Here is a 57,671-nt window from a genome sequence, read left to right on the forward strand (position 1 = left end):
GACATATTACCACTGGGCTTATTTTTTCCTATTTTCAATTATACAGGATTAATAGACTGAATTCCCCGAATGTTGTTTCAAAATTGTAAAAAGACCGACTTTATAAAAGTCGGTCTAAGGCTGTCGAAAAACTTTGGATAGCCTATTATTTTATACAGATTCGCAATTAATCCACCGCGTTAATTCGATATAATATATTAATGAATAGGCTGTTCAATAGGTCTGCTGATTTCCGCTCCAGGCGGTTTCGCTTTCCGCGGGGGTTCGGGGAGCCGCCTCGGCGCTAAAGCGCCTGCGGGGTCTCCCCTGCCCAATACTCCCGCGTGGAGAAATCAATGTATAAGCCAAAGAGTTTAGCCAAATTGAATATGAATTTGTGTCTATTGATGAATTAGTTTCAGACGACCACCTTCTTCGCTTGATTGACAAATATATAGATTTTTCATTTCTTTTATAAAAGGTTCGTCCTTAATTATAGTGATGATAACGGAATCCCTACTGATTTATTGGCTACATTTACGGCATTCGTTCTGAACGTCAATTAGAAAGGGAAATAAGAACAAACGTGGCCTACCGCTGGTTTTTAGGTTTAAAATTCAAGGATTCCATTCCACATCACTCTAAAATTAGCTGGAATCAGCAAACATCGATTTAAGGATACAACTATTTTTCAGGAGATTTTTGAGAAATTGCGCTTTTAGCAATGAATCATAAGATGGTTGGCGGACGTGTTTTATTTACGGATTCAACACACTTAAAGGCAAACACAAATAAATATAAGTTTACAAAATAAGAAGTAGAAGTGGATACTGGGGAAGATCTGCATGGGCTTCGCTTCTGCCCGTTACGTGGATTTAAGAATGCGAGTGAACAGGCTCTCCTTACTGCGGCCTGCCAAAATATAAAAAAGATGGCAACATATTTAGCTAGGCTGGAAAAGGTGTGTTGCAATTCTTTAGGTTGATTTGCCCCCTGTTGATTGGAGCGGAGGGCACTCGACTCCTGCGGGATCGAGAGGTCACTGGAGACCCCACAGGCGCAAAGCGCCGAAGAGGCTTCAGGACCTCCCTGCGGAAAGCGAGTGCCTGGAGCGGAAGCCAACAGGCCCCGTTAACATGGGCAATCTTATTGTAAAATCTGTATTTTAGGTCTGACAAAATGAAAAATTGCCGAGAAAAATACCCTTTCTCGACAATCAGAGACCGACTTTATAAAAGTCGGTCTTTTTTCTTCTATATTTTACTTTATCGCAGCATTCACTGCGTCCACTACTTGAGAAGTAGTCTGCATATTTAATACTTCATTTGCAAGCTTTTCCATATCAGATTTATTCAGATTCTTGATTAATGAACGAGCTTTTAATATTGAAGTCGCACTCATCGAGAATTCATCTAGTCCAAGACCAAGAAGTACAGGAATAGCAGTTTCATCTCCTGCCATTTCCCCACACATTCCTGCCCATTTACCTTCAGCATGAGCAGCGTCGATGACCATTTTTACAAGTCTTAAAATAGAAGGACTATATGGCTGATACAGATACGAAACACGTTGATTCATACGATCCGCAGCCATTGTATATTGAATTAAATCATTTGTACCGATACTAAAGAAGTCAACCTCTTTAGCAAATTGATCTGCTAATATAGCTGTTGATGGAATTTCCACCATGATACCAAGCTCGATTTTATCAGCAAGCTTTTGCCCCTCAGAAACAAGCTTTTGCTTCTCTTCTTCAAGAACTGCTTTGGCAGCACGGAACTCATCTAATGTGGCAATCATCGGGAACATAATTTTCAAATTACCGAAAGTGCTTGCACGAAGCAAGGCTCGAAGCTGTGTACGGAAAATGTCTTGCTCTTCTAAACATAAGCGGATGGCACGGAATCCCAAAAATGGATTCATTTCTTTTGGCAGGTCTAAATATGGAAGCTCTTTATCACCGCCAATATCTAATGTTCGAACCACAACAGGTTTGCCAGCCATTCCTACTAAAACGGCCTTATAGGCTTCAAACTGTTCCTCTTCAGTTGGAAGCTGGTCCCTGCCCATATAAAGGAACTCAGTTCGGTATAGACCGACACCTTCGCCGCCATTAGCCACAACACCTTTTAAATCATTAGGTGTACCAATATTCGCTGCTAATTCGACATGGTGACCATCACTAGAAACAGTTGATTCATTTACTAGCTTAGCCCATTCGGCCTTTTGATTTTCATAATCGTGGTGGACTTGGCGGTATTGCTCAACAAGTTCAGGTGTAGGGTTAATATGTACTTCCCCTTTTAAACCATCAACAATGACTAAGTCACCATTGTCGATCTCCTCCACTGCCGTTTTAGTACCAACCACCGCTGGAATTTCCAAAGACCGAGCCATAATCGCCGAATGTGATGTCCTTCCGCCGATATTAGTTGTAAATCCTTTAACAAATTGCCTGTTTAGCTGTGCTGTATCAGACGGTGTTAAGTCCTCAGCCACGATGATGACTTCTTCAGCAATCATACTTGGATTTGGCAGCTGTATACCCAGTAAATGTGCAAGGACACGTTTGGTCACATCACGAATGTCTGCAGCACGTTCTCTCATGTACTCATTGTCCATTTGTTCAAACATCATGACAAACATATCAGCAGTTTCTTTCAGGGCCGCCTCTGCATTGACTTTTTCAGTTTTAATTTTGTCTTCAATCGGTGTATTAAGTTCAGGGTCACTTAATACAAGCAAATGTGCTTCAAAAATAGCTGCTTTATCCGGTCCTAGATCTACCTTGGCACGGTCACGAATTGTTTCTAGCTCTGCCTTTGCTTTTTCAATAGCCTGACGGTAACGTTCTACCTCAACTGAGACATTTTCGATTGTTTTTTGGTCAAATGCTAAATCAGGTTCAACCAGTCGGTAGGCTTTGGCAATCGCTATTCCATTAGATGCAGCAATACCTTGTAAGAATGTCATTATTCTGCCAAACCTTCTTTTCTTAAAGTTTCTTCTAAACTGGTTAATGCTGATTCAGCATCGCTGCCTTCGGCAGAAATTGCAAAATCAGCTCCCTTGCCAATTCCTAATGACATAACACCCATAATGGATTTTAAATTAACTTTTTTGCCTTTATATTCTAAATTGATTTCAGCATCAAATTTACTTGCTGTTTGCACCAAGAGTGTGGCTGGTCTTGCATGAATCCCGGTATCCGCAATTACTTTAAATTGTTTCTCTGCCATAATGAATCAAACTCCTTTAGAAAATTTGAGGGATACTCTTTCTTCATATTTTGGCTTTGAAAAAGTATTTAATTCTCACAGAAGATAGAATAGCATTTTTATCCTGTCTATACAACTAGGAAATCCTAATTTGTGAAATAGTGAACGGATTATATTATCACTTATTTCTATGAAATTTTTCTTATATAAACCAATTGTTCACAAATTCGTAAAATCTTTATTTATTATTACAAAAAGAAAGCTGCCATAACGACAGCCTCACTTTGATTAATTGCAATTCGCCACAGGTGGAATTTCATTACGTTCATCAACTGGAATCATGGCAGCTTCTAATGCTTTCTCAATTGATACCAAATATTTGCTTTTTTCCTTTTCAGACCATACAAACCTATTTGCCATATATGAAACAACCTGATTTTTCCACTTTTTCACTGTCTGAATATCAAATAAAATGGCCCCAGTCCGTCGGTTTAAGAAATCAATCGGGGTCGCAATCATCTCTTTTTCTATTGCATAGATTAGCTTTGCAAATAAAACGATCGGAAGACCGTAATTTACAGCATCGTCTTTATTTTTCGCTAATAGCTCGAAGACTATATTAATATTTGAACCGTATATTTTGGCTAATTTTTCAGCTTCTTCACTAGAGAGTCCAATTTCTATTCCTTTGTCTATATGACTAGAAACATATGCCTTTAGGTTCTCCGAGCCGCCCACATCACCTCCAGAAATTGGCAGATATTTTGTCTGACATGCTTTGAAGCTTCTGCCTTCTTCTGCCTTTAATTTAGCAGTTAGCAAATCAACAACTGTTTCTGCCATTTTCCTATATCCAGTTAATTTACCGCCAGCAATTGTAATCAGGCCGGAGCGAGATTCCCATATTTCATCTTTTCTAGATATTTCGGAAGGGTCTTTTCCTTCCTCATAAATTAATGGTCGGACCCCTGCCCAGCTGGATTCAATATCTTTTCCACTTATTTTCACTTCAGGAAACATATAATTAATCGCTTTAATAATGTAGCTGCGGTCACTTACTGTCGTCATAGGATTTACCGCATCCTCATTATAAAATGTATCGGTTGTTCCCACATATGTTTTTCCGTCTCGTGGAATCGCAAAGACCATACGGCCGTCCGGTGTATCAAAATAGATGGCTTGTTTTAATGGGAAACGTGAACTATCTATTACCACGTGAACACCTTTAGAAAGCTGCAAGGTCTTACCCTTTTTTGAACGATCCATTTCACGAATTGTATCAACCCATGGACCCGCAGCATTGACAATCCTTTTTGCATGAATTTCGTACATTTCTCCAGTCAACTGGTCTTCCACTTGGGCACCAATAATTCTTGCATTTTCATAAACAAGTTTTATAACTTTTGTATAATTCAAAGCAATAGCACCGGTTTCAACCGCTGCCTTCATAACTTCAATGGTTAAACGGGCATCATCCGTCCGATATTCAACATAATAGCCGCCGCCCTTTAAGCCGTTTCTTCTGAGGAGGGGCTCTTTCGCTAATGTTTCTTGCACGGATAACATGGTTCGTCGTTCTGATCTTTTAACTCCTGCTAAAAAGTCATAGACCCTGAGGCCAATAGATGTACTGAATTTACCGAAAGTACCTCCTTTATGCATTGGAAGCAGCATCCATTCAGGGGTCGTGACATGTGGACCATTTTCATAAACAATAGCCCGTTCTTTCCCCACTTCCGCAACCATTTTGACCTCAAATTGTTTTAAATATCGTAAACCGCCATGAACTAACTTGGTTGATCTGCTTGATGTTCCCGCAGCGAAATCCTGCATTTCTACGAGGGCCATTTTCAACCCACGTGTTTGCCCATCAAAAGCAATCCCCGCTCCAGTAATGCCGCCGCCGATTACCAATACATCAAAAGTTTCCTTTTTTATGTCTCTCACAATTTCCTGACGATTTAAATTTGAGAAATTCATGTTTTTTCCTCCTATAATTGAGAAGCCATATTTCTTCCAATTCCCTTAGAATATATATATTTAAACTTCCCTTTTTCGTCATGGCAATATTTCCTGTGGAGAAACAAAAAGAGACCACAAAGTACACTATGATAAAATAGTGTATTTGTGGTCTCTCCCATTCTCCTGACAGATATTAACTTGTTTTTATTATACCATAAATACTCAAATAGAAAATCCAATTCATTATTTAAAAGCCATAGCAGCTTTTACAGCCTTTTTCCAGCCATTATATAAGTTTTCGCGAACATCTTTCGTCATCACAGGATTAAATTGCTGATTGATGGCCCATAGTTTAGAGATTTCTTCCTGACTTTTCCAGAAACCAACAGCCAGTCCCGCTAAATAGGCTGCACCTAATGCTGTAGTCTCATTCACGACAGGCCTTTCTACCGGAACGTTTAAGATATCGCTTTGAAATTTCATTAATAAATCATTTTTAACCGCTCCTCCATCTACTCGTAGTGTTTTCAACTGGATTCCGGCATCTGCTTCCATCGCAGATAAAACATCTCTAGTTTGATAGGCAAGTGATTCAAGTGTGGCTCGAATAAAGTGTTCCTTAGTCGTCCCCCTGGTTAATCCAAAAACCGCTCCACGGACATCACTATCCCAGTATGGCGTCCCTAGACCGACAAAAGCTGGAACTACGTAAACTCCCTCTGTAAATTCAACCTTTTTTGCGTACTCCTCACTATCCTTGGCATCATTAATCATTCTTAGGCCATCACGAAGCCATTGTATCGCTGAACCCGCCACAAAAATGCTGCCTTCCAACGCATACTCCACTTTACCGTTTAACCCCCAGGCGATGGTAGTTAATAAACCATTCTCTGAGCGTACTGCTTTTTTCCCGGTATTCATCAACATGAAGCAGCCAGTGCCATACGTGTTTTTTGCCATCCCTTGTTCAAAACATGTTTGCCCAAATAGGGCTGCCTGCTGATCTCCTGCCACCCCTGCAATCGGTATTTCTTTACCAAAGAAATGATAATCAGCCGTATTAGCATAAATTTCCGAGGAAGGACGCACGTTCGGAAGCATTGATTTTGGTACACCTAGGATTTCTAATAATTCATCATCCCATTTGAGATCATAAATATTAAACATTAGCGTACGTGCTGCATTGGAGTAATCGGTAACATGAGCCCGGCCTCCAGACAGCTTCCAAATAAGCCAAGTATCAATTGTGCCAAATAATAGTTTTCCGACATTCGCCTTTTGGCGTGCTCCCTCGACATAATCCAATATCCATTTAACTTTTGTACCGGAAAAGTAAGCATCAATTAACAACCCGGTTTTTTCACGAAATAAGTCATTATAGCTATGACTTTTAAGTTCCTCGCAAATTTCACTGGTTTGCCTTGATTGCCAAACGATCGCATTATAAACAGGAATTCCTGTTTCCTTGTCCCAGACAACGGTTGTTTCTCGCTGATTGGTGATTCCAATTCCAGCAATTTGTTCAGGCTTGGTTGCTGATTCGGTTAATACTTCCGCGATAACTGACAGAATAGATCCCCATATTTCATTTGGATTATGCTCAACCCAGCCCGGCTTTGGAAAGTATTGTGTAAACTCCTTTTGCGCTGAATGAACAACGTTTCCATTTTTATTAAAAAGAATGGCACGTGAGCTTGTAGTCCCCTGATCCAATGATAAAATAAACTTTTCCATCTTATCTCCTCCGTATTATCCTGGATTATTTTTATGCTGGTCTCATTGTTAGTTTTTTTCAAAATTAAACCTTGAGAAAATTTATTCCGCTCCAATAATAATAACCCCAATTCTCTCACAAAGGATGCCTATTCACTCCACTTCTCTAAAAAAGATATATTTTATATTCTATTTAATGACAAAAAAAGGAGATTCACAATAGAAAAACCTTGAAATAAGGTCTCTATGTGAATCTCCTTGTATCCGTCACAGTTTATTAACTCGCCCTAAGTAAACGAACAATTAAAAAGGTTGTCAATTTAATGCTAAAAAATTTAGGTAATTTAATCTGCAAAAATATCCCAAAGATCTCTTTTCGATGTTGTAATTGCAGCAGCACCCGCTTGTAAGGCATTTTTCACATCATCTGCAGTGCGTATTAGCCCACCAGCCAAAATGGGAATATTAACCCGCTCTTTTACTTCAGCAATCATCCAAGGGATTGCCCCAGGCAGAACTTCAATGTAGTCTGGCTGTGTTTTTTCGAGCAGTTTATAACTTTTTTCAAGCGCATGGCTGTCAATTAAGAAGATTCTTTGAACAGCCATAACTCCCTTTTGTTTAGCTTTTTGTATAACACTGGCTTTAGTAGAAATTAAACCAAACGGCTTAAATTCCTGACATATGTATTCTGTTGCATATTCATCATTTTTGATACCATGTATTAAATCAACGTGATAAACCATTTTTTTGCCATATTGTCGTGCCATTTGACTAATATTTTTTAATTGAGCAATATGCATCTCTAAAAAGACACCTATTTCAAAGGAGCTTTGCAGGAAACGCTCAAATTCCTTCATGTTTGTTGAAACAGGCAAAATTTTTTGTCTCATCGCTTTATTCACCTATTCTTAAAATTACCCCATTTTTAGGTTAACTTCTTGGTTCCTCTAAGTATTTGTACAATACATCTCCGCCTCTTTGGCCAATCCCGCGAAAATGCTTAAAATCTTCTCTTTTTACCAGCACACGGCGAAAATCCATAAAATCTTCATTTTTAACATAGTATTCAGACAGCTCTCCTGTCATTAAACGATTCAAGATATCATTTACAAACTCATCCGTCATTAGATCACCACCTTCATACAATTTTATCTTAAGTATAATTCAGTAAGCCATAAAAATTATTTATTATCTTTTGAAAATGTTTCTCGACATTTCATTAGTTTTTTAACATATAATCAGTAATAATTAACCAAATTGTCACATAAAAACCTTTACGAATGATAAAATTTGGTGCAAACTGTTATTTAAACAGTTTAAAAGTTTGGCAGAAAAAGGAGAGAGACGATTTGAAGAAAGCAGAAGTTGGTAATATAATTGAATTTCGTGGCGGGCTGCAAGGGATTGTCGAAAAGGTAAATGAGAATTCCGTAATCGTTGACCTGACATATATGGATAACTATCGCGATTTAGAATTAGATCAACGGACAGTCGTCAACCATAAAAACTATAAGGTAATAAAAGAAAGCGCTTATTTATAATAGAATGTAAGAAAAGGCAGCCGGCAGTCTGCCTTTTCTTTAATGCTTTTTTTACTTGTCGTCTTCTGTTTCCTTCGCAAGCTGCTTTAAAGATTTTACCTTTCCATGTGGATTTTGGTCCTGTTTCCTAACAGTCCATTCCCGTTCCTCTTGTCTCTTTGATTTACTCAATCTTATCACTCCTTTCCCAATTATTTTTTCCTGTTTGTATGTTTCTATGAAAGGATTTGGGGAAAATAATTGATGATATTTCCTTTTAAATAATTTTTTTGTTAAAATACAGGTGATTATATGTAAGGAGTTCATCATGTTAAAAAATCTTGTTCTAGACCTTCGGCTAATTTTTGGTGTGGTCATTGCACACACCCTAATCTACTTTTCATTCCATGATAAAGCAATTTTTTGGTATATCTTTACCGGTTCTATTCTTGTATTAATTGCCTATTCCATGTTTCAAGGTGATGTTGACGACGAGTCATCTTTTATACAATATATATTTTTCGGGACGATTTCCGGATTAATTTTGTATGCAGTATTTTGGTTAGGCTACCAGATGGTTGAAAATTCTCTCTTTTCATTTGACAAGGAGATTCGGAAATTATATAAATGGTTCGCCCCCAAACTTTTTTGGGAATACCTTGCACTGGTCTTAGTTGCTGCTCCTGGTGAAGAATTATTTTGGCGTGGTTTTGTCCAAAAACGATTAATGAAATATTTTAAACCTGCAGTAAGTATTATTATTGGAACATGTGCATATGCATCAGTTCATATTTATTCAGGCTCAATTCTATTGATTTTTGCGTCCCTCATTTCGGGTTTAGTGTGGGGATCTTTGTATTTTTGGAAAAAAAGTATGCCGCTAATCATTGTTTCCCATATTATTTTTGATTTAATGATTTTTATTATTTTGCCATTTAAATCTTAATAAAAGCAGCTGCTTCTATTGTACTGAGCAGCTGCTTTTTATCACTCTGTTAATTTTGGTTCAAATGGTTTTATCCATAATAAAATAAAAAAGGTCATACAAATATAACCGAATAACGGATACAAATGAGAAAGAAGTGTTCCATAATTCACCAGACTGATCAAGTAGGAAACCAAAAAAATTGCTGTAACCGACATCATTGTAGGAATCGGCATATACTGTTTTAATTGTCTATCAAGACCAAAGACATTACCAATGACAGAGGTAAAAATTTCTCCGTAAATCACGAGAATAAAAATCCAGTAGAAAAAAGGAGCTAAATTCTTCATAATGATCGCCATCGGAATCTCATACAACTCCAAATTCGGAAGCATAATTAAAGTAAAGTGACTGGCAATCAAAATAAGCGTTAACCCTAATCCCCCAAGAATCCCGCCCCATTTAATTGTCCAATCATCCTTTACCTCCGTTGCAACGGGTACCAGCACAGCTTGTGCTAATCCTAAATTTAGGGCGGCATATGAGAATGGTGCAATTACACTTTTCCAGCCATCTGTTGCATGCGGGATAAATAAAAATTGGTCTAAAAAGTTCGGCATTTGAACTGATAAAAACATTAATATTAAGCTGAAACTAATCATAATGGGTACAACGAATGTATTTACAGCAAATAACCCCTTCGTACCTACGAGCATGACAAGGTAGGAAAGAAAAATCGTCAGAAACACACCAACATTTTTCGGAAGTCCAAGTTGTTCCTCGAATACCGCACCTGCCCCGGCAAGCATTACTGCACTTACTCCAATAAGCATAAAAAGCATCGAAAAATTAATAATTTTACTTGGCCATTTCCCAAATAGATGTTCATTAAACTCCTGATAGGATTTTGCATCTATTTGTGCAGCCATCCGCATAAGTTTGGAACCAATCATAATAAATAGATAACCGCTCATTAATATACTTATAAAGCCAAAGAAACCAAATCGTGAAAAGAATTCAACGATTTCCTTTCCTGTGGCGAAGCCTGCCCCAACAACGGTGCCAATATAGACCGCCGCAATTTGAAAAGCTTGATTCCAATTCCTGTTTCTTTTCACACCATCTCCCCCTTATCATCAAATATATGAATAAAGGGACAAACAATGACGAGCTTTTTTCTCATTTGCTAATATTTACTATAAACAAATAACTTGAAAGTCAAAAAAGGTCAGAGTATACTAAAACCATAGGTCAAAGTTAGTCAAAGTCAAAGTTAAATAACGAGGAGGTTATTTTATATGCTTTGTCAAAAATGTAATCAAAAACAGGCAAATATCCAATTAACAATGAATCTAAATGGACAACGAATAGATATGAAACTTTGCAATGAATGTTATAGAAGAGAAAAGCAAGCACTGAATACAGGTTTAGGGATGAAAATGGATTCATTCCAAAGCTTCCCATTCGAAAATTTCTTTCATATTGCCAAAGGTCAAAACATGAATAATCAATTTTCTGCAGAATCCGAAAAGATAGTACCACAAAATGGCGGTGGCTTTATTGATCAATTTGGCCATAACTTAACGAATGCAGCAAAAGCCGGTCTGATTGACCCCGTCATTGGCCGTGATGAAGAAGTAAAACGTGTAATTGAAATATTAAATCGCCGAAATAAAAATAACCCTGTCCTTATCGGTGAGCCCGGAGTGGGAAAAACAGCGATTGCAGAAGGTCTTGCATTAAAAATTACTGAGGGCGATGTACCAGCCAAACTGAAAAATAAAGAAATTTATTTGCTTGATGTTGCTTCGCTTGTTTCAAATACCGGGATTCGCGGCCAATTTGAGGAACGCATGAAGCAGCTTATTACTGAATTAAAAGAGCGGAAAAATATTATTCTTTTTATAGACGAAATTCATTTATTAGTCGGTGCAGGTTCTGCCGAGGGTTCAATGGATGCTGGCAATATCTTAAAACCGGCACTAGCACGCGGTGAGCTTCAGGTAGTTGGCGCTACAACATTAAAGGAATATCGTCAGATTGAGAAAGATGCCGCTTTAGAGAGACGCTTTCAGCCCGTTCAGGTTCTAGAACCAAGCATGGATGCTGCGATTGAAATATTAAAGGGTATTCAGAAAAAATACGAGGATTATCATGAAGTCAGCTATACTGACGAGGCAATTCGTGCCTGTGTAACATTATCACAACGCTATATACAAGACCGCTTCTTACCAGATAAAGCAATTGACTTACTCGATGAAGCAGGTTCAAAATTAAATCTTTCTTCTGATTATAAGAGTAATGATCAAATTGAAGGGCGTTTAAATGAAATTGCCAGGGAAAAAGAAGAAGCCCTAAAAAATGAACATTATGAAAAAGCTGCCAAGCTTCGTGATGAAGAGGCCAAATTAGAGAAGAAATTAAGCAATGATTTCAGTTCCGACAGACCTGTTGTCACGATCTCACATATCCAAGAAATGATTGAACACAAAACCGGTATACCAGTTGGAAAACTGCAGCAGGATGAACAGCTAAAAATGAAACATTTAGAAGAAAACTTAAATAAAAAAGTAATTGGTCAAGAAAAAGCTGTCCAAAAAATTGCTAAGGCAATTCGTCGCAGCCGCGCAGGTTTAAAAGCGAAAAACCGCCCAATCGGTTCTTTTCTATTCGTCGGCCCTACTGGTGTGGGGAAAACTGAATTAACCAAAACGCTTGCTGAAGAATTATTCGGAACAAAAGATTCGATGGTCCGCCTTGATATGAGTGAATACATGGAAAAACACAGTGTGTCTAAATTAATTGGTTCACCCCCAGGCTATGTTGGCCATGAAGAAGCTGGACAGCTAACTGAAAAAGTGCGTCGCAATCCGTATAGCATAATTTTATTGGACGAAATAGAAAAGGCACATCCCGATGTACAACATATGTTTCTTCAAATTCTTGAAGATGGTCGGCTTACTGACAGCCAAGGGAGAGTAGTAAGCTTTAAGGATTCAGTTATCATCATGACAAGTAATGCTGGGGTTGGCTTTAAACCAATCCATGTCGGTTTTGGTGCTGCGGAGGCTGTAGAGGAAGCAAGTATCCTTGATTCCCTTGGTGGCTTCTTTAAGCCAGAATTTTTAAACCGGTTCGATAGTATTATTGAATTTAATCAACTTGACCAAGACCACATCTTAAATATTGTTGACCTTATGATTAATGATTTAATGGAAACTTTAAAAGAACAAAATATTCAATTGGCTATTACGGGGGAAGCAAAAGAAAAATTAGCTGAACTCGGCTACCATCCTGCTTTTGGTGCTCGTCCGCTCCGTAGAGTGATTCAGGAGCAGCTCGAAGATAAAATCGCTGACTTCATCTTAGACCAGCCTGACGCTAAAAATCTTACAGCTCTTGTGGAAAATGATGAATTAAAAGTTACTGAAGAAGTAGTGACAGTTAATTAATAAGGAAAAGCGAAGCCAAATGGCTTCGCTTTTTTTAAAGATTTTTATCATCGACGGAGTTCAGCCAATTTTCGATGACTCCTACAACCGATTCAATACAGCCATTCTCAAATGGAGAGATTAGATTGGCTGCTTCTACAAGCTTGGTAAATGACATACTTCCCCCAAGCTGGCATAACTTAACATAATCAGCCCAAGCTTCTTCCTGATTTTCTCTTGAACGCTTCCAGAATTGGAAAGCACAAATTTGAGCTAGTGTATAATCAATATAATAGAATGGTGAATTATAAATATGACCTTGGCGCTGCCAGAAACCACCGTTTTCTAAATATTCAAAGCCATCATAATCTTTATGCGGCAAATACTTTTTCTCGATTTCCCGCCATGCCTGCTTCCTTTCCTTCGGTGAAGCAGATGCATTTTCATAAACCCAGTGCTGGAATTCGTCCACCGCAACACCGTATGGCAAGAATAATAATGCATCACTTAAGTGAGAAAACTTATACTTATTGGTATCTTCTTTAAAGAATAAATCCATCCAAGGCCACGTGAAGAATTCCATACTCATTGAATGGATTTCACAGGCTTCATAGGTTGGCCAATAATATTCAGGAATTTCAAAATGACGGCTAGAATAAATTTGAAAAGCATGGCCTGCTTCATGTGTTAAAACATCAATATCCCCGGAGGTTCCATTAAAATTGGAAAAAATAAATGGCGCTTTATAGTTTTCAATGTACGTACAATACCCCCCGCTGGCCTTGCCTGTTTTCGCTACGAGGTCCATCAGGTCGTTTTCCTGCATAAACGAGAAAAATTCGCCCGTTTCCTTTGAAAGCTCTTCGTACATTTTTTGTCCATTCTCAATAATCCATTCTGGATTCCCTTTTGGAACTGCATTCCCGGTTAAGTAATTAAAGTTTTCATCAAAATATTTTAATTTGTCTAAACCTAGACGCTCCCGCTGCCTCTCCTTCAGCTTTGTTGCAATTGGCACAATAAAATCTTTTACCTGCTGACGAAAGTTTGCTACCATTTCGGCATTGTAATCTGTCCTCATCATTCGATTATATGCAAGTTCAACAAAATTATTGTAACCGAGGTCTCGGGCAATATCTGTTCTAACCTTTACCAGCTCATCATAAATTCGATCAAGCTCAGCTTCATGCCCGGCAAAGAATCCAAATTTTACTTCGCTTGCCTTCTTGCGCATTTCACGATCCTTTGATTCAATAAACGGGTCAATTTGGGCAAGAGTCCTCTCCTCTCCCTCAAACTCAATCTTCGCGGAGGCAATCAGCTTAGTATACTCTGTGACGAGGCGATTTTCCTTCTGAAGCTGTGGAACAATCTCAGGTTTAAAAGTTTTAAGCTGACTTTCTGCTAGAGCAAAAAGCTGCAGCCCCCATTTTGCTTCCAATTCTGAACGGAATTTTGAATCTATTAATGCTTGGTAATACTTTGTAACCAGCCCTTCAACCTCTGGTCCAAGCTCATCCATATAGTCCTGCTCTACTTTGTAAAACTCATCATTTGTATCAATAGAATGGCGAATACTGCAAAGAGTAAACATGGTGCCCAGATCATTTCTAAGTTGATTAATCTCATTCATAACTTCGCTTTGTTCCTCTGCAGTGACAGCGCTCTCAAATCGCACTAAAGCTGCATCAAATTTTGCAGTTACTTCGACTAAATTCGGACGGGCATATGTATAATTTCCAAAGCTCATGAATCCATCTCCCTTTTAAAAATTTTCCAATCTATTTCATTATATACTAACTCTGGATAGTCCTTACAATAAAAAAATACGACCCATGGCCGTATTAGAATTTCCCAGCAGGTATTCCTAATTTTTTCAATAAATCTATTGCTTCTGTCTTCTCTGAATCCGTAAGACTAGACATGAGCTGATCAATTTGCCGGGCGTGATCTGGAAAAATATCTTGAATTAATGTTTTTCCTTCATCAGAAATTTGTGCATAAATAACTCTTCTATCTTTTGGACAGGCAACCCTTTTTAAAAGTCCCTTTTGTTCAAGCTTATCTACCACATAAGTAATGCTGCCGCTGGCAAGCAATATTTTTGCACCAATCTGCTGCAAAGGCTGATCCCCTTTATGATAAAGGAGCTCCAAAACGGCAAATTCAGTTGGATTTAAACCATTTGCTTGAATAATTTTATTTACATGCTCATTAATTGCTTTATAAGCTCTAGAAAGGACAATAAATAGTTTTAAAGATTGTGCTGTTGAATCCTTTTCCATACAAAACGCATCCTTTAAGATTATTGAAATAATCATACTAAAAATGAAAATAAACTTAGCAATTATCTCGATTTCAAAATTATTATAAAAAATTTTGTCCTGACTGTCAATTTTCCGATGGAAAAAAACAGGAACTAAACATATATATGTTGTATAATACATTTTAATAGAATTTATTATTTGAGGTACATACATGAAACTACACAAAGGAAATTTTTTTATTTATTTAATTGTTGTGGTCATTCCTGTTATCCTTTTAGGCTTATATTTTTCTAATCAGATATTAAAAGAAAATGACATGAAAAGAAAAGATGATGCACTTTGGATTGCCTCGATTTATCAAAAGAACTGGGACCAATTTATAAGTGAAACAATCACCAGCTTGAAAATTCTTTCTCTTTCTGCAAATGAAAATTTAGATAATCCAGAAAAAATGGAGCCGCTGCTGCACAAAGTGAATCAAAATGATCCAAGATATGGCGGTCTCTTTTTACTTGACCATAATGGAAGATTACTAACCGGTACCGCTTCACTGCACCATAAAATCGCCTTTCCAGAAAAGTCGCTTATCAAAGAAGTAATCGAAACAAAGGATATTATCATTTCAAATCATGTAGAAATTCTACAAAACAACCAAAGAATCATTAGTTTAGCAACACCAGTTCTAACTCAGGATAACGAATTGAAGGGTATTTTTATTGCAGACTTACGAATCGATTATATGAAAAATTTGATGAAGGTACTCACACCAGATACGAAGCTTTTTGTAGCAAACGGGAAAAACATCCTCCTTAAAATGAATGTTAATGATGATGGACTGAAGAAAGAGGATAAATGGGTTACATATCCAATGGACAAATTACCTTGGAATATCAAGGTGAAAATTGCTGATCGTGATATAAAAGAAATTGCCAAGAATGTTGGTAAAAATTTATTTATCCTTCTTGTTGTGACCCATGTTCTTTTTCTCTTAATTGAATACATATTATTACGAATCCATACGCTTAAAGAACGAAAGGAAAATGAAGTCCAAAAGCTAGAGTTAGTTGGAACATTGGCTGCAAGCACTGCCCATGAAATTAGAAATCCATTAACAGGTGTAAAAGGGCTTATACAATTGTTAAGTGAAAAATATACTGACAAAGAAGACCAATATTATTTTGATGTTATTAATTCAGAATTAAAAAGAATAAATGAAATTGTCAGCGAATTTTTAGTTCTTGGCAAGCCTACAGCGCAAACGCTGGATCATGTTAATATTACAGATACGCTGCATGAACTTAAACCACTAATCATTTCAGAGGGGAACGCCCATAATATTGAGTGCATATGGGAAATTACAGGTGAATCTGTGATTGTAAAATGTGTCAAAGACCAGATAAAACAAGTTATCTTAAATTTAACTAGAAATGCTTTTGATTCATTTGAAAACTCTGGAACCGTACAAATCAAGCTCAATATATTTAAAGATATTTGCAGACTTCAAATCATCGATAATGGGAAAGGCATCCCTGAAGAGGATCTGGAGAAAATTTTCCGCCCATTCTACACTTCCAAAGAAACTGGCACCGGTTTAGGACTGGTCATATGCAGGCGGATTATTAATTCTTTTAATGGAACAATAGAGATCTATAGTAAGGAAACGATTGGAACAACCGTGGAAATCTCCTTACCGCTCGTTAATAAAAAACGGAACCAATAATGAACATGGTTCCGTTTTTTATTTCAAAATCCGAAATAAATATTTCTCTATTGAACGATAAGGTAGTAATATATAGTATGAGACTGTCAGGTAATTTAGTAGTAAAGGGGAATAATATGAGTCAACAGGCCGTTTCACAAAGGCGGGAAGCGCCAAAAGCTTCTGAAACAACAATTTATAAGATACTTATCGTAATTGGGCTCTGCCATTTATTAAATGATGCAATTCAAGCAGTTGTACCAGCTATGTTTCCGATTCTGGAAAAGTCCATGGGTTTATCCTTTACCCAATTAGGAATGATTGCCTTCGCCCTCAACATGGTTTCCTCTGTCATGCAGCCTGTTGTAGGCATATATACCGACAAAAAACCGATGCCCTTCGCTTTGCCAATCGGTCTTGCTTTCACTTTTATCGGGGTATTGGGTATTGGCTTTGCACCTAATTTTGGAATGATTGTTATATCAGTAATCTTTATTGGTATAGGCTCAGCCGTTTTTCATCCTGAAGGTTCAAGGGTTGCCTATATGGCTGCCGGGAGCCGCAGAGGTCTTGCACAATCCATTTATCAAGTCGGAGGCAATACAGGTCAGGCATTAGCACCCCTGATTACTGCACTTATATTAGTACCTTTAGGGCAAATTGGGGCATCGTGGTTTTCCATTGCTGCTGCACTAGCCGTTTTCTTATTAATTTACATTGCAAAGTGGTATAATGAGGGGCTATCCTCTAAGCCTTTTATGGAAAAGAAGAAGAATACTAACCAAACTAATCAGACTGGTTTACCAAAGGAAATCAAAAGGGCATTAGTCCTTATTTTACTGCTAATCTTTGCAAGATCTTGGTATATTTCCGGAATGACCAACTTTTATGCCTTCTATGGAATTAAGGAATATACACTTACGATAAAACAATCACAGCTTTTCTTATTTGCCTTTTTAGTATCCGGGGCATTTGGAACATTTTTTGGCGGTCCGCTGGCAGACAGGTTTGGCAAGAAAAAGGTTATTTCCTTTTCGATGCTCGGGACTCTTCCTTTATCGATTCTGCTTCCGCATGTTTCACCAGCTATAGCATTTATTTTTCTTGTTCTTACAGGCTTTATCTTAATGACCAGCTTTTCTGTAACAGTCGTGTATGCCCAGGAATTAGTCCCTGGAAAAATCGGCACAATGTCAGGACTCACGGTCGGGCTTGCGTTTGGAATGGGTGCAATTGGTTCGGTCGGACTTGGGTATATTGCGGATTTAATTGGGCTGCAAATGATGATTATCGGGCTAGGGATGTTACCATTACTTGGCTTAACAGCATTCCTGCTTCCATCTGACCAAAAGGTGTGGGAATGGAATAAACAATAAGGACAAAAGCTGGTGACATTACGTCTCCGGCTTTTTTGTCAATTTTATGAAAATGCATATATTTTTCGAAAAATTTTAACATTTATTACTCAAAAACTAATGAAAGTTTCATATAATAAAGTTAACACCTAAAAAAGGGAGGGCATTAAGATGAAAACCCCAAATCACCACGACTTTTATCAAATGGCATTATTACCTATTGGCTATAGAGATTTAATGGCACTCCAAGAATCTGAAGCATTTGTTCCTGAATTCTCATTTACTCATTGGCTTATTGCTGTAGAAGGCGAGCAGCTGCCCCAAGCAAAAATCTATTTTCACTGGAAAGTAAGTATTTATCCAGCCACTAGCGCCGGCGATTTCAACTGGAAAAAACCTTTTTATTGCACTAAGAATATGGAAGTAATTGATTACGCTATCTCGCTTGGCTCATCATTTATATCATTTGCCAAAGAAGATGCCCTTTCTGAAGCCACTTTATTAGAGAAAATAAGCTAATCCTCTTTATCCATACCTCTGCTTCACCCTTCTTTTTACAATCCCTTGTGAAAAAATATACATATAGTGTTTTTAAATAGTGATTATAAAAATAGTTAATAAAAAGTGTTGTTTGCTATTTTTTGCAAACAACACTTTTTATACATTAAGCTAATCTAAATACAATTCCATGTCCGCCCTTAGGATATTCCCATTTAATGTTTTGATACGGGCAGCCAATGCGGCAGCTGCCGCATTCATGACAGCCCTCGTAACCTACCTGCATCCTCGTTCCTTCCCATTTGTACACCTCAGCAGGGCAAAAGATGGTACAGATTTTATCCGGGCATTGGGTCATGCAAATGTCATGGTCAAGTACGGTCAAATGAGACTTTGTATCACACTTAAATCGTAGAAGATACTGTTTTTCTTCAATATTCTTCGTTGACATTATTTCACCGCCTTCCAAGCACGATAAAGATCTTGTAACACCCTTAATGTTCCTTTTTCAGAAGTCATATTCTTAATAATTTGTTTTTGTTTATCGCGTTTTGGTGTTCCGTCAACTGTAAAGAATTTACTGGCTGCTTGGTTCATCATTGGAACATATTCTTTAAAGTATTGTGGGTACTTTTCAAACGTATGGGCAGCATCTTTATATTTTTCTAAATCTTTTATAATAAAGCTATTATATAAAGCTTCACGATAACTATTTAAACTGGATTCGCTAAAGTCTCCTCGATTCTTCGCTTCGATGACAGCTTCAGCAGCTAACAGGCCTGAATGCATTGCCATATTCGAGCCTTCACGGTGAATTGCGTTAACCAGTTGTGCCGCATCACCTATTACAACAACACCATTTCCGGCTACTTTTGGTACTGAGCGGAAGCCCCCTTCTGGAATAAGGTGAGCAAGATACTCGGCTGATTCACCGCCTGCGATCAACGGCTTCACCATCGGATGGTTTTTCAAGTAATCTAACAGCTCATATGGTTTTAATTTTGCCTTAATCATACTTGAAAGGGTTGTTCCGACTCCAATATTGAGACTTTCTTTATTGGTATAAAGAAATGCAGTACCAAGGTTTCCTTTTGTTGAGTCTCCAAATATCTCAATGGTACACCCTTGATTATCTTCGAGATTAAAGCGGTCATTTATTTTTTCCTTTGGTAAATTGATAACTTCCATTACAGTCAACGCTACTTCATCAGGACGAAATTCTTTGTGGAAGCCTAGCTGCTTTGATAAAAGCGAATTAACCCCATCCGCAAGGACGACTACATCTGCGTAAATCTCTCCATCCGGACGATCGGTACGTACGCCAACAACCTTGCCATTTTCAACAATACATTCGGTAACCACTGTTTCGTTAATTAGGAGTGCTCCAGCCTCGACGGCCTTTTTGGCAAACCATTGATCAAATTGGGCCCGTAAAACGGTAAAATTGTTATAAGGTGGTGCAGCCCATTCAAGCCCTTTATATCCAAAGGAAATAACTGATTCCTTATCCATCATCCAAAAGCGCTGTTCTATAACGGGCCTTTCTAATGGTGCCTCCATCCAAAACTCCGGAATGAGATCCTCCATTTGCTGTCGGTACAATACCCCGCCCATTACATTTTTAGCTCCTGGATACTCTCCTCTTTCAATAAGCAAGACATTCAGTCCATTTCTTGCACATGTAAGGGCACACGCTGTACCCGCCGGACCTGCCCCAACTACGACCACATCAAACTTTTCAGGCATAGCTTAGTTCACCGCCTTTTTCAATCCTTAAGCTTTTAAATTGCTCGATTAATCTTGGGACAATCTCCATGGCATCTCCTACAATTCCAAATGTTGCCACGTCAAATATTGGTGCATTTGGATCTTTGTTGATAGCAATGATCAGCTCAGAGTTCTTCATCCCGACAACGTGCTGAATTGCTCCTGATATCCCGATAGCAAAATAAATTTTAGGGGTAACCGTTTCTCCTGTCTGACCGACTTGCTGTTCATGCGGCAGCCATCCTGCTTCCACCACATCGCGTGTACCGCCAACACTGGCACCGATAGTCTCAGCAAATTCATGGATCAGCTGGAAATTTTGCAAATCTCCCATCCCTTTTCCACCGCATACAATAACATGGGCATCCGCCAAATTAGTCTTTTTTGTTACATCATTCACAATTTGCAGTACTTTTGTGCGCATTTCTTCTTCCTTCAAGGAAATTTCTTCTTCAATGATCTTACCTGCTCTGTTGGTGTCAGGCACTAATGCCTTCATAACCTTCGGTCTGACAGTCGCCATTTGCGGACGATGCTTCTTACATAGAATTGTGGCCATGATATTGCCGCCAAATGCCGGCCGGCTGGCTTCTAGTAATCTACTATCTAAATCTACATCGAGCATGGTTGTATCGGCTGTTAAACCAGTATTTAAATCAGTCGCAACTGCACTTGCCAAGTCTTTACCGTTTGGTGTAGCCCCATAAAGAATGATTTCCGGTTTGTAATGTTCAGCTATGGTGATAACACCTTTCATATATGATTCTGTCCGATAATGCTTTAAAACTGGATGATCAATCAGATAAACTTGGTCGGCTCCATAAGCAATCACTTGTTGGGCCAAATTTCTGATTCCTTCTCCAAGCAAGAAACCAGATAATGGAACTTGCAATTTATCAGCAAGCTTTCTTCCTGCACCAAGCAATTCGAGTGATACACCTTCAATTTTTCCATCGTTTTGTTCAATGAATACCCAAACTCCACGGTAATCGTCAAGATTCATGTATACCCCTCCTGAAAAGACAAGCTATCAATCCTATATATTTATTTTGATGATGGTATCGTTAATAAGTCTTTTTTCTCCATCAATATTTCCATCAGCTGACTAATTTGCTCAGAGGCAGAACCTTCAAGCTTTTTGCCGCCTTCAGGACGTGGAGGTGTAAACATTTTTCCAACAATCGTTGGCGAACCTTTCAGCCCAAGCTGGGTGCGTTCGACATTTTCCAGATCATTGACGGTCCAGATAATTGGTTCATATTTTGCGGCTTTAATCATATTGGGCATTGGGGAATATTCGATTTCATTTATTTCCTTTTCAACGGTTAATAAGCATGGCATTTCTGATTGAATTAATTCATAGCCTCTGGTAAGTTTTCGCTTGATTAAAACCGTTTTTTCCTGCTGATTTACTTCGGTTACTTCAATGACACTTGTGATAGGCGGAATATCCATTCTACGTGCAATACCAGGTCCAACTTGTCCTGTATCACCATCAATGGCATGCTTTCCGCAAATAATCATATCAACAGGAAGGTCCTTTCCAATCCTTTCAAGTGCTTTCGAAAGTGCATAACTGGTTGCTAGGGTATCCGCACCGGCAAAAGCACGATCCGATATTAAATAGCCTCTATCGGCACCTATTTCAATGCTTTTCTTAATCACCTCGGTTGCCTGCGGTGGTCCCATTGATAATACAGAAATTGTACCCCCGTTTTTTTTCTTAATTTTCACAGCCTCCTGAACGGCATGAGCGTCATAAGGATTCAAGATTGCCGGAGCACTGCGGCGGTCGAGTGTGTTCGTTTTGGGATTAATTTTAATGATTTTTGTATCAGGTACTTGTTTGACACATACGACAATGTGCATGTAGGACTTCCCTCCTCCTAAGGATGTTTGAATGTTGTATACGGTTGCCTAGTTTTGGTTATAGAAAATGCTTTTATTAACGATATATGAGTCGTCATATAAGCATATACCAACAGGAATGGATTTCTTCACGTAAAAATAAAATCTTTAGACCGAGATTCTAGATATCTTTTTTAAAAAAATGATCGGATTTCTGGTTCTTATGTATGGCAATGAAGTAAGTGAACTTAATAAAGGAGAATACTTCGAACGTGATGTGAAAGAATTATATGAAGTACTATTACTATAACTATATGAAAAATTGAGATATAGACAATGATAAAAATCACAGTAATGTTAATATTGGAGAATATTATAAATAATTTGGAGCTGTTTTATCATAAAGAAAATGATTGGGGAAATTGAAAAGAATTGGCAGCGGGAGACCTTCATTTGTTTAAACTCAGCTGTATCAGAAGGCCTCTTTGCTGCACTATAAGCCTAAGAAATTTGAGTGTGTTTATTTTCAATTTATTTTATATCTATGTATATTATTACCCTAACATACATCAAACAAGAACTTTGGGCCAAATCATAATAGTTTGTTTAAAGGCTAGTCTAACTTCTTCACAGGGGCTTGAGGCTTGTCCCATCATTCTATGGTACTCGTTTATTAGTTCATCCAGTTCCTGACTGTACTTGATTGTTTCATCGCTCGTAAATCCAAATGTATTCGCACTCTTAATCATTAATTCTCTTTTTACCTTTATCTCTTCAATCATTTCAGTTTGACTATTACTATATCCGTACACTTTTATCCCTACCTCTTAAGCTTCTACTTTTTTTCGCTAAAAAATAAGACTACTTGAAGAATTATGACAGATTTTTTATAAAAGTAAATAGCTTCGCAAAAGTAGACAAAACATTCTATTTCTTTTGTTTTTCGACAAAAAAAATAAATGCTTTCATGTTTTTACGACAAAATTCCTTTTAAAACATACGTAAGCTATTAATTCTCCTAACCGCCTCTTTAAGACGATCCTCTGATGAAAGAAGAGCTACTCGGACATAGCCTTCACCAAATTCACCAAAACCAATACCCGGGGCAACCATAATATGAGCCTCTTCGAGTAAAATCGTGGAAAATTGTTCGGATGTAAATCCTTGGGGTACCTTGAGCCAAGCAAAAAATGAGCCCTTTGGAGCAGTAACATTCCAGCCGATTTCCCGCAGTCCGTCAATCAGAACATTTCTCCTGCGTTCATATAAATCTTTTAATTCCTCTACACATTCCTGAGAGGTTGTCAGCGCCTCAGCAGCAGCTTCCTGTATCGCCCCAAATAAACTAACATATAAATGATCTTGCAGGAGTTCAATTGCAGAAATAACACTTTCATTACCCACTGCAAAGGCAACACGCCAGCCAGCCATATTGTAGGTTTTCGATAATGTGTAAATCTCAACACCAACCTCTTTTGCCCCTTTAACCTGTAAAAAACTGGGCGGCTTCATTCCATCAAAACCAATAGCCCCATAGGCAAAATCATGAACAATGCAAATATTGTTATCATTTGCTAACCTGACGGTTTCTTCGAAAAATTCTTCTGATGCAACAGATCCAGTCGGGTTATTAGGGTAGTTTAAAAACATTAGTTTCGCTTTTGCTAAATTTTCTGAAGAAAGTGCCTGATAGTTTGGCAGAAAGTGATTCTCTTCCCGTAAAGGCATGGTTACCATTTCTGCTTTTGCCAAGGCAATCCCTGACCAGTAATCAGGATATCCAGGATCAGGGACAAGAACCGTTTCACCTGGATTTAATAAGCACTGTGGAATTTCAACCAAACCTGCCTTGCCTCCAAATAAGATTGCCACTTCTTTATCAGGATTAAGCTTAACACCGTATTCTTTTAAATAAAATTCGGCAGCGGCTTTTTTTAAATAATGGAACCCTTGAAAAGGTGAATATTTATGGTTTAATGGATTTGCGGCGGCTTTTTGAAGTTTGGCAACAATATGCTCCGGGGTCGGCTGATCAGGGTTGCCTTGCCCCAAATTAATGACGTCATGGCCCTGCTCTATAAATTGGCTTGCCTTTTTAGTTAATGCTGCGAAAAATTGCTTAGGCAGACTGTTTAATAATTCTGATGGTGGAAATTGTTTCATAACCTTCACCTGCTTTAAGTTTTCTTATTGATGTCTAACTTTATATCGAACTGAATTTAAATGATATATATAGAATTGATCATTTTCAAGAAAAACAGTAAGGAATGATGGTACGAAAGAATCAGTCCATCATGACTCTTCAAAAACCCGTTTATATCTTTGTTGGTTTTCGCGTAAAACACTTTCCCCATCCTGTCTTTCTAGAGGAATTGCATTCTCTGATTGAACTGCCTTTTCACTTAATGTCCCCCTCGCTCACGACCACTTTAATAATAATATAAACTCTATTCGACATATAGTGAGAAAATTCCTTTCCATTACCTTTTTTTTTGAATTTATAAAAGACAACAAACGCAAGCATATCCTGCTTTGCGTTTGTTGTCTTTTATAACATTGGGTTTTCATGCTTTGCTTTTAGACGCTGCCATCTTTTTTCAACCTCTTCTTCAAATTCTTGTAAAAGTGGTTGGTTTATTTCTTTAAGAAGGTGTTTTGTTTTCCCCATATATTTTAGCCAATCAGACAACGGAATCCGTTTGTTCTTCTCTTCTGGATTATAAGTAATGGTTGTAACCCCTTGTTCGACTTCATAAAGAGGGAAAAAACATGAATTAACAGCTGCTTCGACAATCTTTGTTCCATAACGGTCATCAGACTTCCAGTTTAATGGACAGGTAATCAAGATTTTCCCGTATACTGTACCGACATTTTGAGCATACCATTGTGCTTTTGCCCCTTTTTTAACCAAATCCTGTGGGAAAGCTTCTGAGCCAGTAAACACATATGGAATATTCGTTGCTGCCATAATTTGTGCAGTATCCTTATGATGGAAGGCCTTACCACGTTGAGTTTTTCCGACTCCGGATGTACTAGTCATATGACCAATTGGGGTTGAATATGACATTTGTGAGCCAGTATTCATATAGCCTTCATTATCATATTCAAGCATGATTAATTTATGTCCCCTCAGCGCCGTTCCAATAGCTGAACCCATGCCAATGTCCATACCGCCGTCACCCGTTATCATGACAAATGTTGCATCATCAGAGACTTGAATTTCGCCGCGGCGTTTAAGTTCCATAAATGCCTCAACAGTACCGGATAAGGTAGCTGCACCGTTTTGAAACAAATTGTGCATCATGGTTTGTTTATGTGATGTATTAGGGTAGCCTGTCGTTGTTACATATGCGCATCCGGTTTGGAAGAGAGTAACAATATCACCCTCGATTCCTTTAAAGAAAAGCTCCAAACCAGCAAAGATTCCACAGCCTGGACAAGCACCATGACCTGATGAAATCCGTTTTGGCTTTCCGGTTAATGAACGAAGCGGCGGGATTTTTACCTTTAATTTATTATTTTCCTCATCCATTTTTACCTCTATTAAACCTGATTTAAAGACGTCTCCATGCTGAGGCAGGATAATGGGCTTAAGAATTTTTTCTGGATCGCCAGGAATATGTCCATAATAATCAAAAGGCTTTTCTGCATAGCCTTTTTCCATTGCAGCTATCGCCAGGTTGAATAGGTTTTCTGCATCACTTGCATAGAAATCCTTTCCTCCAAGTCCAAATACACGGCTTAACACAATAGTTTTGTTATCCTTGTCATCTTGAAGCGCTGACTTTACTTCATGAGTCAAGTTTGGACCATGTGCACCATAAGAATCGGCCCGCTCACCGACTAATACCGCCTTCACTTTCTTAAGTGCTTCACGAATTTCATTTGCAGGGAATGGACGAATAATATTAGGGCTGATTACTCCAGCTTTGATTCCTTTTTCACGCAGCTTGTCGACGACATCTTTCGCAGACTCTGCTGCTGAATTTAATAAGAATAAGGCTACTTCAGCATCTTCCATTTTATACAGATCAAGAACAGGGTATTCCCTTCCTGAAAGTTTCGCATATTCAGCAGCAACCTCTTTATATACATCATAGGCATTGTACATTGCCTCAGATTGCTGAAAATGATTATTGAGGAAATCATCACCGCTCATATGAGCTCCGATAGTTACCGGTTTTTTCGGATCTCTGGCAAAATTATAATTATTTGGGCAATCTCCGACAAATTGCTGTACAACACGGCGATCACTGAAATATTCCACTCTCCGCTTTTGATGAGAGGTAAAAAATCCATCATAGGCAACAATTACAGGCAGACGAACTTTAGAATGCTCCGCAATTTTAAGCGCCATAATATTCATATCATATACTGCTTGAGGTGTTTTTGCGGTTAAAATAACCCAGCCGGTATTTAAAGCATAATAAAGGTCAGAGTGGTCACCGCGTATGTCAAGCGGTCCGCTTACTGAACGTGTAACTAGGTTAAGTACCATAGGAAAACGTGTACCTGACTGAACAGGCATTTGTTCAAGCATATACAAGAATCCGTTTGCACTTGTTGCATTAAAGACACGTGCACCAGTTGCTGCAGCACCATAACAAATACCTGCAGAACCATGCTCCCCATCCGCTGGAATCAGCTTAATATCATGCTCCCCGCGAGTTTTCATCTGGTCAAGAAACTGCGCAACCTCAGTTGATGGCGTAATTGGAAAATATCCCATGATGTGATAATTAATTTGTGCCGCAGCCATTGCAGCCATTTCATTGCCTGATTCAAAAGTGGAATGCTGCTCTGCTCTCTCTTGAGCTAAGACTTGATCCTCTATCATAGCCATTAGTAAATACCTCCTGTCACATAAGGAAAGTTTTGCTTCACGCGATGTTCGTCTGCATAGCCTATCATTTCCCGCAAGTCGCCAAGTGCATCTGTCGGACATGCTTCAATACATTTTAGGCAGCCTTTGCAATATTGATAGTCAATCCCTTTAAGGAACATTTGTTTTCTGCCGCGTTTATCTTCCCCTTCTTCCCAAACAAAACAAAAATCCGGACAAACATTATCACATGCTGCACAGTGAATACATTTTTCCTGTTGGAATTCTGGGAGAAATCCCTGTCTAGAACCGCTTAAATCTTTTAATATACTATTAGCCTGGGCGGTAATCACTCCGCCTATTTCTTGAGTCAAATACCCTAGCTGCGGCTGCGGACGACTAAAGCTTTTGCCTTCAGCTCCTTCCGGCACCTCATATGTTTTAAATTGAACCTCGTTATAGCCTCGATCGAAAGTACGAATATTTGGTTCAACTAAATGCGGATATTTCTTAGTGAATGTTTTTCTGATGATATCCCTCATCGATTCCGGATTAAGAAAATCACAAATTCGATATAATGCCCCGAGCATTGCGGTATTAACCTTTGTCTTTTCTTCAACAGCTATGGTTAATGCATCCACGATTGCCAGAGTGCCATATTCAAGCTGTAAATCTCTTCTGACATCATCAAAATCTCTTGATGTATTGACAAGGACAATCCCTTCTGCGTCAAGGCCGCTGGCAACATTAACTGTCCTGTATAAGGCTTCATGGAACACGCCGACAATATGCGGCTGCTCAATCGGGCTATGATCTCTAATATCAACTTCCGGATCACAGAAACGGATGAAGCTTTTTACAGGAGATCCTTTTTTCTCCGAACCATAGGATGAGAAGTTTGATCCTTTTAAACCAAGACTTAATACACCCGCTTCAGCAAGCATTTTCCCAGCCAAGTTTGCCCCTAGCCCGCCAATAGATTCTAAACGGATTTCAAAGAAACCCAGTTCATTTTTTTTCGGTAAAATAGACATTAAATATCCCCCGCTCTCATTCAGAAACACCAATTGAAAAGGTAAACAATTTCATTACTTAACAGTAATTCTAGAACATTTCGTTTTACTTAGCTGTGACAAAAATCAAACACAGATATTTTTTTTCTAATACACCCTGTTTTCTCAAAAAAAAATCTATGTTATTATTGGATTTACACTTAAATTTTTTTATATAACAGCTTTCCTTTTGTATTACAACAGAGCTATTTAAAGACTCATTTATTTCACTTTTGTCTTTTGCTGCTAAAATAAGCTATAATTTTATTGGTTTTATCATCACAAAGGAGCTTTTTTTATGAATGTAATTTGTTCTACCTTGAACGCGAAGTATATCCATACAAATCTTGCCATTCGTTATTTGAAGGCTTATGCAGCCTCGGAATTTGATATTAGCATTAAAGAATATACGATCAAAGATCCGGTCTTGAATATTGTTTCAGACCTTTATCGGCAAAAACCTGATGTTATTGGATTTAGCTGTTATATATGGAACATCGAAGAGACTCTTAAAGTAGTAAGTATGCTAAAAAAAATTAATCCGTCTATTTATATTGTCCTCGGAGGTCCTGAAGTGACATATGATACCACTTGGTGGATGGAGAATAACCCCGAAATCGACTTTATCGTCATCGGTGAAGGGGAGCAAACCTTTAAACAGTTACTAATTGAGATTCAATCATCACAAACATTTGAAAATGTTCCAGGGATTGCCTTCCGACAGGATGGTCAATTAAAAGTTACCCTTTAAAGAAACAAACTTGATTTGAAAGAACTTCCATCACCATACCGATTTACTGAAGATATACCCCATTTAGCAAAACGCGTTACTTATATTGAAACAAGCCGTGGCTGTCCATTTAGCTGTCAATTTTGCCTTTCTTCTATTGAAGTTGGAGTCCGCTATTTTGACCGTGAGAAAATTAAAGAAGACATTCGTTACCTAATGGAGCATGGAGCAAAAACGATTAAGTTCGTTGACCGCACTTTTAACATTAGCAGAAGCTATGCAATGGAAATGTTCCGTTTTTTAATTGATGAACACCTTCCCGGCACAGTTTTCCAATTTGAAATAACGGCCGATATCATGCGTCCGGAGGTCATTGAATTTTTAAATCAAGAGGCTCCAAAGGGATTGTTCCGCTTTGAGATTGGGGTACAGTCAACAAATGATTATACAAATGAGCTTGTAAAACGAAAGCAAAATTTCGAAAAACTTAAAAGAACTGTCACAATGGTAAAAGAAGGAAATAAGATTGATCAGCATCTTGATTTAATTGCCGGGCTTCCAGAAGAAGATTATGCTTCATTTCGAAAAACCTTTAATGATGTTTTCGAAATGAGACCTGAAGAGCTGCAATTAGGGTTTCTAAAAATGCTTCGCGGGACAGGAGTGCGAATTCGTGCTGCTGAACAGGAATATGTCTATATGGACCATTCCCCATATGAAATTTTAAGCAATAATGTATTATCTTTTGATGATATCGTGAGGATTAAGCAAGTTGAAGATGTGCTGGAGAAATATTGGAACGACCACCGTATGGATACTACAGTCGAATTTTTAGTAACCAATGTCTTCCCTTCACCGTTTGATTTCTTCCAAGAATTCGGTTCATATTGGGACGAACAAGGCTGGTCAAGAATTGGACATCAGTTAGAAGACTTATACCGCAGGCTCTATTCTTTCTTAGAGAAAAAAGCCGTTAAAGAACTTGAAGTTATCAGTGGATTAATGAAATATGATTACTTAAGAAATCATAAATATAAGCCCAGAAAACCATGGTGGCAGCCAAGCTTTAATAAATCCGAGCGATCAGCTATCTACAAACAGGTAATCGACAACCCTGGGCGATTAGGTCAAGACTTTATTGATTTGAAATTAGATGAAAAAGAGTTATATAAACATACAATGGTGGAGGAGCTTTCTTTTGATTTAGCGAAGTATTTATCGACTGGATTGGTTGAGAAACATTCTTCAAGGCTATTAGCATATTTTGCACCTGCAAACGAAAAAACTCATATTTTTTCATACGTTGAGACCTTATAAGCCGGGATTATGCCCGGCTTATTTTTTACGTAAACTGTTATTCTTTTTTGTCCGATCTTTTGTTTCAATAAGCGGAACGCCGTTCACTTCGCCATATTCTAATGAAAATTCTTCAATCGGTATACGCGGTGGTGTTTTACGACGTTTATTCATTTTAACTTCTTCCTTTTTGACCTTGTTTTGAATTCCGATTGGCAAATCTAATCGCATTATTATTATCGGTAAATTCCGCCGAAAATTCACTTTCCTGAACGTTTTTACGAGGTGTTTTTGTATATTTTTCTACTGCGTCAAACTCTGCTTTTCGCTTTGCCATCAAGGTATTCCCCCTTTTAATGAACTTACATTTATAGTGTTAAACAAAATGGGCGTAATATGCGTTACCTAATTTTTCATAAATAAAATTACCTTACTCGCAGAAAATAACATTAAAAGAGGTGAAATAGATTGAAACAAGAAAAAAACAAACAATCAACGGAAACCATAAGTATTGATGAGACCCTGCCTCATCAAATTAATGCCCCAAGCTTTAAAGGGACGGGTATTAAAATAGAAGATCCATTTGTCAATGAACATGGAGTTCTAATTGGTGACAGCCTCTATTCTTCTGAAAATTCACCGTTAGAAAACTGGTCAGATGAGACGGACCCTGCCATAATGGCGGGCGATGAATGGGTACATCCAACAAACGATATTGGCTGGAACACAGCGGAAAATCGAGAATTGCTTGAAAGCAAGAGAAAACCACAAGGAGTTCCGTTCATGCATCCTTCAAAGGACGTTAGTATAGGGACGGACTAAGTATCCAATTTCGATAAACATTTCCACTTATGAAAATAGTGCCACTAATAAATAATACTTGTACAGAGATGAAATAAACTCTCTGGTTAAAAAAGGAGTTGACACAATATGGCAAACAGTAGAAATAAATTATTGGTACCAGGAATCGAACAATACTTGGATCAGGTAAAATATGAAATCGCTCAGGAATTTGGGGTTCAATTGGGTTCAGATACCATTTCAAGAGCAAATGGCTCTGTGGGCGGAGAAATTACGAAAAGATTAGTCCAGCAAGCCCAATCACAGCTTTCAGGGAAAAATAACCAATAATTAAATACAAATGGAAAAAGTCCGGCAATAATGCCGGACTTTTATTTCTTTTTTTGCTGATACCCTCTATTTTTTCCATAATAATTTTGATTTGCTTTATTTTTAGATTGGAAATGTACCTTATTATTTCTCTGATGGGAATGTTTTCCTTTATTCCCAGGCTTTTGTTGATCTTTTTCCGGGTATTTTTTTTGTTGTTTTTCCTGAGATTGAATTGGATGTTTTTTTTGATGTTTTTCTTGATTTAACGCTTTCTTTGTTTGACCATATTTTTTTTCTTGCTTTATCGCTTTCTTTGTTTGACCAAAATTTTTTTCTAGCTTTATCACTTTCTTTGTTTGGCCAAAATTTTTTTCTTGCTCTCCATTCACCTTTTTTAATTGTCCAGGAGCCATCTTTTTCTCTGAAAATGGAGGCTGCCTATTCGTACCTTTATTTATCCCAGTAGGATTTTCGGATTGCTTCTTATATTGTCCATTCGTTTGTGAGATCTCTCTTATTTTCTTTGGCTGCTTTTGAGGACCGTTCTTATCTTTTTTCTTTTCTGTTGATTTTACATTAACCTTTTTACTATTATTCGCCTCATATTTTCCAGCAGTTACTCCAAGTTCATGTGCCTTTTTTAACTCTTCTTCCGTACAGTTTAAAACGGTCAGCTCCAAGGCCTGAGAGTTAATCGTGGCTTTAATTTCATTTAAATGCTTTTGAAGCTTTTCCTCAGCGACTTTCTCTACCTTATCAGTCCGAACTGTAGAGAAGATAACATGTTGATTATTTTCCAAGAAACCTTCTTTTTTCATGGTAAGCAGTAATGTTTTCGTAAGTTCAGCGGCATCCTGTTTCTTCCAGTCTGAAAGCTGCGAGATAATTTTTTTTCCTGCTTCATTAAAACCAGTCAATTCAATAACTTGCATTTTATCGTTCACACCAAGCTCAATACTCGGATTCACGTCAATGGACATATAGGCATACGCTTTATCTTTTTGGAGCACCGGAAATAACGAACCAATTATGACCAAAAGAGCAAGCGAAACGACCCATATCGGCTTCAGTCGAAACAGGTGATTTAGTCGTTTGTGAAGGTTGTTTGTTTTTGTAATAGTCACTGGATAAAAACATATTTCCTCACCAATCATATAGGGCATATCCAGCCTTTTTGCCCTTAAGAATTCTCCATCAGGGGTAAGAAGTGTAAGAAAAGTCTCATCTATTTGCATTACAATTCCTTTTTTCATGTTTCAAGCACCCCCTTTATATAATCCTTTAAATAAATATAATCACTGGATAGAATGAGTGCGATAGCTATAATGTATTTTCGATTCCGTTCAATCGTTTTACGGCTTACATTCACCATTTTTTCTAACTGCTTAATCGGCAGCCGTTTCTTTTCCAGTAATAATATTCTTAATTCCTGATCTTCTACAAGTTTTTTTGCGACTAGGATCGCATTTTTCCTTGCGTCGGTATGTTTAGGAGAATTTTCTAATAAATCACTTAAGGTTAAGTCAAAGGCATTTAACAATTTTTGAAACTGCAGCACTTCTTCTTTTCGCAGCTGTTCATCGTTCTTTTTTTGATATTCTTCAAGGGAAAGCTCATTTACAATCGTAATCCCTGGTAATTCTTCCTCATTTGATTCATTAGTCAAATCAATACTAATATGTTGGTTTTTCGTTTGTTTACGGATATAATCTATAACTCTTCGTTTAATAATAATTTCTGAAAAGTTTAATAGGGAACTACCACGATCTGCTGAGTATTTTTCGATTGCTTCATGAAAGGCTATAAGTCCTATGCTAAATTCATCATCTGTTTCATAAATATATCTTTTACATACTGAAGAAACCGTCTTTGCAATAAATGGTTTATACGCCTCAATCAGCTCATTTAACAGAGAACTATCTCCCTGCTGGATCAAGGCAACAGTATCTTCAATTGTTGGTTTCTTTTTTTTGGCCAAAAACAATAAACTCAGCATATGCTCACCTCTATTCGACCCATTATATCATACGTTCGGATCATTTTGGGGGCAAGCATTTTCCTTTTCACTACATAGGTACGCAAATTTTATAAATTTGTGGGGGTTTTATTAAAACTTTTTTTCAAAAGTATTACAAAAAAAATGGCGGGTATAGTCCCCGCCATTTTAATCATGTTGATCCATTGGATTATAGAGTTTTACATTTGGATTTTTGTCTTGAAACCATCTGAGTGCAAACTCATTTTCAAACAAAAACACATAATGATTATATCGATCTTTGACTAATAAGCTTCTTGAGCTTGAAAGATTTTCATCCACGGTATCATTTTCAATCCATCGTGCTATCTTTGAACCTAATCTTTCCATTAATACTTCAGCATTATATTCGTTTTTCATTCGATGTTCAAATACTTCAAATTGAAGCTGACCAACAGCACCTAATAGATATTCATCTGTTTTTACAGTTTTATAAAGCTGAATCGCTCCCTCTTGAACTAGCTGCTGAATTCCCTTATGAAACGATTTTTGTTTCATTACGTTCTTCGCCGATACGCGGACAAATAATTCTGGCGTAAATTGAGGTAATTTCTCAAATTGAAAATCATTCTTTCCACTAGTGAGGGTATCCCCAATTTGATAGGTACCTGTATCATATAATCCGATAATATCTCCGCTGACTGCTTCATCTACCGTACTTCGTTCTTCTGCCATAAAAGATGTCGATTGTGAAAGCTTAAGCTGCTTCCCTAACCTTGGAATATTTACGGTCATTCCCCGTTCAAACTTACCAGAGCAAATGCGGACAAATGCAATTCGGTCGCGGTGTGCCGGGTTCATATTTGCTTGAATTTTAAACACGAAGCCGGAAAATTGGTCCGATAGCGGATCAATCTCACCAATTGATGAATTACGTGCTTTAGGAGCTGGGGCGAAACGTAAATAGGTCTCAAGAAATGTCTGCACACCAAATGTTGTTAAGGCACTTCCAAAAAACACCGGTGTCAGAGTTCCATCTGCCACTCTGCTTTCAGAAAACTCATTTCCTGCTTCATTTAGGAGCATAATTTCTTCAAGTGTTTGGTCATACAAACCAGATGACTTCAACTTATGCTCTCCTTCGATTTCTCCATTTTCATTTAATGGAATAAATCGCTCTTCCTCGATGCCCCGGAATTGTTCAACACGATTATAATAGCGGTCATAGATCCCAAGAAACTCTTTACCCATACCAATTGGCCAATTCATTGGATAAGATTCAATGCCGAGAACTTCCTCTAATTCAGCCAGCAGTTCCAGCGGCGGTTTTCCTTGGCGGTCAAGCTTATTAATAAAAGTAAAAATTGGAATGCCGCGCATCCGGCAGACTTTAAAAAGCTTAAGAGTTTGTTCCTCAATCCCTTTAGCGGAATCGATAATCATCACAGCACTGTCAACCGCCATTAATGTTCGATACGTGTCTTCACTGAAATCCTGGTGTCCAGGTGTATCAAGAATGTTCACTTGAAAGCCATTATATTCAAACTGCATAACACTGGATGTAACAGATATTCCCCTTTGTTTTTCAATTTCCATCCAGTCACTCGTTGCAAATTTGCCTGTCTTTTTAGCCTTTACGGTTCCTGCGTCCCGAATCGCACCGCCAAAAAGCAATAATTTTTCAGTTAATGTTGTTTTTCCGGCATCCGGGTGAGAAATAATCGCAAATGTCCGGCGTGATAATACGTCTTTTTTAAAATCGTTACCCATCATGTCTTCCTCTCTTTTGACAAAGATTTTGTCCATAACTTAAATCTTATCGCTGAAACGTTCACTTTGCAATATTTCAATGAATGTACATGGTATTTTTTCTTTTAATTTTTCATCCATTGTCCATCTTAGTTGGTAACTTTATCGTATTCCTTCCACCAATTCCCTTATCCATTTATCTGGAAATTACTTTATAATAGAATATGACTCTGGTTAAGGAGGATGATCCGATTGAATCGAAGTAAAATCATTATGTCAAAATTTATTCCTTTATTTATAGCATTAATTATCGTTATTTCAGGCAGCATTTGGTTTGTTCAATCGAACAATAAAGAGATTTCCATTCCCTTTTCTTCCGTTGAAAAAATGATCCAAGAACAACATGGAAAAAAGGTTGTACTTACTGAACAATCCGATGGCAGTCTATATATAGAAACAGAAAAAGCAAAGTATGTTACTCATATCCCGCCTAACAGTCAAATGATTAATAAATTGGTAGAATCATATAATATTGAATACTCCTTTACATCAAGCAGCCGTTATGGCAAATGGATTTTAGGCGGTCTTGTACTTCTCTTAATCGGTGCAGCATTTGCACTTCAAAAAACCAAGGGCGGTTTTGGGTTAAATTCAATGAAAAACAGTGTTGCCAAATCACAACCGATTCCAACCATCAGCTTAAAGGATGTGGGTGGTCTTGGTGAGGAGATGAAAGAAGAAATCCTGCAAACACTGTCTACTTTAAAAGAACCGGACCACGCAATTAAATTAGGGATTACCCCTCCGCAGGGCATCCTTTTTTACGGCCCTCCAGGAACCGGGAAAACCTTGCTTGCTCAAGCCATTGCTAGTGAATTGAATGCCTCTTTCTTTTCTGCCAGCGGTTCGGCTTTTAATGAACTTTTTGTCGGTGTTGGCGCGAGCCGTGTTCGATCATTATTCCAGGCAGCAAGAAAGCAAAGCCCAGCTGTGATTTTTATCGATGAGGTCGATGCTCTAGCCGGAAGAAGAAAGGCACATGGCGGTGAAGAAGCAGAAAAAACATTAACAGAACTTTTGGTGCAATTAGATGGCGGTCATTCTAACGATGGAATTTTATTCATTGCCGCAACAAACCGAAAAGACATGCTTGATGAAGCTTTTTTACGTCCTGGACGAATTGACTTCAGCTTCCATGTGCCTCTTCCAGATACAAAAGGAAGAAGAGAAATCATTGAAATTCATACAATAGGAAAATCACTTGCACCTGAGGTATTTGCTTCTTTAGATGGGTTAGCGGAAAGCACGTCCGGGTTCTCAGGGGCCGAACTCCATTCTTTGTTCGAAACAGCAAGCAGAAGGGCTGTTCGTAATGGACATGAGGCTGTTCAAAAGGAAGACCTTGACTATGCTCTAGACCGAACCATTTTAGGCAGCACATCGCGTACCCTTAAGGACCATGATACAAAACATAGGGTAGCTATTCATGAAGCGGGACATGCTCTGGTAGCCTCTGTAACAAAACCTGGATCTGTCAGGAAAGCAACCATCATCCCGCGCGGTGAAGCACTTGGATATGTAGCTCCAATTCCAAAAGAAATGCATTTATCAACGACAAGTGATCTGCTTGACCGCATTGCAATGATTTTGGCAGGCGGTGTTGCGGAGCGTATCCATTTAGGTGAGCATAGTATCGGTGTCGGCGGCGATGTCCAGCAAGCAAAACAGATTATTGAACAAATGGTCGAAACCGGCATGCTCCAGGATGGTTTTACGCTAACATTTAGCAGTAAAGATAAAGAAACAAAAATGCAGGAATTATTCACCAAAGGATTAGAGATAGCTGAGAATTTAATAAAAAGTCATCAAAAACAGTATGAGCAATTAGTCGATGCTTTATTAAAAAAGGAAACATTAGAGGGATCAGAAGTAGAAAATATCGTTTGGCAGCATTAATAACACAGGATTTCCTAAAAGCACAAACCCGCTTAGTGTTCTAAGCGGGTTCGATTCATTTTATTAATAGTAGCAAGCAGCTCCTACTATAATTAAGAGGATAAATAATACGACGATTAATGTAAAGCCGCCGTACCCGTAACCAAATCCTCCATATCCATAGCCGCCGCAGCCGTAGCCTGCATATCCAAACATAGAATTACCTCCTTTTATAGTTTAATAAAATCCTCCAACCCAAGAAGCACCTACAATAATTAATAAAATGAACAGAACAACGATTAGCGCGAAGCCAGCTCCGTATCCTCCTGCTGCAGTCATTTGTTTTACCTCCTTTTTTAAAGTCTATATATCCTATTCAGTAAAATTAAAATGTGCAATAGACTCCTATCCCAATTACTCTGTTAATAAAAAAAAGATAAGCCCATTCTTACTAGGCTTAATCCCTAAAAACCTTGGTTATTGAACCTGCCTTTTAACATTTTGGTTCAATAATTGGCAATGGCCGGTCAACTATTTTAGGCGACAATGGTTCAATCGTACAGAAACAACTTAAATCTATGATAATACAATTATCCGTCTTTATTAGTGAATATACTTCATCGCAGAAAAACTCTAAAGGGCAGCCATCCATATCTACGGGTTCAAGCAGTGAAAGGCTTGCACAGCAATGATTTGCATCTAACTTTTCCAGCCTAAAGAATGGTGTAGTAAAAAATTTTCCATTTACATTCCTGCCGAATGCTTCGAAACGGCAGTTTTTATTAGAAATCATAAATGGTATCGTATCAAATCCTAGCAAATCACATACAAAACGGAATTCTTTATATGAAAGTCTTTCCTGCTCCTCAAAAAGCTGTTTCATTTCAAAGCAAATGCAGTTTTCACTATGCAGATTCATTTCCATCCCCCTCCCTGTTGCACCGAAAATCACCTTATTTTAAAATATTCTATTCTGAATAGATGGTATAGGCACCTCCCATAACCACAACAACTTTTCGAAATAACTAACTGTTATTTATCAAACGATAAAAAAGACCGCAGGCTAAACATCCTGCGGTCAAGCTTCATTTATTTTATACTTTTTAATTCACCTAGTTTTGCAGAAATAGCGATTGCCATTTCCTCAACTGCTTTTGGCAGCGCTGTCTCTAACTTAGAATTAACAGTGTTCGCCATTTTTCCAATTGCATTTACTTCAAGAAATCCAGTCAGCTTGGTTCGATTCAAATTAATAGCCTTTGCTTCAAAATAGCCCGTACCACCATATTTCTCACTTTTCCCTATCAATTCAAAGCTTATCCTTGTCGGCTCCAGCCATTCTTTTATATCAATCATTAAACTAATCTTCTTCTTCAATATGCCGATGTCGCTCTTAAATTCCCATGTGGACTGATGGTCCGTAATTTTTTGATGGTGGATGTAATTTGGAACTAGTGGAGCCCAATTATCCATATCCTTTACGAAATTCCAGATTTCATCAATAGGGAACTCTAATTCAACTTGGTGCATTCCGCTTGGCATAATTCCCCTCTTTTCTGATCAAGATAAAAGACCTTCCCAGTTTGAAGGTCTTATTAAAAGATATATGATAAATATAGAGGTTATAGAAGGGAAATTACTCAATTAGATATGAACATTTCCATTAAAAATGCCTGAATTCGTTTCGCAGCCTCAAGGAGACGTTCTGGCGGCTGTACCAAAGCAATTCGTACATAGCCTTCACCTAACTTGCCAAAAGCATCTCCCGGCACTACAGCTACACCCACCTTATCTATTAAATCAAAGGCAAACTTTCGAGAACTAAAGCCGGGAGGTATTTTTGCCCAAACAAACATCGTTGCCGGAGATTTGGCGACACTCCAGCCGCTTTTTTCTAACCCTGCTATTAATGCATCTCTCCGCCTTTCATATTCTTTCACCTGCGTTTGAAAGAAGGAAAAATCGGAAGTTAACGCCTTTACAGCAGCCGCTTGAATCGGATAGAATACGCCGTAATCGATATGCGACTTGAACGAAGCTAGAGCATTTATTACCTGCTCGTTACCTGCCGCATAAGCGATGCGGCAGCCCGCCATATTAAATGTTTTGGATAATGAATTAAATTCAATTCCAACCTCCTTTGCACCAGGTAGCGATAAAAAGCTAATTTGAGGATGATTGTCAAAAATTAATTCAGAATAGGCAAAATCATGAACAACTAAGATATTATGAAGCTTGGCAAACTCGATTACTTCTTTAAAGAACTCTTTATCAGCTAGGGCAGTAACAGGGTTTCCCGGATAGCTAAGGATCATCATTTTTGTTTTCTGTAATATTTCTAATGGTATTTCTCCCAATCTTGGAAGGAACTTATTTTCCGCCAGTAACGGCATTGGGTAAACATTCCCGCCGGCAATGGTTACACCGGCTTCATAAATCGGGTATCCAGGGTCAGGAACTAATACATAATCCCCTGGGTCAATAATTGCCATTGCTAAATGGGCAAGCCCGTCCTGGGAACCCATTAACTGAAGCACCTCTTTAGCGGGGTCAATGTCAACAGAGTAACGATGCTTATAAAAATAACTTACCGCATCATGAAATTCAGGTATTCCCTTTAATGTATAGCCATACTTACTCGGATCCTTTGCATATTCCGATAATGTTTCCACCACAAAGGAAGGCGGCAGGAAATCAGGACTTCCAACACTCAAATCAATAACATCTTTGCCCTTTTTCATTGCTGCTTGCTTTAGGTCGGCTATTTCTTGAAAAATACTTGAAGACATTTTCTGGACCTTTTCTGATGCAGTGAAATTCATTGTCATTTCCCTCAATTCCAAATAATTTTTTCAATTTGTTTAAAGCTGCAATGCAATATTGTTTACTATTTTAACATAATTCAGATTATGTAAGGTGATTGATTATAATTCAATTTGGCCAGTTTACCATTGATTATTTTTAATGTGTATCTTAAGATAATTAAACAGGTTGAAAATTCAGATAAGTGAAGTGCAGTAATGGGGGTTACATAGAGTTGAAACTGTTTCAATATATGTTATTTTTTATGGGGTTAATCTTTTTTGGCTTGGGCAACGCCATCGCTGTGAAAGTGAAATATGTTGGCCTTCACCCATGGGAAGTGCTTAATGTTGCTCTTTACCAACATTTTGGATTAACGATTGGCACTTGGAGTGTGGTTTGTGGTCTTATCCTTATTCTTATTTCTTTAATTGTTGACCGACGTTATATTAATATCGGAACCATTATAAACGCAATACTGATTGGACCGATCATGGATTTTTTCCTTTGGCTGGATATTTTACCAAAAGCGACAAATTCCTGGATTGATTATTTCATTCTGCTTTCTGCAATCGTCATAACAGGAATCGGCGGAGGCATGTATGTAGCTGCGGGTATTGGGGCGGGACCGCGGGATGGTTTTATGCTGTCTATTTCCGATAAAACAAAGCTATCAGTCAGCCAAGCTCGCATCATTGTTGAAAGCATGGTGTTAATTATTGGGTTTTTATTAGGTGGTCCAGTATTTATTGCTACTTTTATCTATACATTTATTCAAAGCCCTGTCTTCCAACGTTCCTTAAATTTTTTTAGAATACTGGTGGAAACCGCAAAAAAAAAGAAGGATAAAACGCCACAAGGTATTATTATGTAAACTGTCATAAAGTCCTCGCTTACGTGAGGACTTTATTTATTTGCAGTCTTAATCGTTGGACCATACCTCTTCTAAAGTATCACGAAATAACTCATCCAATAAAGGTGTAATGTCATCTTTTGAAACGATGATATTTTTTGTGTACTCTTCTAGCCGAATTATTTCATTTTCTAAAAAATCATTAATGATGGCGATCCTGGGCTCAAGCGTTAACTCTTCTCCTTTTATTTTGCGCTCCAATAATATAAGAATTTCTTTCTTAAGCTCCCCCTCTTCAAGCAGTTCGCTGACAAGCATCTTAAACTCAAGGGGCGGATTAGAGTGATATTGTTCAATCCACATGCAAGCCAATATTGGACGAATAACATAAAAGTATTTCTTGATTTTTACCTGCTCACCCTGCAGATAATCACGATAATTCCCCTTCGCCATATTTAAGTAGTGGTATAAAGCTGATTGGGGTTGAAACACCTTATTCTGGATTGCTCGCATTTTGTCCACTAAGGAATATGCCTGATGGTAAACAATTCCGGAATGCAGCCATTCCATAAGAGGAGGATTTGATTTTTTAAACAGCCGCAGTGCTTTTCGCAGCTCCCAGCCATTAATGTCGAGCAGGTCATTAATCGGAAGTTCAATTACATCCCTTTTTTGTTCGATGGATAAATACCACTCTTTTTTATGAACGTAAATAAATCTAACATCATAATCACTATCCTCCGAGGGAAATCCCCATGCCCTGCTTCCTGATTCAACAGCATAACAGATTTTCACCCCGTATTGTTCTTCCAATTGTTTTATTTCTTTTATAATTCTTTCCCTCAACTGAATCTCACTCCTTCTTTCCTTATGTAAGCAAACCTAAGCACAGGCTCCTCCTTAGTTTTCCCCATAATTATTGAAAAAGGAAGGCAAAGCGGCCCCATCCTAATGGACAGGGCCGCTAATTTAAGCAAGGTCAAAAAGTAACCGATCTTAAGAAATTTTCTTTAATTCCTCTGTTAATTGAAGGAATAAATCTTTATTGCCCTCTGTTAGTGTCAGGTCGATTTCCTTCAGGAGTTTCTCCCTCTTAAACTGCACAAGGGCATGATTTAAAATCATCTCAGCAAACTCAGAATCTGTGTACTCATGTGACTGTTGTGGTGAACGAAGTAACTTCTTTTCCATTGGAAATCAACTCCTTGAGCTTTTTTATATTATACTAATAGTTTTCTAAAAATTCAAACATTTTGTTTTGATTTTTCAAAAAAATTTTTGGTAATTTCTTTTACTTGTATCTACAGTATTTTTTTCCCTTGATTTTGCTGGTGTAAACTTTAAAGTTTTGGGAATATTAATTTCATCTATTATTGAGGACTAGGAGTGAAGGGATTAATGGACCAAGAGGTATTATCCGGTTATAAACGGATAAATAACACAAATGTTTATTATGAATTTTATCCTAATCAAGTATCTGATAAAACGATCGTCTTATTGCATGGCTTTCTTTCATCGACGTTTACTTATCGACATTTAATTTCTTTACTAAGAAAACAATATCAGGTTCTATCGCTTGATCTTCCTCCATTCGGCAAAAGTTCTAAAACTAACAGTTATGTCTATTCTTATAAAAACATAGCTGAAACCGTTATTAAAGTAACAGAGTCATTTGAACTTCAAAAAATGATTTTTATCGGACATTCGATGGGTGGGCAAATCGTCTTAAATATCCTGCACATGAGGGAGGAGCTTGCAGACAAAGCGATCCTGTTATGCAGTTCAGCCTACCTAAAACGGGCCAAGATTCCACTCATATTAACAAGTTATTTGCCATATTTTCATCGATTCGTAAAGTTTTGGTTCGCACGAAATGGCGTTAAAAAGAATTTGCAAGAGGCTCTATTTAATCACTCAATTATTAATGAGGAAATGATCAATGGCTATATGGAGCCATTTTTGCAGGATGAAATATTTGTCGCTTTAACAAGAATGATTCGAGACCGAGAAGGAGACCTACCGAGAAAAATTTTAAAGCAAATTAAAACACCTTGTTTATTAATTTGGGGAGAACATGATAAATCAATCCCGCTAAAGTTTGGGGAAAAACTTAAGCAGGATTTATCCAATTCCGAACTGATTGTCCTTAGAGAAACTGGACATGCAATTCCAGAGGAAAGACCATCAGAAATATTTGAGTATATTAAAGGCTTTCTAGAAACAAACCCGGCAGCAGCAGATCATTAAAAGAAGTGTTATGGCGGTGTTTGACATCGTTACTCCACTCCTTACTTGAACCAGCCTTTTTCTTTAAACTGTGTAATCGCTTCGATGCGGTTTTTTACCTCAAGTTTATCCAGAATGACAGAAATGTAATTCCGGACTGTTCCAGTCTTAATACTAAGCTCTTCAGCAATTTCCTTTGTATTCTTTCCATTAGCAATCAGTTCAAGTACTTCTTTTTCCCGATCTGTCAATGGGTTTTCTTCTCCGTAAACATCATCCATCAGCTCGGGTGCATATATGCGTCGGCCAGTCATGACACTTCGTATGGACCTCGCAAGTTCATCGCTTGGACTGTCTTTTAATAAATATCCACTGACTCCCGCCTTTAAGGCACGCTGAAAATAACCTGAGCGGGCGAAGGTTGTTAAAATAATTAGTTTGCAGCCTAGCCCTCTCAGCTCTTCAGCTGCTTCCAACCCAGTTTTTCCTGGCATTTCAATATCCATGATGCAAATGTCAGGATTAAGCTTTTTTACAAGCTCAACAGCCTCCTCACCATTTGAAGCGAGCCCGATAACTTCCATATCATCCTCCAAATTTAGCAGCGTTCCAAAGGCGCCGAGCAGCATTTGCTGATCTTCAGCTATTACAATCCTAATCATTTGTTATACCTCCCTCTCACCCGGTTTCACATCATTTGGTACCTTAATAAATAATGTTGTACCTTCTTTCGTATGAAGCTCTAGACTGCCATTAATGAACTCAAGCCTCTCCCTCATCCCTTTCAATCCGTTCCCTTCTTCCATTTCTCCATCATTACTGCTAAATCTCCCGTCATCCATTACCTTCATCACTAGTTCCTTCCAGGATTGTTCGAAGGTAATAACACAATTCCTAGCACCGCTGTGTTTCACAACATTGTTTACTGCTTCCTTTAAACACATGCTCAAAATATTTTCAGTTAATAATGAAATATTTTTGGGGGAAAATTCACTTTCCACCGTTACATTGATTTCCGCAGCTTTCAGTATTTGCTTTATACGATGAATCTCATCCTTTAAGCGAATCCCCCGCATAGATGAAACCATTTTTCTAACTTCACTCAATGCCGTTCGGGCAGTTTGCTGGACATCCTTTAATTCACTTCGTGCCTGGTCAGGATCTTTGGCAATCAGCTTCCTAGCTAAATCCGTCTTCAACCCAATGAGAGAAAGCTTCTGTCCAAGTGTGTCATGAAGGTCCCTGGCAATTCGCTGCCGTTCCTCTAATTTAACAAGCTCTGAAATCCTTTTGTTTGCATCCTCCAGCTTTTCTTCAAGCTGGCCCCGCTCCTTGCGGTTATAGATGCTAAAAGGAAGAAGTATGACACTAATCCAAATAATAATTATAAAGGGCAATTGCTGTAAAAATAATTTTTCATGCATAACGATCCCATAGTTGATGGAAGCAGATGTACTAAGCAAGTGAATAAAATACAAAGTAAAGAAGGCAACCCGGTCCTTTATGTTGCCAAGAAAGTAAGCAAGAAAAAAAGCAAAATAAACGTAACTAAATAGGCTGGTAGCAGTAATAGAAATCGCAATTAATAATAATGTCCATACATAAACAGGCCAGCCTTTTGAAACAAATGCCACGCGGTATAGGATAAAAAAGGTTAATGTAAGCAAAATCCCTAGTACAATTTGCATAGTAGATGAAGCTTGGAAAATAAAGTAAAATGGTAAGATACAAAGAATCGTCCAAATATATGGAGCGATCCCGTTGCTTTTTTGAAATGTAATATACTTTTTTATTTTAGGTGCCACTTCTTTTTTCACATTAATCCCCTTCATCTAGCTATCCTTAAATGAAATCGCATTATCCTCTAATACTATTTATTTTAACGGAAAATCCAGCTTCTTTAAACCTGACAAACTTTTTTTGCTGCTCATCCCATAGGTGAAATTTTAATGAATTCAGGCTTGTTTTTAATGTAATTGTCGGTATATTTTGTAATGGCGGTGTATTTTTATGAGCCTCTTCAAGCTTATAATTCGGCACTCTAGGGCTTAAGTGATGTACATGGTGGTAGCCGATATTGCCTGTCAACCATTGAAGCAGCTTTGGAAGTTTATAAAACGAGCTTCCTTCTACCGCAGCTCTCACATATTCCCATTCTTTATCTTCTTCAAAATAGGAATCTTCAAATGTATGCTGGATATAAAACAACCAAATACCAGCAGCCCCCGCAAGCCAAAAGATCGGTCCTTGTACTAATAGTAATGGCTTCCACCCAATTGTCCAGCATAGTAAACTAATCACGCCCACAATTGCGATGTTAATTAGATAAGTATTAAGACGTTCCTTCAGCCTTGCCTCTTTCCTGTTGAAGCGGTTTTTAATAAGAAACACATAAATAGGCCCAAGAATAAACATAACAAATGGGTTGCGATACATACGATATTGAAGTTTTTTCCATACAGAAGCTGTCATGTATTCTTCAACAGTAAGAACCCAAATATCTCCTGTCCCACGTTTATCAAGATTGCTGCTGGTCGCATGGTGAACGGAATGATCGTGCTGCCACTGACTAAAAGGAAATAATGTCAGAATCCCAGTCAGTGTCCCAAGTATCTTGTTGGCATTCCTATTTTTAAAGAATGAATAATGACAGCAATCATGAAAAATGATAAATGTTCTGACCAAAAAACCTGCTGCAATAACAGAAAATGCTAATGAGAGGATAAAGGATATAGACAGACTTTGATAGCTCAGAAACCATAAAACAAAAAAGGGAACGATTGTATTTATTATTTGCCAGACACTGGCCATTGTATTGGATTTTTCATAAGGTGCCATCTGTTTCCGCAAATTTCTTTGTTTTTCAATCATCATGTTTTGAATTCCCCCCCACTTTTTGATATTTCAAATTATAAAGAAATAAAAACATAATTTGCAGACATACATGTCATAGCTTGGATATGACGTTTGTCATATATACATTCTAGAAAAATAAAAACCAGATAGGTTTTAACACCATTCTGGTTTTTCAATGTTTTATTTTTTGGCTGCGAGCCAAGTTGCAACTGCATCTGCATCTGCATCTGAGAGATTTTGCTTTGGCATTTGTCCTTTACCATTATGAATGATATTTAGGATATCATCCTTCGACAATTCCGAGCCAATCTTCGTTAAATTTGGACCCACTCCGCCTTTTAAATCACCGCCATGACAGGCAGCACAATTTCCTTGGAATACTTTTTCTCCATCCGCAGATGTAGTTGCAGGTGCTTGTTCTTCTGTTTTTTTAGTTGTTGTGTCCTTGTCAGTGGTCGTATCTTTATCAGTTCCTCCTCCACAAGCAGTCAGAGAAACTAGAAAAACTAAACAAATCGCACCATATACTATTTTCTTCATTCATCTCACCTCCGTTAAAATTTAGATTTTGTTATTTTAAGCTCCAATATACATGGTTCAGGCATCAAATGTATTAATTAAGAAAAAGAAAGAGGATTTTGATACTAAGTATAGAAGTGGTATATTGTAACAATTATTTATAGGGGAGGATTATATAATGCGGAATAAAGAAATGCTGCTCATACCTGGACCGACACCTGTTGTAGATTCTATTTACGATGCCTTGGCTGAGGAAACTCAAAGTCACACAGACCCAAGGTTTGTTTCCATCTACCGGAATGCAATTGAAAAAACAAGAGAAATGTTAAATACAGATGGTGAGGTATTTGTCATTTCAGGTTCTGGAACATTGGCAATGGAAATGGCAGTAGTAAATACTGTGAGTGCAGGAGAAAAACTACTCGTCATAAGTCATGGTTACTTTGGGGACCGCTTCATTCAATTAGGAAAAGCTTTTGGGATTGAAGTGGATGTCCTTCAAGCAGAATGGGGGAAGCGAGTTTCTCCTGAAGAAGTGCAAAAGAAGCTTTCCGCAGAAAAAATTAAAGCGGTTACAATTACACATGCAGACACCTCTACCGGTGTTGCAGCTGATTTAAACACATTAGTTCCCATCATAAAAAAGCATGGTGCACTGGTTATCCTTGATGGTGTTTGTGCAACTGCAGCGATGGAAGAAGATATGGGCAAAACCTATGGAAATCCTGAATTTAAAATAGATGTTGTACTAACAGGGTCACAAAAAGCAATCGGCGTACCTCCAGGACTGGCAATTGTCGCTTTTAATCAATCGGCGCTTTCAGCAAGGGAAAAAATTGAGCGATTACCTGCTTATTACTGTGATATTTATAATTGGATGCCAATTATGAATGACCCTTCGAAATATTTTGCTACACCGCCTGTGAATCTAATTTATGCCTATGATGAGGGTATGAAGCTGGTGCTTGAAGAAGGATTAGAAAAACGGTACAGGCGTCACGAGGCATATGGGAAAGCTGTTCGCGCTGCCCTTGCGGAATTTGGCATGACCGCATTAGCTGAGGAAAATGTTGCTGCTGCTACACTTAGTTGTATTCTTTACCCAGAAGGAGTAAATGATGCTGCCTTCCGCGCTGCTCTTGCGAAAAAAGGGCTGATTGTTTCAGGAGCACTTGCTCATTTAGCAGGAAAAGCATTTCGAATTGGCCACATGGGAAATACAACGGAGCAAATGCTTGAAAAAGCAATCATGTTAATTGGTGAAACTTTAAACGAGCTAGGACATTCTGTCGATTCCAGTCAAGCAGCAGAACGTTTTATCGAGACCATTTCTCATTGTACAAAATAACTAGGACACGCTTTTGAGCATACAACAATACTTAGAATGAGGAGTTCCATTTACTCCTCATTTCATTCTAGCTAGAAGTTATTCAAATAAAATCAAACCAATACAAATAAAACACTACACATGGAATACTGCATAGCAGAGCCTTTTTATAAGATATATAATGCAGTCTTAGCATCGGAAACATGACAAGATTAAATATGAACGACCACCAAATGTTCCAGCCGTTTTCGTATTTAATGACCCCAAAAAATTTCCCGCCAATCCACTCAACCGTTGTAAAAATCAATATCCATTTCATGATATGGAGAATCCTTCTTTTAGGAGCATCTGGATAATTGGATAAATAAATCAAAATTGCTGGAACAGCGATTAAAAAAAGCAGGATAAAATCCGCAATAATTTCTGGAAAAAGACCCTTTCCATCCATTTTCCATAGATGAAAATTAAAATGGGCAATATATTCATATGAAAGATTTCCAATTGAGAAATATAACAACGTGGGGTAATATTTATCTAAGTTTTTCCAATCCCCCTTTAAAAATGATGCTGTTAATGACCAAATGGCAACTACTATTTGATAGATTGCTCTCACCCCTAAAGCTATACAAGTAACTATATTATTTCCATTTCTCTTCCAAAGTTTCGCAGGATTAATATTTTAATGAAAAAATGCTTGAAAACAACTCAAATTAGCTGTTTTCAAGCTTTAAAAATGATTAATTCTCTGCTAAAATCCTTCGATAATAATCCGTTTCAAGAATCTTTGCGGAATAATAAAACTTTTCTTCCACAATTGCGGACATTTTTTTTATGTAGTCCTTACTTACTGTTTTACCATTATTAGAGATGAATTGGTTAGTTACCGAATTGTATCTTCCTCTTTCAGTTATAAAGCTTTTATTGGAGAAAATTACCAGAGGTTTAGTGTTGGAAAAAATATCTTGCCCCATTAGCAGCCGTGAATCATATTTAAGACCCAGTAAATTTGATATGGTTGGAATAATATCCAAGCTTGAAATCGGTTTTTTCACCGTCGTTGGTTTCATCCCTTTTGAATAAAGAATAAAGGTGCTTTTATATAATTCAAAATTTTTCTCAACTGGATGTCCAGCAAGTTCATTAATGGTTTTCATATCCAATCCATATGGATAGTGGTCAGGACTAAGGGCAATTAAGGTTTTGTCAGCAATCCCCGCCTCCTCAAGCTGATCCAATAAATATTTTAATGCGCGGTCCAGTTCAACCTGTGTAGCAATATACGCTTTTGCTTGTTCTGAATAAGGCAAATTCTGCACAAGATTTTTATTTTTATAGGCAATATAATTTCCGGTAAAGGAATACTGCATATGACCGCTTACGGTCATGTAATAGGTATGGAAGGGCTGGTTATCAATGTATTCTGGTATTGTTTTTTCCATCATTTCCAGGTCCGATTCAGGCCAGGTTTTCTTGACATCCAGCCCATTTCCTACCGCCTTATACTCATAACCCATATTAGGATGAGAAACATTCCTGCCATAATATGTATAAGAGTGATCATGAAAAGCCATTGTTTTATAATTCTGTTTTTGCAGCTGATTCCCCATTACAAAGGGAAGATAATTTTTTCCTGATTGTTTAAAACTCCAAACTCCGCTCTTAGGAATTAACCCGGTACAGGCAACATACTCACCGTCAGATGTACTAACCCCCCAAAGCGGGTTATAAAAATTTGTAAACCGATAACCGTTATTCACCAATTTATATAATGTCGGGGTAACATCCTTATGGACAGCATAAGGTGAAAAACCTTCCGCGGTAATGAGGATTAAATTATATCCTTTATATTTCCCTGTATATTTATTTTTGGCTGTCGGCTGAACCTGCTCAAAATATTGATGCATTTCTTTAAGTTGTTGATTTTTTTCATTGGCAGCAAATTTTGCAAAATCTATATCCAACGTATTATATTCAACAATTTTCCCTGATGCTTCCCGCTCATTTGGATTTTCTTTTAAACTCTCGGAAGGCGGGGTTGCAGGAATATATTTAGAGCCATGAGGTACCGCTAATTCGACTTCAGGAGACCATCCGGTGATAAGGCGCTGCAAGTCCAGCCTCATCGTCGTCAGCAGGCCTAATCTTTCGACAGACAATTGAGAGTAACTATTTTTGAAATATAAATCATAAGCTGAATTTTGCGCTTTACCGCCAGCGTAGACAGCGGCAATACCTGTTACATGAGCAAAAAGCATACAGCAGGCTACGGAAAGCTTATTAACAGTACTGCAGGATTTAAAAACAAGCATTTTTTTACCGAAAACTACAAGAAACAAAACCGGGGCAAAAAATAGGAATAACACTATAGAATGCTCACCGGCAAAAACCGCAATATCTCTCCAAAATTCAACAATCTGCCCTCCATTGCTTGCGGAGTATAAACTATAGTAAGTCTTAAAAAACTTGAAATAAATAAATTGCGAAGCGTAAATAAACGATGACAGTGCAAGGAGGCATACGGAAAGGAAAAAACCAGCCTTCCTATTAAAAAAGCTGCAGAGGAAGAAAAACAGGAACGCAAAAGAGAGTAAAAAAACGCATGAGATGACGATATCAAAGGAAAAAGATTGTATCATCACTGATACCCGAAAGATGACCTCCATCCACAATAAAGAAATAATGATATAAAAAAATAAAGAATCCGCTTTCAAAACCTTTCTCATTTGGAATCACCTCTTCACCTCTTATTGGTTGTTTCTATTTTAACAAAAACGGTAACATATTTAAATCAAATAAGGCACTCTCTCCTGAGTGCCTAAGCATTTAATTTTTGCTGTGTATTTTATGATATTTATAGTATTTACAAAATGAGAAAAGTTATAAGGAAAATTTTTACTTTTTATGGAACAATATTTCCCGCAGCTTTATAGATTTGGTACCATTCTTCCCTTGTTAATAAAATCTCTGCGCCTTTACAGGCATCTCTCATGCGGTTAGGATTAGTGGTTCCAAGTACTACTTGAATATTAGCCGGATGGCGTGTAATCCACGCAACAGCAACGGCTGTATTTGTGATGCCATATTTATCTGCAATCCTATTAATCGTTTTGTTAAGCTCCGGAAATTTTTCTAAATCACCAAGAAATGTCCCTTCAAAGAAACCGTGCTGGAACGGCGACCATGCTTGAATGGTAATATCTTTCAGCCGGCAATATTCGAGAATGCTGCTATCACGGTTAATAGCTTGGTCATTCTTCATATTCAAAGTGATTCCTGAGTCAATCATTGGAGTATGGGCAATGCTGAACTGAAGCTGGTTGATCACAAGTTTATTCTGTATATATTTTTGCAACAGTTCAATCTGCATCGGATTATGGTTTGATACCCCAAAGTATTTAACCTTGCCGCCTGTTCTTAGCTCTTCAAACGCTTCCGCTACTTCTTCCGGCTCCATTAATGGATCTGGCCTATGCAATAGGAGGATATCAAGATATTCCGTTCTTAGCCTCTTCAATATTCCATCAACGGAGCTAATGATATGCTCCTTTGAAAAATCAAAATAGCCTTTAGACGATATAATCCCGCATTTACTTTGTAAAATCATTTTTTCGCGAATGGATGAATTCATTTGAATCGCTTCGGAAAAAATTTCTTCACAACGTCCTTGCCCATATATATCGGCATGATCAAAGAAATTAATTCCCTCCTCCATTGCTGTACGAATTAATTTTTCCGCTTCCGGAATTTTGAGCTCAGTTAAACGCATATTGCCCATAATTAAGTTAGAAGCTTCGATATCAGTGTTTGCGATACTTATGTATTTCAAATGGACTCCTTCTTTCAGTAGTAATTTTTATACTATTAGGGTACATGTTAAATGGTTTAATAAACTTGACTTACATCAAGACTTCTCGATTTCCAACAACTGCTTTTTCATTTCCAGGCCGCCTCGGTAACCCGTCAGTTTACCGTTTTTCCCGACGACACGGTGACATGGAACCGTGATTAATATCGGGTTTGCCCCAATGGCAGTCCCAACAGCCCGGACAGCAGCTGGTTTATTTATAAAGTTTGCAATGTCCGAATAAGATTTAGTCTCACCATACGGTATTTTACACAGGGCATTCCAGACAGCTGTTTGAAATTCTGTCCCGTGATAATCAAAAGGAATCGTAAAGCTCTTTCGCTTTCCATCAAGATATTGAACCATTTCTTTCGCAAATGGCTTTAATTTTTCATGCTCTTCAACAAGAGGAGTATCTGGAAAATGCTTTACTGACCATTCTGCTAATTCCTCAAAAGGTTGATTGTGAGAACCAACATAACAAAGCCCTTTTGAAGTGGCGGCAATATACATTTTCCAATTTTTATGATTTAATAGTGACCAATAGATTTGAACCGGATTTTGTTCTTTCATAATAACTCACCCCCATTCTTTTATTATAACGTAAAATTAAAATAACCCGATGTCTTTTAACAGTATAATTTTTATCAAACATATGGAGGAACGCCTGTGGAAAGAGAAGTACACATTATTGATGGCTGGCATATTGACAATGACTGCATTATTATTGATCTCCCAGCAGATTTTAACATGAAGGCAAACCTTGCCTATCTTAAGCGAAATAAGAATGAATGCATGTTTGAGGTTGAAAATGAGACCGTTACAAGAGTTATTGTTGTTGGGGAAAATAGGCACTTAGTGCGGTTAAACGTGAATGAACAAAATCAGATGATTGTCCGGTTTGTTAATGGGTTTAAAACTAGCAAACCAGATGGTGCTAACGTTGCCGCCTACATCCGCGAATGGTTTGATCTTGACAGAGATCTAACGCCATTTTATAAAATGGCAAAGGCAGATCAACTTCTAAAAGAGCCAGTTCAAAACTTTTCTGGGTTACGGGTAATCGGTGTTCCCGATTTATTTGAAGCGCTTTGCTGGGGCATTCTCGGACAGCAAATTAATCTAGCATTTGCCTACACATTAAAAAGGCAATTTGTTGAAAAATATGGTGATTTTATCGAATGGAGCGGAAGGAAGTATTGGATTTTTCCCTCTCATAAACAAATTGCACAATTGACACCTGATGATATGGCTCAAATTAAAATGACCAGAAGGAAAAGCGAGTTTATTATTGGCATTGCTCAATTAATGGCAAGCGGGGAATTATCTAAGGAGAAATTATTGGGATTGGGGTCGCTTAAGGAAGCAGAAAAAAGTTTAATTAAGATTCGCGGGATTGGTCCTTGGACGGCGAATTACTTGCTAATGCGCTGCCTGCGATTTACTTCTGCTTTTCCAATTGATGACGTCGGGCTGCATAACTCGATAAAACGGCTGACTTCTGGTGAAAAAAAGCCTTCCAAAGAGGAACTTCTAGCGCTATCGGCAAAGTGGGCTCCCTGGCAGGCGTACGCTACTTTTTATTTATGGCGGGTCAATTACTGATGAAATTGGAGTTTTATAATGCACGATTTTCTAAAGATATTTAATAAATTATATGAATACTATGGTCCACAGGGGTGGTGGCCGGCTGAATCCGCATTTGAAATGATGATTGGGGCCATCCTTGTGCAAAATACAAGCTGGCGCAATGTGGAAAAGGCGCTGACTAATTTGAAGCCTTTTTTAGAACCTGAAAAGCTTGAGAAAATTTCGGGCGAGGAACTGGCCGAATTAATAAGGCCAAGCGGGTTCTTCAATATAAAGGCGAAGCGGATTAAGTCTTATATGGAATGGTTTAAAACCTATGATTATGACATTCAACAGATCAAAAAAATAGATCGGGTTACAATACGAGAGGAACTGCTTAGCATAAAGGGGATTGGTCCCGAAACTGCCGGCGTAATCCTGCTCTATGCCTTTGATTTCCCAACTTTTATCGCCGATGCATACGCAAGGCGGATTTTTTACCGCCTTGGATATGATATGCCAGATTCATATGATGACTTTAGAATGCTGTTTGAAGCTGTGCTTCCTAAGGAGCTGATGCTTTATAATGAATATCACGCCTTGCTTGTTGAACACGCGAAGGAGCATTGCAGAAAAACACCTGTCTGTGTCGGATGCCCGCTGTTTGGAAATTGCATACGAAAACCTGCGTGAACGATTGTACCTTTCAATGTGTGCTTCTCTGCGTTTTTTCACTTTCGCGCGTTCATTAAACTTCCTAATTCGTTTTTGAATAATTACAGTGTCACTTATTTCATTTAGAAAAATAAATAAAAAAATAGGCGTATGAAAAATTCATGCGCCTACTCCTACATTATTTATTGAAGAGATACTAAAGTCATTACTTGACCTCTTTTTCCTGTAAGTGTTAGTGTTGCTATCTCCCCTTGATGTTGAAATAATTCATTTATCATATCGCCTGAAGCTTTTGCTGCATAGTTCTTCCCGTCAAGCGTGATAAAACGGAAAGTTCCCTTAGGGTCTATTCCTGCTATTCGAGCTATTTCTTTTATTTGAACATCAATAGATGCTGTTAAAGTCGGGATTTTGATTTTTTGACCAATTTTCAATTTTGATGAGTCTGCTGTTGGATTTAGTTCCTGAATCAATGAAACAGAGGTCCCTAATTCTTTAGCTATTTTTGTAAATGTATCACCGCTTTTAATTACATATTCAGATGAACTTTTGGTTTTAGTGCTGTTTTTATTTGACTCATTTTTTGTTTTTAGTGGTTCGTAATTAGTTAAATACGCTTCATTTACATACGCTGTTTGACCATTGAATTTAATCTGAGCCCAACCATATAACCTTTTTAGTACTAACACTCGTTCATTTAATTTTAATGAACCTACAACACCGCTGCTTATTGAGGCTGCTTCCCTTACTCGTAACGAATCAGCTTTTACATACATTGTTTTTGCTTGAGTTTTGGCATATGTACTATTAGCAGTAGCAGGGATTTTAATTTTTTGTCCAATTTTCAAATTTGCTGAGTCTGCTGTTGGATTTAGTTCCTGAATTGATAGGACAGATGTCCCTAATTCTTTAGCGATTTTTGTAAATGTATCACCGCTTTTTATTACATATTCAGACGGTTTACTGTTGTTTTTATTTGACTCATTTTTTGTTTTTATTGCTTCATAATTAGTCAAATATGCTTCATTTACAAATGCTGTTTTTCCATTGAATTTAATCTGAGCCCACCCATATGAACTTTTTATAACAGACACACGTTCATTTAATTTTAACGAACCTACTACAGCACTGCTTATAGAAGCATCTTCTCTCACTCTTAACGAGTCTGCTATTACATACATTGTTTTTGCTTGAGATTTAATTGATGAACTCATTTGATTTGTAATTGTAGCAGCTGCTTGTTTTTGAGTAAGATAATCGACCTTCACAAAGCATACTCTTCCTTTAATCAGAATGCCTGCCCAGCCGTTTTTTACAAATACAACCTTTACTACATCACCTTTTTTAAATTTTCCAATAATGCTGCTCTCAGTGTTTGGGAGAGATCGAATATTTAGTATTGTTGCAGTTACAATTCTGTTATGTACTTTTGGTAATAGAATTTTTTTACCATCAATTGAACCTAATCCATTGGCATCTAATATTTCTTGTGCTGTTACACCATGTTCTTTTGCAATTTTTTCAATCTTTTCGCCACTTTTTACCTGATAAACGTATTCTTGAATAAATTCTGCATTTGAAACGCTTGCATAGCACCCAAATACAACGGTAAAAATACCAGTAACAACCATCCTTTTTACAGGATTTTTTTGAATCCATTTGCTAACCTGTGAAACATATGTACTCCAATTCGCACGAATTTCTTTTAGCAAGCCTTTAATATCTAATGCATTTCGAATATCAAAGGTATTTACGCTTTGATAATATTCACGTTTTTGCATTCTTGAAGTAAAAACCGGTACCTCTATTACCTGCCTGCTTTTAGTGAAAATTTCTTTTTTCATTAGTTCTAATTCACCATTTACAAATAATCCTTTAGTCATCGTAACCTATTTCTCCCTCAAATCTTTATGTATACTATCAAACTAATCTCCCATAAAGTATATTCGGAGTTCTGTTCAGTTTTCTGTCCTTTTACTACAAATAAAAATTTAATTTATCGGACAATTAGGATGAAAAGAGGAGATTTTGCAAACGGAGAATTAAAAAGACAAAAAATCCTAACATCTAAAATGTTAGGATTACTCATTATGACCTGTGAGGGGTTCGAACCCCCGACCTCAACCCTGTCAAGGTTGCGCTCTCCCAGCTGAGCTAACAGATCCCTTATTAAGCTACAAATTTAATTATAGTGAAAAAGCTAAAAAAGTCAATAATAAAATAACAAAAAACAAAAATAATAAAATATGGAATGCACACATAATATTAACAAGAACGTTAGTTCTTAATTTCTGTTGTATAAAGAACTAACGTTCGAATATAGTAGTACTAAAGGAAAGGAGTGATTCAAATGGATGGATTGTTTATCCGATCAATTGAACAGCATATTCCGTTAGAGATGATTTATCTAAATAAAAACCAGGAAATCACACAGCGAAAATTGATTATTAAAGAAGTAAATGATCAATACATTCGTGCCTACTGTCTGCTGAGAAAGCAAATCCGTACCTTTAAACGCGAAAATATCCTTTCCATTATGCCTGAGAATCATTCAAAATACCTGCACTAATCCCCGCTGCCCCCTAAAATCTAAATATGCACCATTCTGCATTTCCTCATTTATTATGTTAAAATTCATTTTGTAACTATCGCACACAGGGGGATTTTTCATATGGATTATCCAAGAGGCACCATTAAAGAACTAACCATTCACAGTCAAGAACTAAACGAAGATTTGCAGCTACTTATTTATCTGCCCGCAAACTTCTCACCGCTTTATAAATACTCTCTATTAATCGCCCAAGACGGCCGGGATTATTTTCAACTGGGCAGAATCGGAAGATTGGCTGATGAGTTTCTATTTAAAAAGGAAATTGAAAATTTAATAATTGTCGGGGTACCGTATAAAAATGTTCAAGACCGGCGTCGTAAATATCATCCTGATGGCTCACAAAACAAGCAATACATACGTTTTCTCGCCCATGAACTGGTACCCTATTTAGAGCAAGAATTTCCTACCTACCATATGGGCTCCACTCGAGCACTGATTGGTGATTCCCTTGGTGCTGCTGTCTCGTTAATGACAGCTCTTCATTACCCTCATACCTTTGGGAAAGTATTGCTGCAATCACCGTATGTAGACGAGCAGATTATTGATTTGGCCAAAAATTTCCAATCAGCTGAACTATTAGAAATTTACCATGTCATCGGAACACTGGAAACAGAGGTAAAAACAACCGACGGTAAACTAAGTGACTTTCTCACACCAAATCGTGAGCTTGCAAAATTACTAATAACGCGACCTTTTTCCTATTTTTATGAAGAATTCGAAGGCAATCATACTTGGACCTACTGGCAGCCTGATTTAAAACGTGCTTTGAAAATGATGTTTTAGCAGCTGAACAGATATTTATTTCTTATATTTAGAAAATTTGCTATAATATTAAGAAGCCTTTTATAAGTTTAATCAAGCTGGAATTTCCGGCTTTTGATAGAAAATCTTTTTTATTGGAGGTAGTTCTATGAAATTCGGCGTTGTTATTTTTCCATCCAAAAATCTTCAAGACTTTGCAAATTCCTATCGTAAACGTTATGATCCGCACTACGACCTAATTCCTCCACACCTAACTTTATTAAATGCTTTTGATGCCACCGAGGAGGATGCAAGAGAATTCGCTGAAAGATTACAGCAAATATCACGTAATGCCAATCCATTCACATTAAAAACTGCTAAAATCAGTTCTTTTCACCCAGTAAACAATGCGATTTATCTAAAAGTTGAACCGGTTGAAGAACTTCTTAAGCTGCATGCGGAAATCAAAAAAGAATTTAGCGAGCACAGGTCCGATTATGCGTTTGTCCCGCACATCACAATCGGCCAGAAGCTTTCCAATGATGAACATTCGGATGTATACGGAGCACTTCGGATGACAAAAATCAATCATGAGGAAGCGATTGACCGCTTCCACCTTCTCTATCAACTAGAAAATGGTTCTTGGACCGTTTATGAAACATTTCGTCTCGGAAAGGAATAGGTTAACGTGACAGTTAAAGTCGTGGAAAGTCAGCAAGAATTAGAGGATGCATATTCAGTAAGAAGAGTTGTATTTGTAGAGGAGCAGCACGTTCCTATAGAAGAAGAAA

General features: G+C 37.7%; 57 protein-coding genes, 1 tRNA gene and 2 pseudogenes (1 of these 60 running past the window's edge). 20 read left to right on the top strand and 40 right to left on the bottom strand.

Annotated features, from left to right (window positions below):
- Nucleotides 1-361: 361 nt before the first annotated feature.
- A pseudogene (locus tag IE222_RS26335) lies at nt 362-790 on the top strand (transposase); the annotation flags it as partial.
- A 449-nt stretch (nt 791-1,239) separates the two neighbouring features.
- On the opposite strand, the gene ptsP reads toward IE222_RS26335, so the two are convergent.
- The 6 genes from ptsP to ykzS all read right to left on the bottom strand — a co-directional run bounded on the left by ptsP (nt 1,240) and on the right by ykzS (nt 8,000).
- Nucleotides 1,240-2,952 carry a phosphoenolpyruvate--protein phosphotransferase gene (gene ptsP / locus IE222_RS09680; protein ID WP_191272195.1) on the bottom strand — a complete coding sequence of 571 codons (1,713 nt, stop codon included), beginning with the start codon at nt 2,950-2,952 and terminating at the stop codon, nt 1,240-1,242.
- Nucleotides 2,952-3,218 carry a phosphocarrier protein HPr gene (locus IE222_RS09685; protein WP_191272197.1) on the bottom strand — a complete coding sequence of 89 codons (267 nt, stop codon included), beginning with the start codon at nt 3,216-3,218 and terminating at the stop codon, nt 2,952-2,954. The genes ptsP and IE222_RS09685 overlap by 1 nt, the downstream gene beginning before the upstream one ends.
- Nucleotides 3,219-3,485: 267 nt before the next feature.
- The gene (locus tag IE222_RS09690; protein WP_191272199.1) at nt 3,486-5,177 is read right to left on the bottom strand and encodes a glycerol-3-phosphate dehydrogenase/oxidase; all 1,692 of its coding nucleotides are present in this window, start codon (nt 5,175-5,177) and stop codon (nt 3,486-3,488) included.
- 225 nt (nt 5,178-5,402) lie between these two features.
- Entirely contained in the window at nt 5,403-6,893 is a 1,491-nt protein-coding gene (glpK, locus tag IE222_RS09695; protein WP_191272201.1) for a glycerol kinase GlpK, read from the bottom strand.
- Nucleotides 6,894-7,216: 323 nt separating this feature from the next.
- Entirely contained in the window at nt 7,217-7,765 is a 549-nt protein-coding gene (locus IE222_RS09700; protein ID WP_191272203.1) for a glycerol-3-phosphate responsive antiterminator, read from the bottom strand.
- 40 nt (nt 7,766-7,805) lie between these two features.
- Nucleotides 7,806-8,000 (bottom strand): protein YkzS, encoded by a 195-nt coding sequence (gene ykzS / locus IE222_RS09705; RefSeq protein ID WP_191272205.1) that lies wholly within the window; start codon nt 7,998-8,000, stop codon nt 7,806-7,808.
- A gap of 224 nt (nt 8,001-8,224) precedes the next feature.
- Here ykzS and IE222_RS09710 point away from each other — a divergent pair, with 224 nt between their 5' ends.
- Nucleotides 8,225-8,416, top strand: a complete 192-nt coding sequence (locus IE222_RS09710) for a YkvS family protein (RefSeq protein ID WP_191272207.1) — start codon at nt 8,225-8,227, stop codon at nt 8,414-8,416.
- 51 nt (nt 8,417-8,467) lie between these two features.
- Here IE222_RS09710 and IE222_RS26340 read toward each other — a convergent pair whose 3' ends face one another.
- Nucleotides 8,468-8,587 carry a DUF6254 family protein gene (locus IE222_RS26340; RefSeq protein ID WP_223282640.1) on the bottom strand — a complete coding sequence of 40 codons (120 nt, stop codon included), beginning with the start codon at nt 8,585-8,587 and terminating at the stop codon, nt 8,468-8,470.
- Between the two features lie 136 nt (nt 8,588-8,723).
- Between IE222_RS26340 and IE222_RS09715 the strand changes: the two genes are divergently transcribed.
- Nucleotides 8,724-9,341 (top strand): CPBP family intramembrane glutamic endopeptidase, encoded by a 618-nt coding sequence (locus IE222_RS09715; RefSeq protein WP_191272209.1) that lies wholly within the window; start codon nt 8,724-8,726, stop codon nt 9,339-9,341.
- Nucleotides 9,342-9,382: 41 nt separating this feature from the next.
- Here the strand turns inward: IE222_RS09715 and IE222_RS09720 are convergent, their stop codons facing one another.
- Nucleotides 9,383-10,438: a YkvI family membrane protein gene (locus IE222_RS09720; protein ID WP_191272211.1), complete on the bottom strand. Its 1,056-nt coding sequence runs from the start codon at nt 10,436-10,438 to the stop codon at nt 9,383-9,385.
- Between the two features lie 180 nt (nt 10,439-10,618).
- Here IE222_RS09720 and IE222_RS09725 point away from each other — a divergent pair, with 180 nt between their 5' ends.
- Nucleotides 10,619-12,772, top strand: a complete 2,154-nt coding sequence (locus IE222_RS09725) for an ATP-dependent Clp protease ATP-binding subunit (protein ID WP_191272213.1) — start codon at nt 10,619-10,621, stop codon at nt 12,770-12,772.
- 34 nt (nt 12,773-12,806) lie between these two features.
- On the opposite strand, the gene IE222_RS09730 is transcribed toward IE222_RS09725, so the two are convergent.
- Nucleotides 12,807-14,501, bottom strand: coding sequence for a M3 family oligoendopeptidase (locus IE222_RS09730; RefSeq protein WP_191272215.1), 1,695 nt, complete (start codon nt 14,499-14,501; stop codon nt 12,807-12,809).
- Between the two features lie 94 nt (nt 14,502-14,595).
- A complete protein-coding gene (locus IE222_RS09735; protein ID WP_191272217.1) occupies nt 14,596-15,036 on the bottom strand; it encodes a MarR family winged helix-turn-helix transcriptional regulator in 441 nt (146 codons plus the stop codon).
- Between the two features lie 193 nt (nt 15,037-15,229).
- Here IE222_RS09735 and IE222_RS09740 point away from each other — a divergent pair, with 193 nt between their 5' ends.
- The 3 genes from IE222_RS09740 to IE222_RS09750 all read left to right on the top strand — a co-directional run bounded on the left by IE222_RS09740 (nt 15,230) and on the right by IE222_RS09750 (nt 18,591).
- Complete coding sequence (locus IE222_RS09740) at nt 15,230-16,738, top strand: ATP-binding protein (protein WP_191272219.1); 1,509 nt, start codon at nt 15,230-15,232, stop codon at nt 16,736-16,738.
- Nucleotides 16,739-16,854: 116 nt separating this feature from the next.
- Complete coding sequence (locus IE222_RS09745) at nt 16,855-18,093, top strand: MFS transporter (protein ID WP_191272221.1); 1,239 nt, start codon at nt 16,855-16,857, stop codon at nt 18,091-18,093.
- A gap of 150 nt (nt 18,094-18,243) precedes the next feature.
- Entirely contained in the window at nt 18,244-18,591 is a 348-nt protein-coding gene (locus IE222_RS09750) for a hypothetical protein (RefSeq protein WP_191272223.1), read from the top strand.
- 145 nt (nt 18,592-18,736) lie between these two features.
- On the opposite strand, the gene IE222_RS09755 is transcribed toward IE222_RS09750, so the two are convergent.
- The 8 genes from IE222_RS09755 to IE222_RS09790 form a co-directional block, all read right to left on the bottom strand.
- Nucleotides 18,737-19,021: a ferredoxin family protein gene (locus tag IE222_RS09755; protein WP_191272225.1), complete on the bottom strand. Its 285-nt coding sequence runs from the start codon at nt 19,019-19,021 to the stop codon at nt 18,737-18,739.
- Nucleotides 19,021-20,316 (bottom strand): FAD-dependent oxidoreductase, encoded by a 1,296-nt coding sequence (locus IE222_RS09760; RefSeq protein WP_191272227.1) that lies wholly within the window; start codon nt 20,314-20,316, stop codon nt 19,021-19,023. Before IE222_RS09760 ends, IE222_RS09755 begins: the two co-directional genes overlap by 1 nt.
- On the bottom strand, nt 20,309-21,340 hold the full coding sequence (locus tag IE222_RS09765; RefSeq protein ID WP_191272229.1) for an electron transfer flavoprotein subunit alpha/FixB family protein: 1,032 nt from the start codon (nt 21,338-21,340) through the stop codon (nt 20,309-20,311). Before IE222_RS09765 ends, IE222_RS09760 begins: the two co-directional genes overlap by 8 nt.
- A gap of 41 nt (nt 21,341-21,381) precedes the next feature.
- Nucleotides 21,382-22,206 (bottom strand): electron transfer flavoprotein subunit beta/FixA family protein, encoded by an 825-nt coding sequence (locus IE222_RS09770; RefSeq protein WP_191272230.1) that lies wholly within the window; start codon nt 22,204-22,206, stop codon nt 21,382-21,384.
- 548 nt (nt 22,207-22,754) lie between these two features.
- The gene (locus tag IE222_RS09775; protein ID WP_191272232.1) at nt 22,755-22,997 is read right to left on the bottom strand and encodes an aspartyl-phosphate phosphatase Spo0E family protein; all 243 of its coding nucleotides are present in this window, start codon (nt 22,995-22,997) and stop codon (nt 22,755-22,757) included.
- A gap of 178 nt (nt 22,998-23,175) precedes the next feature.
- Nucleotides 23,176-24,348: a pyridoxal phosphate-dependent aminotransferase gene (locus tag IE222_RS09780; protein ID WP_191272234.1), complete on the bottom strand. Its 1,173-nt coding sequence runs from the start codon at nt 24,346-24,348 to the stop codon at nt 23,176-23,178.
- A 385-nt stretch (nt 24,349-24,733) separates the two neighbouring features.
- Nucleotides 24,734-27,028 carry a transketolase C-terminal domain-containing protein gene (locus IE222_RS09785; protein ID WP_191272236.1) on the bottom strand — a complete coding sequence of 765 codons (2,295 nt, stop codon included), beginning with the start codon at nt 27,026-27,028 and terminating at the stop codon, nt 24,734-24,736.
- Nucleotides 27,028-28,041, bottom strand: a complete 1,014-nt coding sequence (locus IE222_RS09790) for a 2-oxoacid:acceptor oxidoreductase family protein (protein WP_191272238.1) — start codon at nt 28,039-28,041, stop codon at nt 27,028-27,030. The genes IE222_RS09785 and IE222_RS09790 overlap by 1 nt, the downstream gene beginning before the upstream one ends.
- Nucleotides 28,042-28,357: 316 nt before the next feature.
- On the opposite strand from IE222_RS09790, the pseudogene IE222_RS09795 reads away from it, so the two are divergent.
- Nucleotides 28,358-30,106, top strand: a pseudogene (locus IE222_RS09795) (B12-binding domain-containing radical SAM protein).
- 18 nt (nt 30,107-30,124) lie between these two features.
- Here IE222_RS09795 and ykzE read toward each other — a convergent pair.
- Together ykzE and ykzP are read right to left on the bottom strand one after the other, a co-directional pair.
- The gene (gene ykzE / locus IE222_RS26700) at nt 30,125-30,259 is read right to left on the bottom strand and encodes a protein YkzE (protein ID WP_275671453.1); all 135 of its coding nucleotides are present in this window, start codon (nt 30,257-30,259) and stop codon (nt 30,125-30,127) included.
- Nucleotide 30,260: 1 nt separating this feature from the next.
- Nucleotides 30,261-30,422, bottom strand: a complete 162-nt coding sequence (ykzP, locus tag IE222_RS09800) for a protein YkzP (protein ID WP_191272240.1) — start codon at nt 30,420-30,422, stop codon at nt 30,261-30,263.
- 131 nt (nt 30,423-30,553) lie between these two features.
- Between ykzP and IE222_RS09805 the strand changes: the two genes are divergently transcribed.
- Together IE222_RS09805 and IE222_RS09810 are read left to right on the top strand one after the other, a co-directional pair.
- Complete coding sequence (locus IE222_RS09805; RefSeq protein ID WP_191272243.1) at nt 30,554-30,907, top strand: DUF3905 domain-containing protein; 354 nt, start codon at nt 30,554-30,556, stop codon at nt 30,905-30,907.
- Nucleotides 30,908-31,015: 108 nt separating this feature from the next.
- Nucleotides 31,016-31,216 carry an alpha/beta-type small acid-soluble spore protein gene (locus IE222_RS09810; protein WP_191272245.1) on the top strand — a complete coding sequence of 67 codons (201 nt, stop codon included), beginning with the start codon at nt 31,016-31,018 and terminating at the stop codon, nt 31,214-31,216.
- A 41-nt stretch (nt 31,217-31,257) separates the two neighbouring features.
- Here IE222_RS09810 and IE222_RS09815 read toward each other — a convergent pair whose 3' ends face one another.
- The 3 genes from IE222_RS09815 to IE222_RS09825 form a co-directional block, all read right to left on the bottom strand.
- Nucleotides 31,258-32,451, bottom strand: coding sequence for an anti-sigma factor domain-containing protein (locus IE222_RS09815; RefSeq protein ID WP_191272247.1), 1,194 nt, complete (start codon nt 32,449-32,451; stop codon nt 31,258-31,260).
- On the bottom strand, nt 32,448-33,194 hold the full coding sequence (gene sigI, locus IE222_RS09820) for an RNA polymerase sigma factor SigI (RefSeq protein WP_191272249.1): 747 nt from the start codon (nt 33,192-33,194) through the stop codon (nt 32,448-32,450). Before sigI ends, IE222_RS09815 begins: the two co-directional genes overlap by 4 nt.
- Before the next feature lie 168 nt (nt 33,195-33,362).
- Entirely contained in the window at nt 33,363-34,943 is a 1,581-nt protein-coding gene (locus IE222_RS09825; RefSeq protein WP_191272251.1) for a peptide chain release factor 3, read from the bottom strand.
- Nucleotides 34,944-35,165: 222 nt separating this feature from the next.
- Here IE222_RS09825 and IE222_RS09830 point away from each other — a divergent pair, with 222 nt between their 5' ends.
- A complete protein-coding gene (locus IE222_RS09830; RefSeq protein WP_191272253.1) occupies nt 35,166-36,878 on the top strand; it encodes an AAA family ATPase in 1,713 nt (570 codons plus the stop codon).
- Nucleotides 36,879-36,941: 63 nt separating this feature from the next.
- On the opposite strand, the gene IE222_RS09835 is transcribed toward IE222_RS09830, so the two are convergent.
- From IE222_RS09835 to IE222_RS09855, 5 genes are all read right to left on the bottom strand, one after another.
- Nucleotides 36,942-37,073 (bottom strand): YjcZ family sporulation protein, encoded by a 132-nt coding sequence (locus tag IE222_RS09835; RefSeq protein WP_191272254.1) that lies wholly within the window; start codon nt 37,071-37,073, stop codon nt 36,942-36,944.
- 21 nt (nt 37,074-37,094) lie between these two features.
- Nucleotides 37,095-37,196 carry a YjcZ family sporulation protein gene (locus IE222_RS09840; RefSeq protein ID WP_082193289.1) on the bottom strand — a complete coding sequence of 34 codons (102 nt, stop codon included), beginning with the start codon at nt 37,194-37,196 and terminating at the stop codon, nt 37,095-37,097.
- Between the two features lie 154 nt (nt 37,197-37,350).
- On the bottom strand, nt 37,351-37,776 hold the full coding sequence (locus IE222_RS09845) for a CotY/CotZ family spore coat protein (RefSeq protein WP_191272256.1): 426 nt from the start codon (nt 37,774-37,776) through the stop codon (nt 37,351-37,353).
- Between the two features lie 170 nt (nt 37,777-37,946).
- Nucleotides 37,947-38,399 (bottom strand): SRPBCC family protein, encoded by a 453-nt coding sequence (locus tag IE222_RS09850; RefSeq protein WP_191272258.1) that lies wholly within the window; start codon nt 38,397-38,399, stop codon nt 37,947-37,949.
- 98 nt (nt 38,400-38,497) lie between these two features.
- On the bottom strand, nt 38,498-39,679 hold the full coding sequence (locus IE222_RS09855; protein ID WP_191272260.1) for an LL-diaminopimelate aminotransferase: 1,182 nt from the start codon (nt 39,677-39,679) through the stop codon (nt 38,498-38,500).
- A 209-nt stretch (nt 39,680-39,888) separates the two neighbouring features.
- On the opposite strand from IE222_RS09855, the gene IE222_RS09860 reads away from it, so the two are divergent.
- Nucleotides 39,889-40,533, top strand: coding sequence for a YczE/YyaS/YitT family protein (locus IE222_RS09860; protein ID WP_191272628.1), 645 nt, complete (start codon nt 39,889-39,891; stop codon nt 40,531-40,533).
- A 48-nt stretch (nt 40,534-40,581) separates the two neighbouring features.
- On the opposite strand, the gene IE222_RS09865 is transcribed toward IE222_RS09860, so the two are convergent.
- Together IE222_RS09865 and IE222_RS09870 are read right to left on the bottom strand one after the other, a co-directional pair.
- Complete coding sequence (locus IE222_RS09865; RefSeq protein ID WP_191272261.1) at nt 40,582-41,358, bottom strand: nucleotidyltransferase domain-containing protein; 777 nt, start codon at nt 41,356-41,358, stop codon at nt 40,582-40,584.
- A 150-nt stretch (nt 41,359-41,508) separates the two neighbouring features.
- On the bottom strand, nt 41,509-41,703 hold the full coding sequence (locus IE222_RS09870) for an IDEAL domain-containing protein (RefSeq protein ID WP_191272263.1): 195 nt from the start codon (nt 41,701-41,703) through the stop codon (nt 41,509-41,511).
- A gap of 207 nt (nt 41,704-41,910) precedes the next feature.
- Here IE222_RS09870 and IE222_RS09875 point away from each other — a divergent pair, with 207 nt between their 5' ends.
- Nucleotides 41,911-42,759: an alpha/beta fold hydrolase gene (locus tag IE222_RS09875; protein WP_191272265.1), complete on the top strand. Its 849-nt coding sequence runs from the start codon at nt 41,911-41,913 to the stop codon at nt 42,757-42,759.
- Nucleotides 42,760-42,800: 41 nt separating this feature from the next.
- On the opposite strand, the gene IE222_RS09880 is transcribed toward IE222_RS09875, so the two are convergent.
- The 4 genes from IE222_RS09880 to cccB form a co-directional block, all read right to left on the bottom strand.
- Nucleotides 42,801-43,400 carry a response regulator transcription factor gene (locus tag IE222_RS09880; RefSeq protein ID WP_191272267.1) on the bottom strand — a complete coding sequence of 200 codons (600 nt, stop codon included), beginning with the start codon at nt 43,398-43,400 and terminating at the stop codon, nt 42,801-42,803.
- A 3-nt stretch (nt 43,401-43,403) separates the two neighbouring features.
- The gene (locus tag IE222_RS09885; RefSeq protein WP_275671454.1) at nt 43,404-44,555 is read right to left on the bottom strand and encodes a sensor histidine kinase; all 1,152 of its coding nucleotides are present in this window, start codon (nt 44,553-44,555) and stop codon (nt 43,404-43,406) included.
- Between the two features lie 40 nt (nt 44,556-44,595).
- A complete protein-coding gene (gene desA, locus IE222_RS09890) occupies nt 44,596-45,612 on the bottom strand; it encodes a Delta(5) desaturase DesA (protein ID WP_191272271.1) in 1,017 nt (338 codons plus the stop codon).
- Nucleotides 45,613-45,774: 162 nt separating this feature from the next.
- Entirely contained in the window at nt 45,775-46,134 is a 360-nt protein-coding gene (gene cccB / locus IE222_RS09895; protein WP_191272273.1) for a cytochrome c551, read from the bottom strand.
- Nucleotides 46,135-46,291: 157 nt separating this feature from the next.
- Between cccB and IE222_RS09900 the strand changes: the two genes are divergently transcribed.
- The gene (locus IE222_RS09900; RefSeq protein ID WP_191272275.1) at nt 46,292-47,461 is read left to right on the top strand and encodes a pyridoxal-phosphate-dependent aminotransferase family protein; all 1,170 of its coding nucleotides are present in this window, start codon (nt 46,292-46,294) and stop codon (nt 47,459-47,461) included.
- 82 nt (nt 47,462-47,543) lie between these two features.
- Here the strand turns inward: IE222_RS09900 and IE222_RS09905 are convergent, their stop codons facing one another.
- From IE222_RS09905 to IE222_RS09920, 4 genes are all read right to left on the bottom strand, one after another.
- Nucleotides 47,544-48,053 (bottom strand): CBO0543 family protein, encoded by a 510-nt coding sequence (locus IE222_RS09905; RefSeq protein WP_191272277.1) that lies wholly within the window; start codon nt 48,051-48,053, stop codon nt 47,544-47,546.
- Between the two features lie 124 nt (nt 48,054-48,177).
- Entirely contained in the window at nt 48,178-50,163 is a 1,986-nt protein-coding gene (locus IE222_RS09910) for an LTA synthase family protein (RefSeq protein ID WP_191272279.1), read from the bottom strand.
- Between the two features lie 176 nt (nt 50,164-50,339).
- The gene (locus IE222_RS09915) at nt 50,340-51,266 is read right to left on the bottom strand and encodes an aldo/keto reductase (RefSeq protein WP_191272281.1); all 927 of its coding nucleotides are present in this window, start codon (nt 51,264-51,266) and stop codon (nt 50,340-50,342) included.
- 75 nt (nt 51,267-51,341) lie between these two features.
- Entirely contained in the window at nt 51,342-51,857 is a 516-nt protein-coding gene (locus IE222_RS09920) for a methylated-DNA--[protein]-cysteine S-methyltransferase (RefSeq protein WP_191272283.1), read from the bottom strand.
- 177 nt (nt 51,858-52,034) lie between these two features.
- Between IE222_RS09920 and IE222_RS09925 the strand changes: the two genes are divergently transcribed.
- Both IE222_RS09925 and IE222_RS09930 read left to right on the top strand, forming a co-directional pair.
- Nucleotides 52,035-52,889: a DNA-3-methyladenine glycosylase family protein gene (locus IE222_RS09925; protein ID WP_191272630.1), complete on the top strand. Its 855-nt coding sequence runs from the start codon at nt 52,035-52,037 to the stop codon at nt 52,887-52,889.
- Nucleotides 52,890-52,907: 18 nt separating this feature from the next.
- A complete protein-coding gene (locus IE222_RS09930) occupies nt 52,908-53,546 on the top strand; it encodes an endonuclease III domain-containing protein (protein WP_191272285.1) in 639 nt (212 codons plus the stop codon).
- A 164-nt stretch (nt 53,547-53,710) separates the two neighbouring features.
- Here IE222_RS09930 and IE222_RS09935 read toward each other — a convergent pair whose 3' ends face one another.
- Both IE222_RS09935 and IE222_RS09940 read right to left on the bottom strand, forming a co-directional pair.
- Nucleotides 53,711-55,411 (bottom strand): LysM peptidoglycan-binding domain-containing protein, encoded by a 1,701-nt coding sequence (locus IE222_RS09935; protein ID WP_191272287.1) that lies wholly within the window; start codon nt 55,409-55,411, stop codon nt 53,711-53,713.
- A gap of 208 nt (nt 55,412-55,619) precedes the next feature.
- Nucleotides 55,620-55,692, bottom strand: a tRNA-Val gene (locus tag IE222_RS09940).
- Between the two features lie 186 nt (nt 55,693-55,878).
- Here IE222_RS09940 and IE222_RS09945 point away from each other — a divergent pair.
- The 4 genes from IE222_RS09945 to IE222_RS09960 all read left to right on the top strand — a co-directional run.
- Nucleotides 55,879-56,097, top strand: a complete 219-nt coding sequence (locus IE222_RS09945; protein WP_191272288.1) for a hypothetical protein — start codon at nt 55,879-55,881, stop codon at nt 56,095-56,097.
- 102 nt (nt 56,098-56,199) lie between these two features.
- Nucleotides 56,200-56,922, top strand: a complete 723-nt coding sequence (locus IE222_RS09950; RefSeq protein WP_191272290.1) for an alpha/beta hydrolase — start codon at nt 56,200-56,202, stop codon at nt 56,920-56,922.
- A gap of 127 nt (nt 56,923-57,049) precedes the next feature.
- Complete coding sequence (locus IE222_RS09955; protein WP_191272292.1) at nt 57,050-57,562, top strand: YjcG family protein; 513 nt, start codon at nt 57,050-57,052, stop codon at nt 57,560-57,562.
- Nucleotides 57,563-57,568: 6 nt separating this feature from the next.
- On the top strand, nt 57,569-57,671 hold the 5' end (the start) of the coding sequence (locus IE222_RS09960) for a GNAT family N-acetyltransferase (protein WP_191272294.1). Its footprint extends 320 nt past the window's final position; the window shows 103 of its 423 coding nt (coding positions 1-103); it begins with the start codon at nt 57,569-57,571; its stop codon lies beyond the right edge, outside the window.

Source organism: Neobacillus kokaensis (assembly GCF_014656545.1).
In the GTDB taxonomy this organism is placed as follows: Bacteria; Bacillota; Bacilli; order Bacillales; family Cytobacillaceae; genus Neobacillus; species Neobacillus kokaensis.

What these genes read in the sequence shown, in the direction of transcription:
- IE222_RS09920 (WP_191272283.1), bottom strand. Translation starts at nt 51,857, where the DNA reads ATGAAAGAACAAAATCCGGTTCAAATCTATTGGTCACTATTAAATCAT.
- IE222_RS09700 (WP_191272203.1), bottom strand. Translation starts at nt 7,765, where the DNA reads ATGAGACAAAAAATTTTGCCTGTTTCAACAAACATGAAGGAATTTGAG.
- IE222_RS09690 (WP_191272199.1), bottom strand. Translation starts at nt 5,177, where the DNA reads ATGAATTTCTCAAATTTAAATCGTCAGGAAATTGTGAGAGACATAAAA.
- IE222_RS09910 (WP_191272279.1), bottom strand. Translation starts at nt 50,163, where the DNA reads ATGAGAAAGGTTTTGAAAGCGGATTCTTTATTTTTTTATATCATTATT.
- IE222_RS09745 (WP_191272221.1), top strand. Translation starts at nt 16,855, where the DNA reads ATGAGTCAACAGGCCGTTTCACAAAGGCGGGAAGCGCCAAAAGCTTCT.
- IE222_RS09875 (WP_191272265.1), top strand. Translation starts at nt 41,911, where the DNA reads ATGGACCAAGAGGTATTATCCGGTTATAAACGGATAAATAACACAAAT.
- IE222_RS09750 (WP_191272223.1), top strand. Translation starts at nt 18,244, where the DNA reads ATGAAAACCCCAAATCACCACGACTTTTATCAAATGGCATTATTACCT.
- IE222_RS09830 (WP_191272253.1), top strand. Translation starts at nt 35,166, where the DNA reads ATGATCCGATTGAATCGAAGTAAAATCATTATGTCAAAATTTATTCCT.
- IE222_RS09855 (WP_191272260.1), bottom strand. Translation starts at nt 39,679, where the DNA reads ATGAATTTCACTGCATCAGAAAAGGTCCAGAAAATGTCTTCAAGTATT.
- IE222_RS09930 (WP_191272285.1), top strand. Translation starts at nt 52,908, where the DNA reads ATGCACGATTTTCTAAAGATATTTAATAAATTATATGAATACTATGGT.
- IE222_RS09845 (WP_191272256.1), bottom strand. Translation starts at nt 37,776, where the DNA reads ATGAATCTGCATAGTGAAAACTGCATTTGCTTTGAAATGAAACAGCTT.
- IE222_RS09810 (WP_191272245.1), top strand. Translation starts at nt 31,016, where the DNA reads ATGGCAAACAGTAGAAATAAATTATTGGTACCAGGAATCGAACAATAC.
- IE222_RS09955 (WP_191272292.1), top strand. Translation starts at nt 57,050, where the DNA reads ATGAAATTCGGCGTTGTTATTTTTCCATCCAAAAATCTTCAAGACTTT.
- IE222_RS09780 (WP_191272234.1), bottom strand. Translation starts at nt 24,348, where the DNA reads ATGAAACAATTTCCACCATCAGAATTATTAAACAGTCTGCCTAAGCAA.
- IE222_RS09760 (WP_191272227.1), bottom strand. Translation starts at nt 20,316, where the DNA reads ATGCCTGAAAAGTTTGATGTGGTCGTAGTTGGGGCAGGTCCGGCGGGT.
- IE222_RS09815 (WP_191272247.1), bottom strand. Translation starts at nt 32,451, where the DNA reads ATGAAAAAAGGAATTGTAATGCAAATAGATGAGACTTTTCTTACACTT.
- ykzE (WP_275671453.1), bottom strand. Translation starts at nt 30,259, where the DNA reads ATGAATAAACGTCGTAAAACACCACCGCGTATACCGATTGAAGAATTT.
- IE222_RS09765 (WP_191272229.1), bottom strand. Translation starts at nt 21,340, where the DNA reads ATGAATCTTGACGATTACCGTGGAGTTTGGGTATTCATTGAACAAAAC.
- IE222_RS09950 (WP_191272290.1), top strand. Translation starts at nt 56,200, where the DNA reads ATGGATTATCCAAGAGGCACCATTAAAGAACTAACCATTCACAGTCAA.
- IE222_RS09770 (WP_191272230.1), bottom strand. Translation starts at nt 22,206, where the DNA reads ATGCACATTGTCGTATGTGTCAAACAAGTACCTGATACAAAAATCATT.
- IE222_RS09790 (WP_191272238.1), bottom strand. Translation starts at nt 28,041, where the DNA reads ATGTCTATTTTACCGAAAAAAAATGAACTGGGTTTCTTTGAAATCCGT.
- IE222_RS09685 (WP_191272197.1), bottom strand. Translation starts at nt 3,218, where the DNA reads ATGGCAGAGAAACAATTTAAAGTAATTGCGGATACCGGGATTCATGCA.
- IE222_RS09785 (WP_191272236.1), bottom strand. Translation starts at nt 27,028, where the DNA reads ATGGCTATGATAGAGGATCAAGTCTTAGCTCAAGAGAGAGCAGAGCAG.
- cccB (WP_191272273.1), bottom strand. Translation starts at nt 46,134, where the DNA reads ATGAAGAAAATAGTATATGGTGCGATTTGTTTAGTTTTTCTAGTTTCT.
- IE222_RS09715 (WP_191272209.1), top strand. Translation starts at nt 8,724, where the DNA reads ATGTTAAAAAATCTTGTTCTAGACCTTCGGCTAATTTTTGGTGTGGTC.
- IE222_RS09840 (WP_082193289.1), bottom strand. Translation starts at nt 37,196, where the DNA reads ATGACTGCAGCAGGAGGATACGGAGCTGGCTTCGCGCTAATCGTTGTT.
- sigI (WP_191272249.1), bottom strand. Translation starts at nt 33,194, where the DNA reads ATGCTGAGTTTATTGTTTTTGGCCAAAAAAAAGAAACCAACAATTGAA.
- IE222_RS09935 (WP_191272287.1), bottom strand. Translation starts at nt 55,411, where the DNA reads ATGACTAAAGGATTATTTGTAAATGGTGAATTAGAACTAATGAAAAAA.
- IE222_RS09825 (WP_191272251.1), bottom strand. Translation starts at nt 34,943, where the DNA reads ATGGGTAACGATTTTAAAAAAGACGTATTATCACGCCGGACATTTGCG.
- glpK (WP_191272201.1), bottom strand. Translation starts at nt 6,893, where the DNA reads ATGGAAAAGTTTATTTTATCATTGGATCAGGGGACTACAAGCTCACGT.
- IE222_RS09870 (WP_191272263.1), bottom strand. Translation starts at nt 41,703, where the DNA reads ATGGAAAAGAAGTTACTTCGTTCACCACAACAGTCACATGAGTACACA.
- IE222_RS09945 (WP_191272288.1), top strand. Translation starts at nt 55,879, where the DNA reads ATGGATGGATTGTTTATCCGATCAATTGAACAGCATATTCCGTTAGAG.
- IE222_RS09850 (WP_191272258.1), bottom strand. Translation starts at nt 38,399, where the DNA reads ATGCCAAGCGGAATGCACCAAGTTGAATTAGAGTTCCCTATTGATGAA.
- IE222_RS09755 (WP_191272225.1), bottom strand. Translation starts at nt 19,021, where the DNA reads ATGTCAACGAAGAATATTGAAGAAAAACAGTATCTTCTACGATTTAAG.
- IE222_RS09730 (WP_191272215.1), bottom strand. Translation starts at nt 14,501, where the DNA reads ATGAGCTTTGGAAATTATACATATGCCCGTCCGAATTTAGTCGAAGTA.
- ykzP (WP_191272240.1), bottom strand. Translation starts at nt 30,422, where the DNA reads ATGGCAAAGCGAAAAGCAGAGTTTGACGCAGTAGAAAAATATACAAAA.
- IE222_RS09880 (WP_191272267.1), bottom strand. Translation starts at nt 43,400, where the DNA reads ATGATTAGGATTGTAATAGCTGAAGATCAGCAAATGCTGCTCGGCGCC.
- ptsP (WP_191272195.1), bottom strand. Translation starts at nt 2,952, where the DNA reads ATGACATTCTTACAAGGTATTGCTGCATCTAATGGAATAGCGATTGCC.
- IE222_RS09925 (WP_191272630.1), top strand. Translation starts at nt 52,035, where the DNA reads ATGAAGGCAAACCTTGCCTATCTTAAGCGAAATAAGAATGAATGCATG.
- IE222_RS09740 (WP_191272219.1), top strand. Translation starts at nt 15,230, where the DNA reads ATGAAACTACACAAAGGAAATTTTTTTATTTATTTAATTGTTGTGGTC.
- ykzS (WP_191272205.1), bottom strand. Translation starts at nt 8,000, where the DNA reads ATGACGGATGAGTTTGTAAATGATATCTTGAATCGTTTAATGACAGGA.
- IE222_RS09735 (WP_191272217.1), bottom strand. Translation starts at nt 15,036, where the DNA reads ATGGAAAAGGATTCAACAGCACAATCTTTAAAACTATTTATTGTCCTT.
- IE222_RS09725 (WP_191272213.1), top strand. Translation starts at nt 10,619, where the DNA reads ATGCTTTGTCAAAAATGTAATCAAAAACAGGCAAATATCCAATTAACA.
- desA (WP_191272271.1), bottom strand. Translation starts at nt 45,612, where the DNA reads ATGATGATTGAAAAACAAAGAAATTTGCGGAAACAGATGGCACCTTAT.
- IE222_RS09900 (WP_191272275.1), top strand. Translation starts at nt 46,292, where the DNA reads ATGCGGAATAAAGAAATGCTGCTCATACCTGGACCGACACCTGTTGTA.
- IE222_RS09835 (WP_191272254.1), bottom strand. Translation starts at nt 37,073, where the DNA reads ATGTTTGGATATGCAGGCTACGGCTGCGGCGGCTATGGATATGGAGGA.